Origin of the sequence: Vibrio syngnathi, assembly GCF_002119525.1 — a bacterium.
In the GTDB taxonomy this organism is placed as follows: Bacteria; Pseudomonadota; Gammaproteobacteria; order Enterobacterales; family Vibrionaceae; genus Vibrio; species Vibrio syngnathi.
Genome location: NZ_CP017916.1, coordinates 1,153,432 through 1,211,102 on the forward strand (window position 1 = coordinate 1,153,432; position 57,671 = coordinate 1,211,102).

Sequence of the window (57,671 nt, forward strand, 5' to 3'; positions counted from 1 at the left end):
GCGTGAATTGGCTTACCTAACGGCGGGCGAACTTCGCTCAATGTCAGATAAATCACTAGGTGCGCTGCGTTTGGCTGTGGCTGACAATGACGACCTGCGTGATTCGCTGCGTCTATCTGAAGACAATGCACATCCAGAGCGTAAGGTTCTGTTCTACATTGCGGTTTACCAGCACCTTCGTGAGCGTATTCGCCAAGACATTATTCATACGGATGATCCGGTTGAAGCAATAGAAGAGATGGAAGTTGAGCTCGCTCGACTAACAGAAGAACTGACGCAGCGTGAAAACCGCCTGGCGATTAGCTCTGAGTCAGTAGCAAGTATCATCAAGAAAACGATTCAGCGCGAGCAGAACCGTATTCGAATGCTCAACCAAGGTCTGTCTAACATCTACTTTGGTCAGGTCAAGGGCGTACGTCTGAACGTTAAGATCCGTGAAAGCCATGAGATTTTGCTATCAGGGTTAGCGACTCAACAAGAGCAACACAAAGACTTGTTTGAATCAACGCGCTTTACCTTCTCAGAAGCGATGGCGAAGTTGTTCCAACGAGTGAACCCGCATATCGATATGGGTCAACGTTCTCCACAAGTTCTGGGTGAAGAGTTACTCGATTACCGTAACTACCTAGAGCTGAGTGTTGAAGTTAACCGTGGTTCAGATGGTTGGTTACAAGCGGAATCGGGTGCACTGTCTACGGGTGAAGCGATCGGTACGGGTCAATCTATCCTATTGATGGTTATCCAGAGCTGGGAAGAGGAGTCTCGTCGACTTCGTAGTAAAGACATTGTGCCATGTCGCTTGTTGTTCCTTGATGAAGCAGCACGTCTGGATTCTAAGTCGATTTCTACGCTGTTTGAACTGTGTGACCGTTTAGGTATGCAACTTCTGATTGCTGCGCCAGAAAATATTAGCCCAGAGAAAGGCACAACCTACAAACTGGTTCGTAAGGTCTTCAAAGATCACGAACATGTACACGTTGTTGGTCTGCGTGGTTTTGCTCAAAACAAACCAGTATCACCGGTTCAAGAGCTTATCGAAACACCTTAAAGCCGTAACCTTTCTACCGTAAATTAATGGCCTCGAAGTACTTACTTCGGGGCTTTTTTTGTTTGGTAGCTTCACGGCTCTGGTTATTCTTTTGGTGAGGGTGAGGGTGAGGGTGAGGGTGAGGGTGAGGGTGAGGGTGAGGGTTAGGGTGGTATTCCTGAGCTATTTATAATCACTGACTGTGATTGGCATGATTCAAACAGAGCTTATTACCATATAAAAAACCGCCTTCTCAGAAGAGAAGGCGGTTTTTACTTACGTTATCTTTTTTCAAGCCGAAGGTTTTGATACTTAGGCTTTAACGTATAGGTTGTCGGTACGTTTAGCTTATCTAAGATTAGATTTTAAACATCTTTATCGTTTGATGCAGTTCGTCCGAAACATTATTAACATTTTGCGCTGTTTGAACATTTTGCTGGACGTCATCGACAGTCGCTCGCGCCAAATCATTTACATTCACTACATTTTCGTTGATTTCAACGGCCACTTGCGATTGTTCTTCTGCTGCAGCGGCAATCTGGTTGTTCATATCTTGAATGTTGCCAATTTCGAGCTGAATAGTATTCAGCATTTCACTCGCTTGATCTGACTTCTCACGGGTCGCTTTAGCTGTCTCTGCGTTTTCAACCATAAGCTCAACAGATTGTTTTGCTTGAGTTTGAAGTGATGAAATCATGGTTTGTATTTCGTTCGTGCTTTCTTGTGTTTTGTTAGCGAGGTTACGCACCTCGTCAGCCACGACGGCGAAGCCACGACCTTGCTCACCAGCACGAGCGGCTTCAATTGCTGCGTTTAAAGCCAGCAAGTTTGTTTGCTCTGCAATACCTCGAATAACATCAAGTATGCTACCTACATTTTGGGTTTCTTTTTCTACCCCAAGAATCGATTCTTGAACCTGCTCAATATTCGTTACAAGTAAGCTGATTTGTTGGTTCATGTCACCCACAGTCTCAAGGCCTGACTGAGATGAAAGGCTTGCCTCATTGGATGATGATGAAGCCTGCATCGCATTTTGAGCGACTTCAGCGACAGTTGCGGTCATCTGATTCATCGCGGTTGCAACTTGTTCCAGCTGCATCATTTGTTCTTCTGATGAGGTGCTTAACTGATTTGACGAGGTCTCAAGAGATGAGGATTGTGATGAGAGAGAGTTTGAAGACTGCTCAATATTGCCAATAATGCCTTGGAGGTTACCTGCCATTTCAAGAGTTGAACGGTAGATCCCCGTTTCATCACCATTTAACTTAGGGATATTGGTCAGGTCTCCTGACGAAATTCGACTAACAAGAGCTTCGATGTATTGTGGTTCCCCACCAATAGGGCGATACATCAGTTGTGTCACCAACCAGAATGTAATACCTGTTCCTAAACACGCAAAAATGAGACCAACAATCGTATTGATTTTCACCATGGCGTTTGAAGGCGCTTCAATGTCGTCCCAACTTGCCCAAGCCCAAATGTTCCAGCCTAACGACTCAATTTGAGACGAAACGACATAAAAGTCGCCTTTATCTGGAACATTGTAAGAGTGCTCACTGGTCATCTTACTCGCGTGTTCACGATAGGAAGGTCGCAGGTCATAGATATTTTCACCAATAAAATCTTCATAGCTAGCGGCAACAAGGAAACCATCTTGGCGAGAGACAAATAAGTTTGGCTCTTCAGATAACTCATTTATGTAGTCCGTAATATCACTCATTTTAAGACTAAGGCCGATAACGGCTTTCGTTTCGCCTCTGGCTTTAAAAGGAATAACAACCGACATGGTCAAATGCCCTGTCGTTGCAAGATAAGGGTTGGTTACGGAACGTTTTGCTCCTGAAAAACCAAGGTTGAACCATTCGCGTTGTTTTTGCTTAGCATTAAAATTAGGAATGATACCTTGATTTTTAACGTCGTAAGTTTTGCCATCAGGAAGACCGATGTAAATATTAAGAACACCAAGAGATTCTTTACTGTTCGTCATCATTTTCAACAGCATCGGGTTGATCATGATGTTACCGGATCTATCAGTGTGGATACTGGTTGAAATGCTTTCCAAAGCGCCGAAATACGCTTCCATTTTCCCTTCGACAGCTTTGGCTACAAGAAACGATTTCGTAGACAAGTTATGACGGTAGTCATCCGTAGTGGCAGACTTAAATTCGAAATATCCTATCGTAGATATAACTAAAATCGTTAAACAGATTAGGCCGCTAATTGTTAGCATAATCTTATTTTTGACGGTCATCAGAGCATTTCCTTAACAGTTATTGCTTATTTTATTGACTAAATTATCTGTATGCTAACATAGGGTTACAATTTATTTGTTGGTCGTTTTGTAAGGGAAAGTCGTTACAAATAGGCTGTGTGAATACTTATGCGTGGGATTTACAGTGAATAGGGTATCTACACAAATTTGATGGGTTTTAATTGATTTTTATGGTACGTATTTTTCTACTTCCTAGGCGGAATTAGCACAAATAAGTACCTTTTTATCTATTTTTGGCGCGAATATGTTGCTGAGGTAAGTGTATAGAAAGGGTTGGGATGTAAGGGGAAATAACCCCAAACACCCCAAATTTTGGCCTAAAACTTGAGTGACAAAATTTTGACTACTTGTGACCGAACTGTTTTGCAGCGTAAGCAACACGCTCCGCAGGTTTTGGATATTCAGCAGGCGTGCCAAGGTTTTCAATATGATGCAGTCTAGGAAGTAGCCCCGCGCCGTTCGCGATTTGGATAGCTAAACCAGGTCGAGCATTAAGTTCTAGTACCATAGGGCCTTCTTCTTGGTCTAATACCATGTCAGTACCCATATAGCCTAAGCCCGTCATTTCCCAAGCACTTGATGCTAGAGTTAACAGCTTTTCCCAGTGAGGAACTTGTAATAACGCGAGTTCTTTACCCGTATCTGGATGGTGTGTAACAGGCTGATCGAACTGAACCGCTCGAACCGCTTTACCTGTCGCAATGTCTATACCCACACCAACAGCACCTTGGTGCAAGTTAGCTTTACCATCTGAATCTGAAGTGGACAGACGCATCATCGCCATCACAGGGTAGCCTTTAAATACGATGATTCGTACATCTGGCACGCCTTCGTAACTGAAGCCTTCGAAACACTCGTCAAACTTGATGAGGTTTTCAACTACAGCTACGTCGTTCTTACCACCTAGTGAGAAAAGACCGGCTAGAGCATTACTGATGTGACGCTCTACGTCTTCTTCGTTAATGGTTGAGCCCGATGGTTTGGTGTAAACCCCATCTTTATGTGAGACCACAACAAGGATGCCTTTACCGCCACTTCCTTGCGCTGGCTTAATAACAAAGCCAGGCCACTCTTTAACCATCTTGTGGATTGCTTTTACTTCAGCTTGGTGGCTAATAACGCCAATAAGTTTTGGCACGGTGGCACCAGCCTGTTCAGCAATAATCTTAGTCTTAAGCTTGTCATCAACGAGTGGATACTTGGAACGATCATTATAGCGACCAATATAACTATGGTTGCGCTTGTTCATTCCCATTATGCCTTTGTCTTTCAACTTAAACGGTGAAGTAAATTGATCAAACATAACTTAGTCCTCCGCTAGCGGTTTAAAGCGACGAAGCTCAGTTAGGCGGTAGCCTGTGTAGTTACCTAGTAACAAGATGGTCGCTAGAATAACAAGCTGTAAACCAATAAAGTTGAACGTTAAGTGTTGAATGAACGGGTTAGTCATACCTAAATAAACAAGCACCGCGGTAAATAGAGAACCACCACCTTGTAGCACTACCTCTTTCGCCCCTTCTTCTTCCCAAAGGATAGACATACGTTCGATAGTCCAAGACAAGATAATCATTGGGAAGAACGTAATTGATAGGCCTTCTGTAAGTCCGATTTTAAACGCGACTACAGTAAATATCGAGATAATCATAATTACTGTAATAATTACGGCGGATATCCTGGCCACGAGCAATAGGTTGAGTTTGGATAAGTAACTTCGTATTACAAGGCCGGTACCGACAATCAGTAGGAAGCCAACAATACCGGTAACCAACTGTGTTTGAACGAATGCCACGGCAATCAGAACGGGCATGAACGTACCAGAAGTCTTAAGACCTATGATGACACGTAGGAACACAACAATCAGAGCCCCGATAGGAATCAGCATGATGGTTTTAAACATCGCTTGCTCTTCTAGCGGCAGACTATGAATGGAAAGGTTTAACAGTTGATCCGCTGATACTTTACTGTTGGTTGCTTCAGTTGGAGTAACTTCCTGAGCTATCATAGAGAAGTGAACTTTACTGTTCTGACCGCCAACCACGTCTAATAGAGATACATTTGATTCATCCCAAATTAGCAGGTTTGGTTGAACTTGCTGCTCGCTAGATTCAGGAGAGAATAGAACCCACTGGTTATTATCCCAAATTTGGTTCATGTGTTGGATTGATTGGCGACGACGTCCGTCTTCCAGTTCAATAACACCGACGACTTTGTTGTGGATTTTAGCGGCAGAAAGTAGCTTGTGTGTCGCTTCGACTTTGGTCATGTTATTCAGAATCAGCGCTGAGTTTTGGCTGTCTGGATCGTTAAGCGTTTTGATTAACTCACGAGTAAAGGTGATGTTGTCTGCTGAGCGCTTGGTTGCTCTGTCAATCAAAGCAAGGGCCGCGGCTTCTTCAGGACCATCAAAGCTTGGTTGAACCACATCACCTTCTGGAGGTGTTGAGGTAACGTTCGCTTGGCTATCGACTAAGAACTGTGTCTTGTAGTAGATAGTCTGCGGACCGTCTGCGTGACGAATTGACCACTCAGCACGGCGACCTGAATCTGTATTCAAGTATGAAATGCCGTAGCCTGGTGATGAAGCTGACTCGCCGATAAGTGTAAAGTTAGACTGTGTGTGAGGTGCGGCTAGTGAAACTTTTGCTTCTTTGCCCACTGCATTGAATTCGATACGAGCTTCAATGTCCCAAACCTGATTAGTTTCACCTGGAGTCCAGGGTACACCGTAGGTTGTATGTCTGAACATACTCAGTGTTATACCCGCTACGATGAGCAGGAAAATTGAGATATAAAATGGAATTCTTGACGTCATAGCTTACCCTACTATTGTTATTTAACTTCCGTTTGTACGTATCTTTTACTTACATCTACTAGCGCTATGTCTTTGATAAATTCGCGCCCTAGTAATACAGGGTGACTCATTTGAGAGCGATCCGCCAATGTAAATTGCGCTTTTTCATGGATTTTTCCAACTTTCACCCATAATTCAATCACAGCTCTACGTTCTGTCTGATCATTGGTTGATTGGCGAATTTTCACAAAACGAACAACGGGTGCTTCAATCCATTTTTGGTCTTCTTTTGCTTGTGCTTTATCTGCCAAATGGAACTTAACCCAATCTTTACCATTACGTTCGAATTCTTTGATGTCGACAGCATTTAAAGAAGAGGTGGTTGCGCCAGTATCAACACGAGCATCGAAGCTTTGCTTGATAGAGTCGATCGATACTTTTTCAATACCGCCTAGAATAGTTGGTTGTGAGGTTGGAGCGATAGGTGCGGCTACAACTGCAACAGGGTCAGCTTCTTTTAGTTCATCAATAACTCTGTGTTCCATGCTGGTTAGGTGGACATCTAATTGGCTAGAAAGAGTCGTGATTTCGTCTTCTAAGCTTTCAATATAGTCACTTTGATTACTTATCTGCAGTTCAAGATTTTGAACCTTGTTTGCGATGTTTGTCTCTGAGCGGGAAATAGCGTCGAGAGTTTCTTGATGGTAGGTAGCACCGCTCGTGAGGGTGCAACCAGAGAGCAAACCAACCGCCACGATAGGCGATAATCGCTTAAACATATAAAAACCTTTGAAAATTAGAGAATAGTTCAGACTATTTAGAAGTTTATCCCACAAAAAAGGATGCGTGAAGCATCCTATTGTAAGAGTCTGGTCATATTGAATCGCAATGTGAGCGCTACGAAAATTATTGCCACTTAAGGACGCTCACTTATTAAGCGTGAGCGCAACTTTTGTACAATTAATTCTCTTTTTTATAAAAACTCCCACATATAAATAACGGTGGCTGGATGACGACAGAGCTTATGGTTTTGTGTAGCAGAGCTTAAGGCTTTGTCGCTACTAGAATCGCACGTCTTGGTGCTGGGTGACCTTCAACTGTTTTACTTGGATCATTCGGGTCCAAGTAATCTGGAAGAGAATTGTGTGTCATCCAATCTGTTGTGCGTTGTTCACCAATAGTCGTGACATTTTCATCAACGATTCGAACGTCTTCAAACCCAACTTGCTCAAGCCAGCGTTTCAGTGCACGAGCAGATGGGAAGAAGTACACGTTTCTCATTTGCGCGTAGCGGTCAACAGGCACAAGTACAGCGTTTTCGTCACCTTCAATCACTAACGTTTCAAGCACTAACTCGCCACCAGATACCAACTGGTCTTTCAATTGGATCAAATGATCGAGCGGTGAACGGCGGTGGTAAAGCACACCCATGCTGAACACAGTGTCGTAAGCTTCTAGCTTTGGCAGTTGTTCAATACCTAAAGGTAAAAGGTGAGCGCGTTGATCATCGCCCATCAGCTTACGGATAGCTTCAAACTGAACCAAGAAAAGGTGGGAAGGATCGATACCTACGGTCAGACGAGCTCCTTCACCTAACATACGCCACATGTGGTAACCATTACCGCAACCTACATCGAGTACAGAACGGTTTTTAAGCGGTGAAATATGCGGAAGTACACGGTCCCATTTCCAGTCACTGCGCCACTCCGTATCGATATGAATATCGTGAACGGTGTAAGGCCCTTTCCTCCATGGGTGGAAGGTCTTCAACAAGCTTTCTAGTTTTTTAAGCTCGCCAGTGTGAAACGGTGTAGAGCTGCCAATCGTTACTGAGTTTTTCAGGTCAACTTGGTCTGGCACACTTTCTGGGATCTTGTTTAGTGCACGTATCCAACGGTCGAAGTCACCATGCTCTGCATTTTTCCAATCTGTCAGCTGTTGAGGAAGAACATTAAGCCACGGCTGAAGGCGAGTGTCTTGGGCAATGAGTTGATAAAAATTGGCAAAATTAAACATAGTTTTTCACTGAGTTAATAGGGTCAATAAACCCCAAAATAAAAATTAAATTTGTCATTCCCTGCAGTGAGGGACGAACATGGAAGAGAATCTCGGTTTATCGTTTTGATAAGAGTTTCCCAACTCGCGTGTTCCTCACTCTGAGGATGACGTTCTAGTACGTGCTAACTGTGTGGCGACTGTTACTTAATCGAAAATATCTAATTTATCGCGAACATCTACTTTATCGCGAACATCGAACCAAAGTTGAAGCATTGGAACCACACTTCGCTGCTTGAGAAGCCAATCTTTTCAAAACGCTGCTTATGAACTGGAATCGAGTCAGGACGCATCACATTTTCGATAGCGCTGCGTTTTTGGCTGACTTCAAGCTCGCTGTATCCATTTGCACGCTTGAAATCATGGTGCAGATCGATAAGAAGTTCATTTGAACTTTCATCTTCAAACACAAACTTTTCTGACAGAATCAAAATACCGCCCGGACGTAATCCAGCATGGATCTTTTCAAGCAGCGCGTAGCGGTCGTCTGGTGATAAAAACTGTAAGGTGAAGTTCAACACAACAACTGAAGCGTCTTTAATCTCGATTTCACGGATATCAGCTTCGATGACTTCGACTGGCGTATCGCTTCGGTAGGCGTTTACATGCAGCTTACAGCGTTCAACCATGGCTTCCGAATTATCGACAGCAAAAATCGTACAACCTTCTTGCTGGATGTGGCGGCGCATAGAAAGTGTCGCAGCGCCAAGAGAGCAACCCAAATCGTAGATGTTTGAGTGCGGTTTTACGAAGCGTTCAGCCAACATGCCAATAGCAGAGATGATATTGCTATATCCAGGAACCGAGCGTTGAATCATATCTGGGAATACTTCAGCAACCCTTGCATCAAAGGTGAAATCACCAATTTTATCAATGGGAGCGGAAAAGATATTGTCTTTGTTGCTCATTGCATTCTCTCTCGACAGTCAGCGTAATTGGCACAGAATTCATACCAAATAAAAGGGGACGTATTTTACGTAAAAAAATCGCTTGTGTCACGAAAACTGAGATTGATGAAAGTGAACGCTTGTTAGTAGTTGTTTACTATCAAAACATCGAGATTTGATGGTCGCCTTTTTGAGCAGGAAACTCCGCCAAATTAGGCAAGGTTATCTTTGTGTGTTCAGCAGCTTGCGTCTGTAATTGCTTATAGATAGCAATAGCCAACTCAGGGGCGTGATTGTTGTCTGGTGTGTGAATCATTAAATAAGGCTGCTTACCTTCATTTAACCAAGTTGGTAATTTCGCGAACCAAGGTTTAAAGAAGGCCAGATTGGGTTCCTGATCTGGATGACCAATAAAACGAACCATCGGATTGTTTGCCGTCGCAATGGCATGAACGGGAACGCGCGGCTTTTTCTGATGCGCATCGATCACCGCTTCTGTGGTTGGTGGTGCAGAGAAAACAGGGCGACTATCCATGATAATACGATTAATGCCTTCTTCAACCAGCCATTGATTGAAGCGTTTTTCTGCGTCGCCTTTGTCAAAGAAACCCAAGTGTCGAACTTCGACGCCAAGCTGCATATCTTTCGGGAATAATGTACAAAATTTTTGCAGGGCAGGGAGCATGCTGGGTTCGAAGCTATGGGGCAATTGAATTGTCCATTGACCAATACGGCTATGCAGTGGAGACATAGTCATCAAGAACTCTTTGAGTTCCCCTTGGCAATGTCTGAGTTGTTGCTGGTGGGTGATGAACTTGGGTAACTTAAAAGTGAACCTGAAATCATCGTGACTGGCGGCTTTCCAGTTATGAACTGTCGACATACTTGGCGTAGCGTAAAAGGTCGTGTTGCCCTCAACGGTATGAAAAACTTGTGTGTACCTTTCTAAGCGTTCAGCAGGCTTGGTTCCCTTGCCATAGAACTGACTTTGCCACTCAGAGTGAGACCACATGGTTAATCCAAGTCTTAAAGGTAAAGTTTCCATCGTCATTACACCGTTAGTCGTTACGCCATTTGTCATCACAAAAAGTTTTTAAGTTGAAATGAAAAACTACTGTACGAGAGTTTTGCTGATTAAGGTACTTTCGAGATATAATTAGCGCAATTTTTTCGGTTTTGATGAATCTTTGCGCACTTGATGGGCTAAAAAGCAGCAAAGCCAGATAAAACACAATAAATTCGAATGTGGAAGGTCGATTTTAAGCGAGTTTCCGCGTATAAATGTTCCTTTGCTCTGTTGTGTGGAATGACCACTGACAGCTTGGAAATTAGTAAATAATTAAGAGATTGGGAAATTCATTATGCGTACCCATTACTGTGGTAACCTGAACAAGTCCCTGGCGGGACAAACTGTAGAATTGTGCGGCTGGGTAAACCGTCGCCGTGATTTAGGCGGTCTTATCTTTATCGATATGCGAGATCGTGAAGGCGTCGTTCAGGTTGTTGTCGATCCAGATATGAAAGATATCTTCCCGATCGCTAACCAACTGCGTAATGAATTCTGTATCAAGTTTACTGGTGAAGTACGCGTTCGTCCGGACAGCCAAGTAAATAAAGATATGGCGACGGGTGAAGTAGAACTTTACGCGACTGGTCTAGAGATCATCAACCGTTCAGAAGCGCTTCCACTAGACTTCAACCAAACGAACTCTGAAGAGCAGCGTCTTAAGTACCGTTACATCGATCTTCGTCGTCCAGAAATGAGCGACCGTATCAAGCTTCGTGCGCGTGCTTCTAGCTTCGTTCGTCGTTTCCTAGACGAGAACCTATTCCTAGACATCGAAACGCCAGTACTAACGAAAGCGACACCTGAAGGCGCTCGTGACTACCTAGTACCAAGCCGTGTTCACAAAGGTAGCTTCTACGCACTTCCTCAATCTCCTCAGCTGTTCAAGCAACTGCTGATGATGTCTGGTTTTGACCGTTACTACCAAATCGTTAAATGTTTCCGTGATGAAGATTTACGTGCTGACCGTCAGCCTGAATTTACTCAAATCGATATCGAAACATCTTTCATGACTTCTCAAGAAGTGCGTAACGTGACTGAGAAGCTTGTTCACGATATGTGGAAAGAACTTCTAGATGTTGAACTAGGTCAATTCCCAGTAATGCCTTTCTCTGAAGCGATTCGTCGTTTCGGTTCTGATAAGCCAGATCTACGTAACCCACTAGAGCTAGTCGACGTTGCTGACTTGGTTAAAGACGTTGAGTTCAAAGTATTTTCTGGCCCAGCTAACGACGAAAAAGGTCGCGTAGCGGTTATCCGTGTTCCAGGAGGTGCTAAGCTAACTCGTAAGCAAATCGACGGTTACGCTGAACACGTAAACATTTACGGCGCGAAAGGCCTAGCTTGGATGAAGGTTAACGACCGTGCTGCAGGCATGGAAGGTATTCAATCTCCAGTTGCTAAGTTCCTAAGCGAAGACGTAATCAACGGTATTCTTGAGCGCACTCAAGCTGAATCTGGCGATATCATTCTATTCGGCGCAGACAAAGCGGGCATCGTTGCTGAAGCAATGGGCGCACTTCGTATTAAGCTAGGCGATGACCTAGAGCTAACGGACAAGAAAGCGTGGGCTCCACTTTGGGTTATTGATTTCCCAATGTTCGAAGAAGATGGCGAAGGCAACCTACACGCTATGCACCACCCATTCACATCACCACTTGGTGTGAGCGCAGAAGAGCTAAAAGCAAACCCAGCAGCAGCTAACTCTGATGCATACGACATGGTAATCAACGGCTACGAAGTCGGCGGCGGTTCGGTACGTATCCACAGCGCAGAAATGCAAACGGCTGTATTCGGTATCCTAGGTATCGAAGCTAAAGAACAACAAGAGAAGTTCGGTTTCCTACTTGAAGCGCTTAAGTACGGTACGCCACCACACGCAGGTCTAGCATTCGGTCTTGACCGTCTAGCTATGCTTCTTTGTGGTACAGAGAACATCCGTGACGTTATCGCATTCCCGAAAACAACAGCTGCAGCATGTCTATTAACAGACGCGCCAAGCCTAGCAAACCCAGCATCACTGGAAGAGCTAGCAATCGCTGTTAAATTGGCAGAGAAGAAAGAGCAAGCGTAAGCCTATTATCTTTCTCGTTGATGAAGAGATCCTAGTTGATAGAGAGCTCTGAATTAATTAGCCAAGATTTGTGATTAAATTAGAAAATGCCCGTTAATTTGACGGGCATTTTTTTTTGCGTTCGATATACTAAGCTGAAAAGTATGTATAAATAATCAGTATTGAAGTTATGTCTATTATCTTAGGGATTGACCCTGGCTCGCGTATTACCGGCTATGGCGTGATTCGTCAAAATGGTCGCCACCTATATTATTTAGGTAGTGGCTGTATTCGTATGTCAGAAAAAGAGCTACCGGGTCGACTAAAACAGATTTACGCCGGCGTAAGCGAAATCATCACCCAGTTTCAGCCGGATGTGTTTGCGATCGAGCAAGTTTTCATGTCGAAGAACGCTGACTCTGCACTTAAGCTTGGACAAGCTCGTGGTAGTGCGATTGTGGCAGCGGTGAATGCGGATTTACCTGTACATGAATATGCGGCTCGTTTAATTAAGCAAGCTGTGACAGGAAATGGCGGTGCTGATAAGTCGCTGGTTCAGAACATGGTGATGAGCATGCTTAAGTTACCTGCTAAACCACAGGCTGATGCTGCCGATGCGCTAGGCGTAGCGATCACTCACGCTAACACCAATAAAACCTTGGTTGCATTGGCAGGTAAAGCAACTGGCGCAAGAAAAGGGCGTTACCGTTAATCTAGGTCGTGGCGTTTTCTAAAACCCTGAGCCATGTGTTTTCCAAGCTTATAGTTTTCCAAGCATGTAGCTCTCCAAGCCCAAATTATTCACTTCAAAAAACACAAAGAACTGGATAAGTATCCAGTTCTTTTATATTCTGTTCCCCAAATAATATTCCATCAAGAGAGTGAATTGTGATCGGACGTCTACGCGGTACATTAATAGAAAAACAGCCACCAGAGTTACTAATTGAAGTGAGTGGTGTTGGCTATGAAGTTCAAATGCCAATGAGCTGTTTTTATGAATTACCAAACGTGGGCGAAGAGGCGATAATCTACACTCACTTTGTCGTTCGTGAAGATGCGCAGCTGCTTTATGGTTTCAATACAGTTAAAGAGCGAGCGTTGTTCCGTGAAGTCATCAAAGCAAACGGTGTGGGTCCTAAGCTCGGACTTGGCATACTTTCAGGCATGACGGCTAGCCAGTTTGTTCAGAGTGTTGAACGTGAAGATATCTCAACATTGGTTAAACTGCCGGGTGTTGGTAAGAAAACGGCTGAGCGTTTGGTTGTTGAAATGAAAGACCGCCTGAAAGGGTGGGGCGCAGGTGATCTGTTTACTCCTGCGACAGATGCTGCACCTATTGACTCTATGCCGACAGTCCACGACGCTGAAGAAGAAGCGGTAAGTGCACTACTTGCATTAGGTTACAAGCCGACGCAAGCTTCTAAGGTGGTTTCTCAAGTGGCTAAAGATGGCATGACCAGCGAACAGTTGATTCGCGAAGCTCTGAAATCGATGGTTTAATACCTCATATACTCGTTCTACAAAACAGATTCATTCACTTTGCCTTTACACAGGGTCAAGAAGCGCATCGTCAAGAAGCGCATAGTTAGGAATATCAGAATTTATGATTGAAGCCGATCGCCTTATTGCACCGGACAACCCAGTATTCAAAGATGAAGATGTCATTGATCGTGCAATACGCCCTAAAGCACTGGCTGACTATCAAGGTCAGGATCACGTCCGTGGTCAGATGGAAATTTTCATCAAAGCAGCACAAATGCGTAATGAGGCGCTCGATCATCTGTTGATATTTGGTCCTCCAGGCTTGGGAAAAACCACATTGGCAAACATTGTTGCTAATGAAATGGATGTGAACATTCGTACCACTTCAGGACCTGTATTGGAAAAAGCAGGTGACTTGGCGGCATTGCTGACCAACCTTGAAGAAAATGATGTTCTATTCATTGATGAGATCCACCGCCTTAGTCCTGTGGTTGAAGAGGTTCTGTATCCGGCAATGGAAGATTACCAATTAGATATCATGATTGGTGAAGGCCCAGCGGCACGTTCTATCAAGATCGACCTTCCTCCTTTCACTTTGATTGGCGCAACCACTCGTGCTGGTTCACTGACATCGCCGTTGCGTGACCGTTTCGGTATTACTCAGCGTCTTGAGTATTACAAAGTTGAAGATTTGCAAAACATCGTTCAGCGAAGTGCTGATTGTCTTGGTCTTTCTATGGAATCGCAAGGGGCGTTAGAAGTTGCTCGCCGAGCACGTGGTACGCCACGTATTGCTAACCGTTTACTGCGCCGTGTTCGTGACTATGCGGAAGTGAAAGGCGATGGACATATTTGCCCAGAGGTTGCTGATAAAGCGCTAAACATGTTGGATGTCGATGCTAAAGGTTTCGACTACATGGATAGGAAGCTTTTGCTTGCGATTATGGAGAAGTTTGGTGGTGGGCCGGTTGGTATAGACAACATGGCTGCGGCGATTGGTGAAGAAAGAGATACCATTGAAGATGTGTTAGAACCTTACTTGATTCAACAAGGTTATCTACAAAGAACGCCAAGAGGTCGAATCGCGACCGACAGAGCGTATTTGCACTTCGGCATAGATAAACCGTCTAATCGTTAATTTATTCATTTTTAAAGATCCCAGTTGCATAAGCGCTGGGATTTTTTGCTTTCTACTGAATAACAACTCTTTGAGCGAGTCGATAAAAAAGCTGAATAGCTACGCCTCAAAAATGAAAACTTTGTTTTCACGTTTGATTTGAGTAACAAAAAGTGAAATAAGTTGTCATGTTTTTTGTTAACACTTTATGGGTAGTTGTAATTCATATGTTGATGCGGTGCTTCGCTTTTGTCACAGATATCATATGCTGCTATTAATAGAGACATAATTGGTGTGATTTTAATCATAACTGTTCAAAAATAACTCTAATTTGCTTGAATAAAATTGATACAAATCAAAGCAAGGTTCTCCTATAAACCTTTTGAAACATACTGATTTTACCAGTAATATTAGCGGCAGCTATATTAGCTCATGCTTAACAATAATCTAACTATAACGGTACGTTTTTACTACAAATTCCAACTTGTAATAACAACTTCACGAATTGTTTTAACACGGATTTTTGCGGTGAATAATCACACAAGTGTCATTCAGCCGACACAAAGGAGTTACCATGATTGATGTTGTTGATCTGTCGCGATTGCAATTTGCATTTACAGCGATGTATCACTTCCTATTTGTTCCACTGACTTTAGGTATGGCATTTCTACTTGCCATTATGGAGTCAGTTTATGTAATGACTGGCAAGCAAATTTACAAGGACATGACTAAGTTCTGGGGTAAATTGTTTGGTATTAACTTTGCTCTTGGTGTAGCGACAGGCTTAACCATGGAGTTCCAGTTCGGTACTAACTGGTCATACTATTCTCACTATGTTGGCGACATCTTTGGTGCTCCGCTGGCTATCGAAGCGCTTGTTGCATTCTTTCTAGAGTCTACTTTTGTTGGTCTTTTCTTCTTCGGTTGGGACAGATTGTCAAAGCGTCAACACTTAGCGGTAACGTGGTTAGTAGCACTTGGTTCTAACTTCTCTGCGCTTTGGATCTTGGTAGCTAACGGCTGGATGCAAAACCCAGTGGGTGCGGAATTTAACTTTGAAACTATGCGTATGGAAATGGTGAGCTTCGCTGAAGTTGTACTAAATCCAGTAGCACAGGTTAAATTCGTACACACAGTAGCGTCTGGTTACACAACGGGTGCAATGTTCATCCTTGGTATCAGCTCATACTACATTCTTAAAGGTCGTGACCTAGCCTTTGCTCGTCGCTCTTTTGCGATTGCAGCATCTTTCGGTATGGCGGCAATCTTGTCAGTTATCGTGCTAGGTGATGAATCTGGTTACGAACTTGGCGAAGTTCAAAAAGTGAAGCTAGCAGCTATTGAAGCTGAATGGCACACTGAAGAAGCTCCAGCCGCATTCACGGTATTTGGTGTTCCAAACCAAGAAACCATGCACACAGACTACGCAATTAAGATCCCTTACGTTATGGGTATTATTGCAACACGTTCTTTTGATACTGAAGTAACAGGGTTACGTGACTTACGTGACGATCACGTTGATCGTATTCGTACTGGTATGTATGCGTATGAGTTACTTGAAAAGCTACGTGGCGGTGATCGTTCAGAAGAGAACAAAGCGGCATTTGATGAAGTAAAAGGTGACCTAGGTTACGGACTGCTTCTTAAGCGCTATACAGACGACGTTGTTGATGCAACAGAAGACCAAATCCAAATGGCTGCGGATGATTCTATCCCAACAGTTTGGCCTCTGTTCTGGTCATTCCGTTTGATGGTTGCTTGTGGCTTCATCATGCTGTTTGTATTCGGTGCGGCGTTTGTTCAAACGTGTCGTCAGAAGATCGAACAGAAACCATGGGTACTTAAAGCGGCACTATTCTCAATTCCACTACCTTGGATTGCGATTGAAGCAGGTTGGTTCGTTGCTGAGTTTGGTCGTCAGCCATGGGCGGTTGGTGAAATCCTACCGGTTAACGTTGCTGCATCAGCACTGACTATTGAACAGCTTTGGACTTCTCTATTCGCGATTCTTGCACTGTACACAGTGTTCTTGATTGCTGAAGTTTACCTAATGCTGAAATTCGCACGTAAAGGTCCAAGTAGCTTAAAGACAGGCCGTTACCACTTCGAACAAAACGATAACTCTGTTGAAGACAAAGTTAGCCGTTCAGTCGAAGTATAAGTGAGGGAATATTATGTTTGATTACGAAAGCTTACGACTTATTTGGTGGGTATTGATCGGTGTTCTACTGGTTGGTTTCGCCGTAACTGACGGCTTTGACATGGGTGTTGCTGCTCTGTCTCCTGTTATCGGTAAGAGCGACACTGAACGTCGTATTATGCTAAACACGATTGCCCCTCACTGGGATGGTAACCAAGTTTGGCTTATCACTGCGGGTGGTGCATTGTTTGCTGCATGGCCGCTGGTTTACGCAACGTCTTTCTCTGGTTTCTACTTTGCAATGTACGTGACGTTAGCTGCACTTTGGTTACGTCCGCTTGCTCTTGATTACCGCTCTAAGATTGAAGAGCCAAAATGGCGTAAAGCTTGGGACTACGCACTTTGCTTTAGTGGCACAGTACCACCAATCATCTTTGGTGTAGCATTTGGTAACTTACTGCAAGGTGTTCCATTCGAACTGAACTACCTGATGATGTCTAAGTACCATGGCACGTTCTTCGCTCTGCTAAACCCGTTTGCATTGCTATGTGGCGTGTTGGCGCTGATGTTGTTCGTGATGCAAGGTGCAACATGGCTTCAAATGAAGACAACAGAAGAACTGCACAGCCGCGCTCGAAACGTTGCTCAGATCACTGGCCTAATTGCTATTGCTCTATTCGTTATCGGTGGCTTCTGGGTTCAGTCTATTGAAGGCTATGTAATCACAAGCACGATAGACACGTTTGCTGATTCAAACCCACTAAACAAAGAAGTATCACTTCAAGTTGGTGCTTGGATGACAAACTTCGAAACGTATCCAGCAATGTGGGCTGCGCCGATTCTTGGTGTAGTAATGCCACTACTTGCTGTGATTGCATCTCGCTTTGAGCGTGGTGGTTTCGCATTCTTGTTCTCAAGCCTATCTAACGCTGGTGTTATTTTAACGGCTGGTTTTGCAATGTTCCCATTCGTAATGCCATCAAGCCTGAACCCTAACCATAGTTTGACTATGTGGGATTCAACAGCAAGTGAGCTAACGCTTGGTCTTATGACTGGAGTTGCGGCGGTAATGGTTCCTGTGATTCTTGGCTACACAACGTGGACATACTACAAAATGTTCGGTCGTCTAGATAAGAAACACATCGAAGATAACGACGTTTCAGCTTACTAAGCTAGAAGTTAAATAACTTAGGAGAAATTTTATGTGGTATTTCGCATGGATTTTGGGTGTACTTCTAGCATGTGCATTCGGCATCATCAATGCTCTATGGTTAGAGCATTCAGAAATGATGGATAAAGACAGTGAGTAATCTCGCAGAGCAAATCGCTAAACTGCATCAACCAATGGATAAAACTCTTTTAAGAGCTTTATCTTTAGTATTGGGTTTCATGCATGTAGGTTTAGTGATGTGGGAACCTGAAGCGTATGCGACAAGCATCGGTGGCTTTAACGCGATCATCGGGCCTATGTTCATTTGGGCAGTATGCTCAAGCATGGTTTACGGTATCGGATTTAAGCCAAGAGCTTGGATGTGGCAGCTACTGTTTAGTCCGTATGTTTCACTCACCATTTTGCTCTACCTAACGGTGCTGCGCCTTTTATAAAAGGCAAAGGATTTAGGTTCAGAACGACGTGAACCTTTATGCTTGTTGGGTTTTTAGCCAAAAAGAGGTCATCTTATACAGATGGCCTTTTTTTTCGTCTGTTAAATCAAAAAATTCACAGCGATATACTATTAATGATAAGGAGTTAGGTTATAGTGAGATCTTTATCGTTTTGAATTGTGGTATCAAATTGCAGGGATTATCTAAGCCATTTACGTGGCCAGTGACAGTGTATTACGAAGACACCGATGCAGGTGGTGTTGTATACCATTCAAACTATCTTAAGTTTTTCGAACGCGCTCGAACTGAGATGTTGCGCTCAATTGGCGTATCTCAGCAAGTCTTGTTAGAACAAAATATCGGTTTTGTAGTCCGACATATGGACATCGATTTTATTCAAGGTGCGCGCCTGGATGATTCTTTACAAGTCATTACAAATATTTACGAGTTGAAGCGAGCTACCTTGGTCTTCTGTCAAGAGATCGTAAATCCTGATGGCAAAGCATTGTGTAAAGCAATGGTTAAGGTAGCATGTATCGACAATCAAAAAATGAAACCCAAAGCAATGCCAACATTTATTCTCACGGAGCTAACGAATAGTGACTGCTGAAATCTCAATCTTAGGCCTAATTTTAGAAGCTAGCTTACTAGTTAAGATGGTCATGCTAATTCTCATGGGCATGTCTGTTGTATCTTGGGCGATGATAATTAAACGAAGCAAAGTATTATCTCAAGCGACTAAACAAACTGACGTGTTTGAAGATAAGTTCTGGTCAGGCGTTGATCTCGCTAAATTGTATCAAGAGAGCAACAAGCGCAAAGACGAACTCTCTGGTACTGAAGAGATTTTCTACGCAGGCTTTACTGAGTTCGCTCGCCTACGTAAATCAAATGCAGCGTCTCCAGACTTCATTATGGAAGGTACCGGACGTGCAATGCGCGTAGCGGTTGCCCGTGAAGTAGACGAGCTAGAAACCAATTTACCTTTCCTAGCAACGGTCGGTTCTATCAGTCCATACATCGGATTGTTTGGTACCGTTTGGGGCATCATGCACTCATTCATCGCATTAGGTGAAGTGAAGCAAGCGACATTAGCAATGGTTGCTCCTGGTATTGCAGAAGCACTGATCGCGACAGCAATGGGCCTGTTTGCTGCTATTCCAGCTGTAATGGCGTATAACCGTTTTAGCAGCCGTGTGGGTAAGTTAGAGCATAATTACGCGACTTTCTCTGAAGAGTTCCATAGCATTCTTCACCGTCAAGCGATGGCTGGCAGGGAATAACCGATGGCCGGATACCAACCTAAAAAACGCAAAATGACAGCAGAGATTAACGTTGTACCTTACATCGACGTTATGCTTGTTTTGCTGATCATTTTTATGGTGACTTCTCCGTTTGTCACTCAAGGCGTAGATGTTGAATTGCCTCAGGCTTCAACGGCTAAGTCGGCACAAGATCTCTTAGGTGACGACAACGCGAGTTTCATTATCGTTGAAGTGAACAAAGACGGCGAACTTGGTTTGAGTGTGAATAACGAAGAGGTTCAGCGAGGCTTGTCTCTGGAAGATATTATCGTCCGAGTGAAGGCGGAACTGTCTCTGAAGCCAAATTCTCCAGTGGCAGTTGGCGGTGATGCCGCAACGCCTTACGCTGAAGTGGTTATATTACTTGATGAATTAAGCCGTGCAGGTGTGCCAAAGGTTGGCCTTTTAACGGATATAAGGGAATAGCTCCGTAGCATTCATGAAAGCGAATAATAAAAAATCCAATAATTTTAGGTCACCGCTTCTTATTTCTCTTGGGCTGCACGTCATGCTATTCGTTGCGCTCATTTGGGGAGCGGATTTCACAATGTCAGAACCAAAGCCGACAGGGCAGATGGTTCAAGCTGTGGTGATTGATCCTCAGTTGGTTCGCCAGCAAGCTCAACAGATTCGTCAACAAAGAGAAGCGGCGAGCAAAAAAGAGCAAGAGCGTTTAGATAAACTAAGACGTGAAAGCGAACGACTTGAAAAAAATCGTAAAGCTGAAGAAGAAAACATTCGAAGGCTGAAAGAAACGCAAGCGAAAGAAGCCAAAGCGGCTCGCGAAGCGGAAAAGCGTCGAGTTGAAAATGAAAAGCAACGTAAAGTTGAAGAGACGCGCTTAAAACAAGAGAAAAAGAAAGCCGCGAAAGCAGAAGCCGATCGTAAGTTGAAAGAAGCCGCGGTTGTGAAAGCAGAAAAACAACGCAAGGCAAAAGAAGCGGCCATTGCTAAAGCTGAACAAGAACGCGTGGCGAAAGAAAAAGCCGCGAAAGAGGCCGCTGAAAAAGCTCGTAAAGAAAAAGAAGCCGCTGAACGTGCTGAGAAACAACGTATAGCGAAAGAGAAAGAAGCGGCAGCCGCAGCAGAAAAAGCCCGTAGAGCGAAAGAAGCTGCAGCAAGAGCGGAGAAAGAGCGTAAACAGCAAGAAGCGGCATTGAACGATATTTTTGCTGGGCTTGAAACTGAAGCGACTCAAAACTCTTCTGCAAGACAGCAGTTTATTAGTGATGAAGCGCAGCGTTATGGTGCTATCTATACTCAACTGATCCAACAGAACCTGTTGTTAGAAGACAGTTATCGAGGTCGCTCATGTCGAGTAAACCTTAAGCTTATTCCAACGGGCTCTAATGCGATATTGGGTAGTTTGAGCATCTTAGATGGTGACAGCCGTTTATGCGCGGCAACCAAGCGTGCGGTGGCACAAGTGCAATCTTACCCGTTGCCTAAAGACCCAGACATTGTGAAATCACTGAAAGACATTAACTTAACTGTATCACCAGAGTAAAAGGACGAACTTGTGTTAAAGAAACTATTACTGAGTTTTGTTTTCTTAATAGCTACAAGCAGCCAGTTTGCCCATGCGGCACTGGAGCTGGTTATTACAGACGGTATTAACTCTGCACGACCTATCGCTATTGTCCCTTTTCGTTGGGAAGGCGCAGGACCATTGCCGCACGATGTATCAGCAGTTATCGCTTCTGACTTGCAACGAAGTGGTAAATTTAGCCCAGTTGCGACAAGTAAAATGCCTCAAACGCCTTACAGCGAAACCGAGGTGAACTTTGATGCTTGGACTAACCTAGGCGTTGATTCCTTGCTAACAGGTAGCATCACTAAAAATGCCGAAGGGCAGTATGTGGTGAACTACCAACTGATCGACATTGTTCGTGGTCAACTGACTAAAGGGCAAAGCCGTGCACTAAGCGATGAAGGCCAATTAGTACTTTCTAAAGATCATGTGCTGTTCAACAAGAAAGCGACAGTGCCTGGTAAACGCTTGAGAGAGTACGCACACCGAATCTCTGATTTAGTGTATGAAGAGCTAACGGGTGAGAAAGGGGCGTTTCTAACGCGTATTTCTTACGTAGTTGTGAACGACAAAGACAAATACCCGTACCAGCTTCGCGTTGCTGATTATGATGGCTTTAACGAACGTTTAGTACTTCGTTCTAAGCAGCCTCTTATGTCTCCGGCATGGTCTCCTGATGGTAAGAAGCTTGCGTATGTGAGTTTCCAAAATGGCCAAGCTGAAATATTCATTATGAATATTTATACGGGTGAGCGCGAGAAAGTGACGTCATACCCTCGTCATAATGGTGCTCCAAGATTCTCGCCAGATGGTAAAACATTGGCGTTGGTATTGTCGAAAACAGGTAGCCTTCAGGTGTACACTCTCGACCTTGCTAGCCGTAAGCTGACTCAAATTACCCGCGGCCGTTCTAATAATACTGAACCATTCTGGCACCCAGATGGCAAGTCTCTAATTTTCACATCGGATCGTGGTGGTAAACCACAGATTTATAATGTAAATTTGTCAAATAATTCGACATCTCGTATTACTTGGCAAGGTAGCCAAAACTTAGGTGGTCAGATAACCCCTGACGGACGATTCCTGATCATGGTCAATCGTAGCAACTCAGGTTTTAACTTGGCTAAACAAGATTTGGAAACCGGTGCGGTTCAGGTGCTAACAAAAACATTGTTAGATGAATCTCCAAGTATTGCACCGAATGGAGGTATGGTGATCTATAGCTCTATTTACAACAAAACAAATGTACTATCGATGGTTTCTATCGATGGTCGTTTTAAAGCTAGATTACCGGCAACGAACGGACGCGTAAGAGCACCTTCGTGGTCACCGTTTCTCTAGTTTATTTGATACATTCTTTTAGCTATTGATAGTGTTAACTATTGTGGCATTTAACTATCTATAGCACTTAGTCGCTGTAGAAACTAAGTTTGATAACGTAAGGAAAAAAAGATGCAACTTAACAAAGTTCTTAAAGGCTTGATGATTGCACTACCAGTGATGGCAGTAACGGCATGTAGCTCAACTGATGAAGCAACTTCTGCAACATCTGGCACAGAAAGCAACCAAACTACTTCTGGTTCAGAAGGCAACGTAGATACAACTGTTGTAACGCCAATTGACGCTAACGGTCAACTGTCTGAGCAAGAGCTTAAAGAGCAAGCGCTACGCGAAACTCAAACAATCTACTTCGCATTCGATAACTCTACTATCGCAGGCGACTACGAAGAAATGCTTGCAGCTCACGCAGCATACCTAGTTAAGAACGTTGATATGAACGTTACTGTTGAAGGTCACGCTGATGAGCGCGGTACTCCTGAGTACAACATCGCACTTGGTGAGCGTCGTGCACAAGCTGTAGCGAAATACCTACAAGCTCTAGGTGTTCAAGCAGACCAAATCTCTATCGTAAGCTACGGTGAAGAGAAGCCACTTCTTCTAGGTCAATCTGAAGATGTGTACGCTAAAAACCGTCGTGCAGTACTAGTTTACTAATTTTAGTAGGCTATATAATTGAGGAATTGCCTCATGTTCAGTAACACAAAGCGAGTCATTTTGCTTTCGTTACTGGCAAGTGCAGCGAACACTACGTTCGCTGCACCAGCTCCAGTATCCGATCTCAATAGCACCGCAACAAATTCAACATCTTCCTCTCGATCAGCATCTAACGAATCAGATATTGAGCGTTTAGAGCGCTTGCTTCAAAACCGTAATCTCGTTCAGCTTCAAATGCAGCAGCAAATCGACGACATGGCACTGGAGATCAGTGAACTTCGTGGTGAGCTGGAACGAAACAGCTACGATATGAAACAAATGCTAGAGCGCCAACGTGAACTGTTCATTGAACTGGACCGCGTGAGAGGCGAGGTGAAAGCAGCAGGAACAGCAACGGTAGCAGTAGCGGCGAGCGAAGGCTCTAAAGATGCTTCTGGTACGTTCAGTACTGATGTTGATGAGCAAACCGCTTATCAAAATGCTGTAGATATGATTCTAAAGCAGCGAGACTATACGGGTGCGATCGCAGCATTCCAAAAGTTTCAAAAAGACTTCCCAGACTCTACCTTCACGCCTAACACCCATTATTGGTTAGGTCAGCTTTATTTCGCTAAAAAGCAAGATAAGGAAGCTGTGAAGAGCTTTGCCGCTGTTGTGTCATACAAAGACTCTAACAAGCGCTCTGATGCTCTGGTTAAGCTTGGTGACATAGCTACGCGTAACAATAACGCGACGCAAGCTAAGAAATATTACCAACAAGTCGTAACCGAGTACCCAAACAGTGCTTCGGCTAAAGTGGCTAAAACCCACTTGTAAAACAAAATAGGGGTGCTCAGGTACCTCTTTTTTATATCTGGTCACTTCCATTTTGTGTCTACTTCTCTTCTTTGTAATGCCAACGCATTGCTTTGTTTATGCGTTTTAAGCATTAGTTAGTCATCGCTTGAAACCAATCCTTTTTGATCCCAATCGCTGTCCTGTGTAGAATACTCTAATTCTCGGAAGAAGTTGCGTAGAGCAAGAGCAATGAGTCATATACTAGATAAAATCGATACAGTTTACCCGTTTCCGCCTAAGCCAGTTCCACTGAGCGATGCTCAGAAGCAGGCCCACATCGCAAACATCGAAACACTACTTCAAGAAAAAGATGCAGTTCTAATTGCACACTACTACACAGATCCTGAAATTCAGGCTCTAGCTGAAGCAACTGGTGGTTTTGTTGGCGATTCATTAGAAATGGCTAAGTTTGGTAACCGCCATTCGGCAAGCACTTTGATCATCGCTGGCGTTCGTTTTATGGGGGAGTCTGCAAAGATTCTTACACCTGAAAAACGCATTCTAATGCCAACACTAGAAGCTGAATGTTCTCTTGACCTTGGCTGTCCTGCAGACAAATTTACAGAATTTTGTGATGCTCACCCTGATCATACAGTGGTTGTATACGCGAATACCTCTGCGGCTGTTAAGGCTCGTGCAGACTGGGTAGTTACGTCGAGCATCGCTTTAGAAATCGTTGAAAGCCTAGACGCTGAAGGCAAACCCATTATTTGGGGCCCAGACCGTCACCTAGGTTCTTACATCGCAAATCAAACTGGCGCTGACATGTTGCTTTGGCAAGGTGAGTGTATTGTTCATGATGAGTTCTCAGCTGATGCTTTGAAGAAAATGAAATCAGTATACCCAGAAGCGGCTATTTTGGTTCACCCAGAATCACCAGCAAGCGTGGTTGAACTTGCTGACGCTGTTGGTTCAACAAGTCAACTGATCAAGAAAGCAAAAGAGCTGCCTCATCCACAGATGATTGTCGCGACAGACAAAGGTATCTTCTTCAAAATGCAGCAACTGGTTCCTGAAAAAGAGCTGATTGAAGCGCCGACAGCAGGTGCCGGTGCAACTTGTCGAAGCTGCGCGCACTGTCCTTGGATGGCAATGAACGGCCTTGAAGCGATTGAAAATGCGCTTGAGAATGGTGGCGAGCAACACGAGATCTTCGTTTCTGACGAGCTACGAGTGAAGTCCCTTATCCCATTGAACCGCATGCTAGATTTTGCCGAGCAGCTTAACGTGCAAGTGAAAGGCAACGCTTAATATAATGACGTGAGGTTATAAATGATCCAATATTTATAACTAGCAGTCTTTATAATGTGGTGCATTTATCATCATTAAAAAACCAGCCGCAGTGCTGGTTTTTTTGTATCTGAATATTAGCCTCTATCTAGTCTGACTAGTAGCTGCTGTTTGCATTAGATATGTACCAATCGTAGCAAATACCACTATTAGTAATAGCTATCAATTTATAAGTCCTGATTTTTATGGCCATGGTACGTCTGAGACAGAGTGTTCACGAGCCAGTATCAGCGAGATGGTCAGTCCGCACGAGCGCTTTAGGAGGAGAGCAATATTCGATTATTGGTGTCAGTGATAGCGGAATTGCAGGCTACCGCTTAACTGTTCATGAGATGAGTAGGATTACCTACTCAGCCTGCTAATCATTTACTAAAGTACCTATCTAAAGATCTAAACTCTGTCTTAGATTAATTCTGCATAAGCTTAATGCTGTCTTATTTTTTTAATTTTTGTTTCAACCCTCCTTCATGAATAGGGCATCTCGTTAGGTGCTCTAACCATCAAAAATCAGAATGCCAAATTCAAGCTAATCGATAAAATGATAATTATTATCAATATCAAATGAGAATGCTTTACATTTAAATATGCAACCGATAAAGTACGATTGAAAATTCGTCAGGTCATTGAAAGGAAAATCATTTTTCAATTTATTCGTTGAGTGATTTTAAGGTTTGTTCAATGTGACGGTTTTCAGTCGGAATTTTGGCTCATGTATTAAAGCAGTGGTCAATAAGGAGCTAAGGAAGTACAGCTGATACTCGTTTTGAGTTGTTGCGTTTTCAACCTTTTGAATGTCTTCCCTAGTTTTCCTTATAAATGCCGTTACATGAGTCAACCTAAAGTTAATGCTTAATCAAGGAGAATTTTAAATGAGAGCATTACGCCCCGCGGCAGTGGATGAGCTAGGAAATAGCAAATTCAAACTACGCACTTTATCTGCAATCATCATGGGACTTTGTGTCAGTGGTCAAGCTGTTGCAGCGACAAACAATAATAATGAAACTACCGCTAACGAAGAAAAAACTACTTTTGAAGTTACCGTGTATGGCGAGAAAATAGAACGTTCGATTTATGATACGGGCTCAAGCGTGCATGTGTATGATGAAGATCGTATCGCGAGTACTCCAGGCGCATCTGAGGTCGATGACTTGCTGCAGCTAACACCAAACATTGTAGATTCAGGTCAGGGTAATAACCTACCATCGATTCGTGGTGTTGATGGTTCAGGCCCTTCATTCGGTGGTCTTGCTGCCTTTGGTGGATCTACGCCAAGGTTGAACCTTTCAATTGATGGACGTTCACTCAGCTATTCTGAAGTTGCGTTTGGCCCTCGATCTTTATGGGATATGCAGCAAGCGGAAATTTATCTTGGACCGCAAAGCTATGTTCAAGGTCGAAATGCGTCTGCGGGTGCTATCGTTTTAAAATCCAATGATCCGACTTACGATTTTGAGACCAAAGTTAAGGCTGCTATTGGTCAGCAAGACTATTCTCAAACCGCTGCGGTTATCTCGGCGCCAATACTAGAAGATCAACTGGCCTTCAGATTGAGTGTTGATCAACAAAAGCGCAGTAGTTATGCAGACCTTACTGCGTATGAACCTGTCGGTGACCCTAATCGCATTGAAATGACGACAGCTCGTGGTAAATTTTTGCTAGAGCCAGCGGGCCTTCCTGGGTTCAAAACCACGTTGACGATTGCCCATATGGATACCGTGGGACCTCAATCGGAATCTCAACAAACAAAGATCAATAGAGCTGTTTACGAAACTCAGTCAACAAGCGGCATTTGGGATGTATCTTATGACATCTCAGATACGTTAGTGTTCGAAAATAATTTGATCTACACCGATCGCACTTACGACCGAATCACTGACCCTGCAGGCAGAAAGCAGGATTTCAAATCCAAAGGTAATGAATTCCAAATAGAGCCTTTGGTTCGATTTGATTCCCTTAGCGAAGATCTCTCTGGTTTGTTTGGTTTACGCTACTTCAAATCTGAAGATGACGATGTATTTGAACAGACTGGGTCATCTATACCAATGGAAGGCAAAAACCGTGCTATGTCGGCATTCGCTGAAGTGACGTACTTGGTGATGCCGAGCATCGAAGTTGTAGCGGCAGGGCGATTCGAACGCGAAAGCAAAAAACGCTATGTTGCCCCGGGTCGTTTTGGCTTAGATTATGATGAAACATCAAATGTATTCCTTCCTAAGCTTGAAGTTGCCTATAAGCCTGAATCAGACCAAACCGTGGGTATCCGAGCAGCTAAGGGCTTTAACTCTGGAGGTGGCGGTGTTGGCTTCAATAACAAAACGTGGGCATTTTCTTCATATACGTATGAAGACGAATACGTTTGGAACTATGAATTCTTCACTCGCCATAGTCTGCTAGATAATGAACTTGAGTTAACAACTAACGTCTTCTACAACGACTACGATAATTTCCAAGTACTGGAGACTTCGTCAAAAGGTGATGTGAAAGTTGATAATGTTGATGAAGCATATACTTACGGTGCAGAACTAGGAAGCCGTTGGTTAACGACATCTAACTTAGAACTATTGGCTTCACTTGGTTTGTTGAAAACAAGCTACAAAGATCATGCTAATAGCTCAAAAGAACTCGCTCGAGCCCCTTCTTTGACGGCAAGCTTCGGTGCTTTATACATGTTTGCTGAGAATTTCGAATTGAGTGGTAATGCGAATTACACTGGAGATTACTTCAGTGACGTTGAAAACTCAGCTAACCAGAGTATTGATGCTTACTGGGTTGCAAATGCACAAGTTGCCTATGTGTTTACTAACGGACGTATGTCTTTATTCGCTACAAACTTGTTTGATTCTCAAAAAGAAACATTCAATTTCGGTGGAGATGATATTACGAAGCAAGCACCTCGCCAAATTGGTGGTTCAGTAGAATTGTACTTCTAATCGGTTAGATATAATAAAACGCCTTGCTCAAAACAAGGCGTTTATTTTGAAATCATTAGCATGGAAAGTGGCGAAGACCCTATGAGTAAAACTCTGATCATTAGGAGAGGCTCCCACCAAAGTCATGCTTTCCCCTCAATACTGTAGATCTCTTTAAGAGGAAAATTGATGAGCGATCAACCAGTGCGTTTACATCCGATGTTGTTGGACTTTGTTCGTAAGGAGAAGATCTCAAAGCATCTACTGCGAGTAACTGTTACGGGCGACTCTTTAAAAGGGTTCCCTGAAGATCAAAATGGTACACACATAAAAGTGTTTTTCCCCAATAGAGCTAGTGGGATATTGCAGTTACCTTACCGAGAAGGTGAAACTGTGATTTGGCCTGAGCATAAACCCGTGCCTCGAGCCTATACCGTAAGAAAGTATCGAGCTGATGTGAATGAGCTTGATATCGATTTCGTGATCCACGGAACCGATTCTCCCGGTGGCGGATGGGCGATTAAAGCAGAACAAGGCTTCCAAATTGGCCTTGTAGGTCCTGCTGGGCCTGACCCATTACTTGAACCCGCAGATTGGCATATTATTGCGGGAGACCTAACAGCAGTACCAGCCATTAGTGCTATTTTGGAGAGCCTTCCCTCTGACACTCAAGGCTATGTATTTATCGAGATAGAGGATGCCGCAGATAAGCATGATATTCAGCATCCGCAAGGTCTGGTTCTGAAGTGGCTAATTAGAGACGAAAATAGCGATCAATATCTATTGAGCGAAGCTATTTCCGGCTTAATTGCACCGAATGGATCTCACTCGCTTTCGGCTTTCATTGCGGGTGAAAATGAAAGCGTGATTGCGTGTCGTAAAGCGCTTAAACAAGAGTACAAGCTGTCAAAAAAAGATATGTATGCGATTCCTTACTGGAAACGAGGTAAGGATGAAGAAGCGTACCATGATGAACGTCATGAAGTTATGGATGAAGAGTACTAATCAGCTTTATTGAATTTATTCGATAGATGTTTCAGCCATGATTTTTCTGATTTAGTAATCACCACAGCAAGTCCATCTTAATAATTAAACTCAGACTAAATGAAGTGTAAGCAGTAAATGAGAATCAATGTAATTTTTAAAATTAATTTCGTGTTTAAGATCATTGTTGTTTTTTTGATTTCAGCTTCGGCTTCTGTTTTCGCAGAAACCGAAATGACATATAAAAATACTTATCCCAAGACTTTCGTCAATGCGGATGGCTCACAGACAGTGCTCCCATCTAAACCGACTCGAATCCTTTCTACCTCGGTGACGATTAGTGGGACGCTACTGGCTATTGATGCTCCTTTAGCCGCAACAGCACTCACTTATGAAGGGAAGTTTTTTAGTCAATGGGCAGATATTGCTGAACAGAGAAGCGTCGAAAAGGCATGGCCTGCTGGCAGCGTTGATTTAGAGTCTGCCTATATCTATGAACCTGATTTGATTGTTGTAGCATGGCGCGGTGGTGATTCGGCGAGAGATCAAATCGCTGAATTTAAGCAAATAGCACCAACCATTATTTTGGATTACACCGCACAATCATGGCAAGACTTGGCTTTGAGGCTTGGACAGGCGACAGGGTTAGAAGAACAAGCCCAACAAAAAATTAGCCAGTTTGAGTTGTTCGTTAACCAGAGTAAAAACAAACTAAAGATACCAGAAGGCGAAACCAATATTGTGGCGTATTTTGGACCTGGAGCAACCAATGCTATCGCATTAGAGGACGGCGTTCATGCCGACTTGCTCATTGACCTCGGTTTCAAAATGGAAGTGCAAAATCGTCAATGGCATGACAACACCGTGCCTTTATCAGATTTTATGCGCGTCCACTTTGAACTGCTGACTCAACTTAAAGCTGATACCACATTTTTGCTAGAAGCGAGTGATGACAGCGCTAATCGATTTATGCACGACCCAATCCTGAACAACCTTCCGTCCGTCCAGAATAAACAAGTCTTTGGTTTAGGTGAAAATTCATTTCGTATCGATATGTATAGTGCTACTGAAATCGTTAACGACATTGTTCAGCTTTTTGAACGAGATACAAATGCAGGCTAATGGTTAATGCCAATGGTAAATGGGTAAAGGATGTCCGTAATGACAAGTATTACTAGTCCTGCAGAAGCATTTGAACAGATAAGAAATGGACAACGACGACTATGGCTGATGGCGGGAGTCGTTTTGTTATTTTTTGCCTCGTGTTTTAGCATTTTTATCGGCACGCATTACATATCGCCGATAGTGACTTTGGATGCGATTTTTTCTTTTGATCCAACCAACAGTGATCATCTATTGGTTGTCCACCTTCGAATTCCACGCACCTTGTTAGCTTTAGTTGTTGGCGGTGCGCTTGGTGTTGCAGGCGTTATCATGCAAGGCTTAACTCGTAACCCATTAGCAGACCCTGGGATACTCGGTGTCAATGCGGGGGCGACAGTTGCCATAGTCTCAGCGATAGCCTTTCTGGGTATCCATGATATGGCCTATGTGATGTGGTTTGGTTTGCTTGGGGCGGCTGTTTCCGGAGCGGGTGTTTTTGCCCTTGCTGGGGTAAATAAAGGGGTTAACCCTGTAAGAGTTGTATTGGCGGGAACTGCTTTGTCGGTTGTGTTGCTTGCACTGACTCATATGATCACAATAAACAGCAATGAAATGGTGTTTGAACAATATAGACATTGGGCTGTGGGGTCATTTCAAGGGCGAGGTTACGATGTCTTGATCCCGGCTGCCATGTTAATAGCCATTGGATTAGTAATCGCATTTTCATTAAGTAAAGCCTTGGATACTGTCTCGTTAGGGGACGATATTGGTCATGCCTTAGGTGTTAACCCGATCAAAATATGGTGTTTTGCTTCTATTGCTATTGTGGTTTTAGCGGGGACCTCTACTGCGGCGGCTGGTCCTATCAGCTTTGTTGGTCTTACTGCCCCTCATATTGCAAGGATGGCGGCGGGGCCTGATCATAAATGGTTAATGCCTTTCTCTTTACTGATTGCATCCATTCTGGCAGTTGTCGCTGATGTACTAGGCCGGATCGTCGGGTATCCCAATGAGATCAGTGTCGGCATTATGATTGCTCTAATCGGCGGGCCATTCTTTGTATTCTTAGTGAAACGTTGGAAGATATCTCCCCTATGATGATTGAGCCTTGCACTCTTCAAAATTCTGGCTCGGGAAGTGTTGTACGCTTCGGTCAGTTTTCTTTCTGTTATCAACCGTCTCATATACTTGTCGCATTGATTTTGTTGATATCAGTTTTCGCTATCGCAACTTATTCCATAACATTGGGTAAGTTTAATATCTCGTTGCCTCAAGTGGCCGATATCATTCTTGGGGTTGGAGAGGGGGGCGTAAAAGAGCGAATAATTTTTAACATAAGACTACCTAAGGTTCTTACTGCGGTCTTTGTTGGGGCTGCGTTAGGCATTTCTGGTGCGGTATTTCAATCGGTATCAAGAAATGCTCTTGGTTCTCCTGATGTCATTGGCTTTACTACGGGGGCTGCGACCGGTGCAATTGCTCAAATAGTTTTGTTTGAGCAAGGGGCAATCGAAGTGGCAATCGCGGCGATAGTCGGTGGAGTAATCACGGCCGTTATCGTTTACTTACTTGCGGTAAAAGCAGGAGTGGTTGGAGGGTATCGCTTAATACTCACTGGTATTGGGATCGGGTCCATTTTGAGTGCGCTGAACAGCCTGATGTTAGTTAAGGGTAATTTAGACAATGCCATTTTGGCTAATCTATGGCTTGCAGGATCACTGCATGCTAGGACATGGACACATGTTTATCCTGTACTTATAGGGGTATTTCTCCTCCTCCCTTTTATGATGATGCTAAAGCGTGCGCTTGCCATGATAGAGATGGGGGATGACATCGCAACTCAGCTGGGTATCCGAGTAGAGCGAGTCCGTCTTTCTATGATTTTCTTTGCTGTGGTCTTAGCCGCATTCGCGACAGGAGCTGCTGGGCCTATTGCCTTTATTGCCCTTGCTGCTCCTCAATTAGTTGGTCGATTGAGAAAGTCGCGAGCATTATCCTTGTTCTCCTCAGCTCTTATGGGCGCGTTGTTGGTCTTAACTGCGGATGTTTTAATTCAATGGTTGCCTTTTCAAGCAAGCGTGCCGATAGGCAGGATGACGGGTATTGTAGGTGGCATATATTTAATTTGGCTATTGACCCGATCTCGCCAGTTTTAAGCATAGGTACTCATACGATCAATGAGAGCGATACTTCTTAAGTTTACCGAGTTACATCAGTACTCAAAAATGACAAGTTGCTCCAATGGGTTATGGTGTACCCAACTGAACTTGAAATTGTGTAACGCTGCCTGTTTTAGCCCCGAAGAAACAAAGCGTAACCTTGAGCAGCAACAAGTCTATTCTTGATGCTACGCTTTCCCAAGTAACTGAATAGCTAGAGCTATTTAGTTAAGTAATTGGCTAAATAAGCAAATAGCTAAACGTTACTTGGGGATATTGTTTAACATAAATTAAATCAGAAACTTATGAGCCTATCGACACCGGTTAAATCCAAAACAACCTCTCGACTAAATGGAAGTAACCTTAAACTTGCATACGAGAATCGCGTTATTTGTGAAAATCTCGAACTTCATATTCCTGAAGGTAAATTTACGGTCATTGTCGGACCCAACGGGTGCGGAAAGTCGACCTTATTGAGAAGCTTATGCCGTTTATTGAAACCTTCTAAAGGCCAAATTTGTCTAGATGGTCAGAATATCCAAAAAGTACCAGCTAAAGAGTTGGCGAGAGAGTTGGGGTTACTTCCCCAAAGTTCACAAGCTCCAGAAGGGATTCGAGTCGTTGATTTGGTAGCAAGAGGCCGTTATCCGCATCAAAAACTGTTTAAGCAGTGGAGCTTAGATGATCAAGAGGCGGTCTTCCAAGCGCTGGAAGATACTGGTGTCACCGATTTGGCCGAGAGGCAGGTTGATGAACTATCAGGAGGTCAGAAACAACGAGTTTGGATTGCAATGGTATTAGCACAAAAGACACCGATAGTATTACTTGATGAGCCGACAACTTATTTGGACGTCGCACACCAGATCGATTTGTTGGAGTTGTTCCGCAGCCTCAATAGAGAGAAAAAACACACTATCGTCGCCGTGCTGCATGATTTGAATCAAGCCTGTCGTTATGCGGATCATCTGATTGCATTTGCTGGTGGAGAAATTGTCGCACAAGGGGAACCTAAGTCTTTAATTGACGCCAAACTCGTTAAGCAAGTATTTGGCTTAGATAGCGTTATTATTGATGATCCCGTAAGTCATACTCCATTGATTGTGCCTCTGGGGAAGTAACTCACATGACTTTTTGTTCAGTTTTGATTTACTCCAGAAATTGTTTGTAGGTATTTCTAAGTCTTTTTGTACCTAAATGTGGACTATTGGCATTATTTGGGGCTCATGTGCCTTTTTCTTAAGATACATCTTGTTGATATCATTTATTTTTTCTAGCATGTAACTAAGAGAAATGGATTAGAGGCTCTAATGATAATCTGGTTACAACTCAAACGTTGGGTCAAAGCGAATATATTTGTTTTGAATGGTAAAAACCTACTGTTTACTTTCCTCGGCTACGTGTTTTTATCGTGGTCGACATTGTATTTAGCGGGTGAAACGGACTTAACCAACTCGTTTACTACATTTGCATACTATTTAGTCGTGACGGCTTCTACGGTTGGTTATGGCGATTTGTCACCGACAACGGAAGCGGGGCGATGGATTGTTATTTTGTTTGTTATCCCTGGAGGGCTCAGCCTTTTCGCTGCTTTACTGGGTAAGGTGGCAACAGAAGGTGTTGAATATTGGCGAGCGGGCTTGTTAGGTAAAAGGAGAGTTAGAGTGGAAAACCACATTTTGATGTTGGGGTGGAATGAGCAAAGAACCATTCATCTCATCCGTATGCTGCAACATGAAGAAACGGGCAAGCGACCAATCGTATTATGTACGCGTTCAGATATCGAAAATCCGTTACCCGGTGAGATCAATTTCGTTAAGGTAAACAGCTACACCGATGGTAAAGAGATGGAGAAAACGGGCATTGAGTCAGCCAGCTGTATTCTTATTGATAACCCCGAAGACGACATCACGCTGTCTGCAGCGCTTTATTGTGCGAACCGAAACCCTAAGGCTCATCTTCTGGTTTACTTTAAAGATGAGGCGTTGAGCGATTTACTGCATCAACATTGCCCAAACTCTGAATGTATTCCGGCAGTGGGTGCCGAAATGCTGGCTAAAGCTGCGGTTGACCCTGGCTCAAGTGCGCTTCATCAAGAGCTTTTAAGCTCAACTAGAGGTATGACACAGTATTCGACGTATTACCCTAAAGATGCCGAACCTGTAACCGTCGCGCCTATTTTCTCTGTATTCAAAGAGAAGTATAAAGCAACGCTGATCGCGATTGATACGGGGAGTGGTATAGAGCTTAATCCGGAGTTAGACCAAGTTGTCAGCAGCGGCACTAAGTTGTTTTACATTGCCGATGAGCGAATTGATCATTTCGATTGGAAAGGCTTTTAGATGGCTATTTAGTCTCTCCTGAAGCGAAAGAAGGCCTCATTGTGAGGCCTTCTTACTATCGTTCGAATATAGCGCAGCTTATTTCTTTTATATCTCTCGCTTTAGAGAGAATGGAAAATTATTGAGCTTCGGCTAATGCGATACCGCGTTGCGTTAACCCGCAAAGCATCACTGGCACAGCATTAAAGATCTCTTCAAATTGCTCAAGGCCTTCGATGCCTTGTTCTGCAAGCGTAGCAATGGAAGTTTCTGGATCGTAAAGCATGCTTAGTGAAAGCAACACGCCGCCGACCAATGCGTTGTCTTCGCTGTCTTCGGGCATCAGTGTTTCCCAATCATCACGGGCTATCTGCCAACCTTGAAGTAAGCCTTCACAAAAATCGCGAGCGGCTGTATTTACAACTTCTGCATCATCTAATTGACAAGCTTCAGGCCATACCCAAGTACCTTCGATCAGTTCTGGGCGGGTTTTGTTCCAAAGCGCGATGATAACTTCAATGTAGCTTTCCAGCTGTTCACCGTCGGTAAAAGGCGCGACTTCTTCGCCACCCCAAAGGAATGGTAGCCATTCATGAGGAGTTAACACATTTGGAGCGGCTGCCATTGCAGTGACAAAGCCCATGGTTTTGTGTTCTGTGATTAGCTTTCCTTCCAACTCTGGAAGCGCAAGAATATCTTGTAAAGTCAAAGTGAGGTACCGTAAAAGGGAACATATTTGCGCTTATAGTACCAATGAACTTGCGCCAATCAAGCTTCAATCTAAAAACGCTTGATGTCATTAGTGATAAACACTAGGTTAAACAGAAAAGAAAACAACAAGATAATTATGCAAATACGGTCGTCTCTTAAGAAAAAAAGTATGGTAGCGCTTGGTGTATACCTCGCAATGTTCATTGCCATTGTCGGTAGTGTGACGTATTACGTCGTAGAATCTCCTGTACGCGCTAAGTTGCAACAAAATCTCGACTTGCGTACACAACTGTTATCGGAATTGATTACAGAGCCCCTCAGTAGCTCTCAAGGTTTTGTTGATAGTTTGGTTGGTTTCGCTCAGGCGCAGCGCAGTGATACTGATGTTATACCGTTATTTATTAAGTCAATGTTGGCGGCGAGCGATGACACGATCGTCAGCGCAGGTATTTGGCCAGAACCGCATGCATTGGATTCTGATAAAATCCTTAACAGTTATTTTTTCAACAAAGCCGACGATGGTGATATTGACCAGCTCTTTTCTTATAACAACCCCAAAAATGCGCCTTATCAAAACGAATATTGGTATACATCTGTAGTAAACAAAGTGCAGGGAACCATTGCATGGAGCAATGTGTATATTGACCCATATACACATGTTCAAATGATCACAGCATCTTCACCTTACTATTACGATGGAACTTTTGCAGGTGTCGCGACGGTGGATCTCTCACTCGAAGAGTTGCTCGGCTTTATCAAGAACCATGCGGAAGAATACAACCTTGGTATTACTCTAAGAGACAAACTTAACCAAGTGTTGGTTTCTCATAACTTCAATCTCGTTGATGGGATTTATATTAGTAGTAACCAATTTGGAGAGTTTGGATGGCAAGTGGATGTCGTCAACTCAAAATCACGAGTAGCAGACGAAGTGTTTCGTCAGGTAATGAGCGTTGAAGGCGGTATTGTGCCGCTGTTGTTGTTGTGTGTCATGGCCGGTTATTACTTACTGAACCGCTATTTGATAAGCCCAATCACAACGATTGCCGCCCAAGTTGATAGTTCTAAAGCGGGCGAGATCATCGATGTTGACTACTCTAGTGATGATGAAATCGGACATTTGATCAAAACCTTCAACGAAAAAACCATCTATCTCGAAGCTGAGAAGGTTAAAGCTCAAGCATCAACCAATGCCAAAACGGCCTTTCTTGCGACCTTGTCACACGAAATTCGTACCCCGATGAATGGTGTATTAGGGACGGCCCAGATCTTACTGAAAACCCCTTTGATCGCAGAGCAAGAGAAGCATCTTAAGAGCCTGTATGATTCGGGTGATCATATGATGACGTTACTCAATGAAATTTTGGATTTTTCAAAGATAGAGCAGGGTCGGTTAGATCTGGATGAAACACGATTCCCGCTTGATTCAATCATAGGTAGTATCAACAGTGTCTATTACACCTTGTCTTCCGAGAAAGGGCTTCAATTCAAAGTGTACTCTGAAGTGCCTTCTGGCCGTTGGTACTTCTCAGACAAAGCACGCCTTCGCCAAATTCTGTTTAACCTCTTAAACAACGCCGTTAAGTTTACCTCTCGAGGCTTTGTCGAGGTGTACCTTAAAGAAGTCGTAGAAGGGAGTGATACCTACCTTAGTATTCGAGTTCGCGACACCGGTATTGGTATATCTAAAGAAGCACAAAAACGTATTTTTAAACCGTTTGAACAAGCTGAGTCTTCGACCACGAGGCGCTTTGGCGGTACTGGTCTCGGGTTAGCGATTGTGAAGAAAATTGCCCAGTTGATGGAGGGCAGTATTAGCGTCACCAGCGAAGAAGGGATAGGCACCAGCTTCGATGTTCGCTTGAAAATTAAGCCTTGCCAGCCTGGCGAAATAGAGAGCTTGCCACATAAGAAGTTAGATTACTCTGGCTTGAAGGTACTGATTGTCGAGGATAACCGAACCAATACTGTCATCATTGAAACCTTTATGAGCAGTAAAGGCTTTACTTGTAAGAGTGTCGAAAATGGTGAACTTGCGATACAAGCCGTGGTGGCTGAACGCTTTGATTTGATACTGATGGATAACCATATGCCAGTGATGGACGGCGTTGAATCAACCACGGCTATTCGTGCTTTGATCGGCGAGATATCATCGGTACTGGTGTTTGGTTGTACGGCTGATGTTTTTAAAGAGACTCGCGAACGTATGCTTGGTGCGGGTGTGGATTATATTATTGCCAAGCCGATTGATGAGCGTGAGTTGGATGATGCGTTGTTCCGCTATTCGAACAAGCTTTACCAATACCATGAAGTTAAAGCTCATGATCTTGATAGCCCGGATGTTGAAAAACATGATTCGAAAAGTAACAGTGAGTCATTACCTAAACCTGATCTGCGAAACAAAGATAACACCGAAGAGCTACTTGTCACGCTGTACGTAGCGCTCGAAGATAATAACCTAGCGCTGATTAAGTCTGCCTTAGAGAGCTTGCGTGCTCATGCTGAACCTATGAATAACGCAGAACTTACATCTCAAGTTGATAAAGCCTTACAACAGGTTTCTCTAGGTTCTACTCCTGAACAAGAGATCATTAATACCATTACTGTAAATCTTCCTATGGCATAGGTGTTGTTTAATTACATAAATGCAGTGGCTATATGATTGAAATTTGACCAGTGTGTGTTTTTTGGTGGAAATGACTGCTTTTAAAGTCGTTTTTGGTTGTTAATTTACGACTTTATTTTTAATTTGGAATGTATGACTGCTAATCTTATGATTTAATAGCGATATTATCTGGCAAGGTGCTGATGTGCCTTGTTTATGTGTTGTTAAATCACTAATTAAGTAGTGATATATTTTAGGTTTATCATCAATGAAGTCTCGTGGTCCATTTTGTATTCGAAACGCCGCTGCGGATACATTTGCTATGGTCGTTTTCTGTTTTATTTCTGGCATGATCGTAGAAGTGTTTATTTCTGGTATGACATTTGAGCAGTCTCTTGCCTCTCGAACGTTATCTATTCCGGTAAACATAGCTATCGCTTGGCCTTATGGAGTCTTTCGTGATTGGTTCTTGCGTAACGGCGCAAAGCTTTCACAAAGCTCATTGATGAAAAATTTGTCTGACTTGGTGGCGTACGTGTTATTCCAGTCACCTGTGTATGCCGGTATTTTATTGGCAGTAGGTGCTTCGAGCGACCAGATTGTTACGGCTGTCACCAGTAACGCTGTTATCTCATGTGGTATGGGCGTGCTGTACGGTTATTTCTTAGATATGTGCCGTAAATGGTTTAGAGTTCCGGGCTACTATCAACAAGCTTAAGAAAAGCAACAAGCGTAAGTACAACGATAGAATGAAATTTGGTTTGTTTTTGATCTAATGAGTTAATTTGTAATCGAACAAACTGAAAAAGGCACTTTTTTTGATAATGCCTCTTGACCAAAGCAAGCAGAATCAATAAAGTAGCGCCTCGTTGAGTGACAAGCTCAACACACAATTTGTGGAAGGATGGCTGAGTGGCTTAAGGCGCTCGCCTGGAAAGCGAGTATACGTTTATAGCGTATCTGGGGTTCAAATCCCCATCCTTCCACCACTATTCAAAACCCTAGCAGAAATGCTGGGGTTTTCTCGTTTAAGAGCATCTTTATCTTTATCTTTATCTTTATCTTTATCTCTATCTCTATCTCTATCCCAAAGTCTTTTGGCTATTTCTGGTTACTTACTGCGCTTGGTATAAATTAGGATTCTGTAAGCTCTTTCCATCTGTTTATCAAGAGTAGATCGAATGAACGAGCATGAGCCTTCAACAGCCTTGAAGTGACTCGGTGCACAAGTTAGCAAGTGTAAGCACGTTCTTGATAAATTGGGATACATGTTAACCGCCAATTTGTGAGACGCTTGATTTAGTGTCAGTCGAATCACAAGGAAGTTGAATGCATCACTTTAATATCCGCGCTCTTGAGTATTTAAACGCGTTGTCTAAGTATGGCTCACTGCGTAAGGCATCCAAGATGATGAATGTTGACCCTGCTGCGATGAGTAGAATGCTGACACAGCTCGAAGCGCAAGCGGAAATGAAAGTGTGGGAGCGTAACAACCGCCAATCACTGTTAACTGAAGCGGGTAATGAGCTGTTGAGTTACTACCGCTCCATTGTTCGTGGAGAAGCCGCAGTGCTTGCTCGGCTAACCAAGCTCAAAAATCTTAAAGGAGGCAATGTCAGTATCGCCATCGGTGAAGGGTTTATTACCAACTTGGTGTCAAAGCCGATGCAAACCTTCATGGCACGTTATCCTGATATTAACCTATCTATAGAGATTGCTGGTGCATTGGACGCGGTCAAGATGTTGGAAGATCAACAGATAGACTTTGCAATAACCTATGCTTCAGCTCCGCACCCCAAACTACACTCCCACGTTGAACGTAGCCATCCGCTGGAATTGATTGCTCCCAAAGGGCACTTCCTTACGATGAAAAGTGCACCAGTGACACTGCGAGATATTAAAGGCGCTTCTCTCGCCTTAATCGATAACTCGACCGGGATGGGGAGGCTGGTAAAGCAGGCTGAACAAATTTCCCATCTTACCTTGCAGCCAAAGCTTCAAACTAATTCGGTAACCGCACTCACTAACTTTGTCTCAGCAGGACTAGGCGTGACTTTTATGCCCAAACTCACCGTGATTGATGAGATAAAGTCAGGACAGATCGAAGTGGTTGCGACCGAGTTGGAGATGCTATCGAAGGCGACGGTTAAGGTTCAATCTTTGAAAGGTCGTGCACTCACGCTACAGGCAGAAACCTTGTTAGATTTCTTACTTGAAAATGCCACTTTCTTGAGTCATGACGCCTACAATATCTAGGCTTAATCGGTTTATGTAACTATCCCTCCCAAGCTTCCAAATACCGCCAATATCACACTTCCAAACTGCCGAATTCGTTTTTAAGTCGAATTGATTTTTTGTCAACGCCCTCTCTATTGTTAAGTCAACATGAGCGGAATAAGTTACAAATCATTAACGAAACGAGTTTTAGACTGTAAGCTGTGTTCGGCTGGCTTTGGCTTTGTCGGGCATTAGGGGAAGAGAATGGAAGTTATTGTAATTGGCAGCGGTGTTATTGGATTGACCAGTGCTTGGTACCTAGCGAAAGAAGGTCACTCGGTCACGGTTATTGATCGTCAAGGTAGCAGTGGCAAAGAAACCAGCTTTGCGAATGCAGGGCAAATTTCTTATGGCTATTCTTCACCATGGGCGGCGCCTGGTATCCCTTTGAAAGCGATGAAATGGTTAACCCAAGAACATGCCCCTCTCAAAGTAAAGCCTTCGCTTTCTCCTGAGTTGGTTTCTTGGGCGACGAAGATGCTCGCCAACTGCAACGAAGCTAAATATGCACGGAACAAATCGCGGATGCTGAGAGTCGCAAACTACAGCCGAGATTGTCTGACTGAGCTAAGAACCAGTGAAAATTTAGCTTATGAGGGCAGGCAGAAAGGCACCTTGCAAGTATTCAGAAGCGAGAAGCAACTCGATGCTATTCAGCAGGATATGAAGCTATTAACAGAGAGTGGGATCGAACACTCGCTGTTTGATGTTGACCAGTGTCTGTCAGTGGAGTCGGGTTTAGCGGACGTTAAAGACAAGCTGGTGGGCGGCTTATACTTACCTCATGATGAAACCGGTGATTGCCATCAGTTCTGTTTAACCTTGACTGAGAAAGCCAAGCAACTCGGTGTTAGGTTCGTGTTTGATACTGAAGTGGTAAGTTTGAATCATCAGAATCAAGCCATTGAGAGTATTACCACGACTCAAGGCGAGTTCAAAGCGGATGCTTACGTGGTCGCGTCAGGAAGCTATTCTCGAGAACTATTAAAGCAAGTCGACTTGTCTATACCGGTTTACCCGGTGAAAGGATATTCACTAACATTGCCTATCGTGAATGTAGATAAGTCACCGACTTCGACTGTTATGGATGAAACCTACAAGGTCGCGATGACGCGATTTGATGATCGTATTCGTATCGCGGGTACGGCAGAACTCGCTGGTTTTGATTACCTAATCCCAGAAAAACGCAAAGCCACGATTGATATGGTGATAAAAGATCTTTTCCCACAAGCGGGGGACTTTTCTAAGGCTGAATACTGGACCGGGCTAAGACCAATGACGCCAGATGGCACGCCTATCATCGGCAAGACGCCTATCAAAAATTTATTTACCAATACAGGTCATGGAACATTAGGTTGGACAATGGCATGTGGCTCAGGAAAGATCTTAGCAAGCATAGTCAGTGGCTCTGCCTGTGATATTAAATCTGATGACTTAAGTATCCATCGTTATTTGTAGCGGCATGACACCGTGTTAACTAAAGTCACCCCATTCTTAAACTGTAGAATGGGGTTATGGGTTCTCAAGGAGAAGATTATCTGGTGGTGGTTTCTAGTACATGGGTAAATCTATCCCACGATTTCTGGTCAGCTTCTTGTTGATAGTTGTTTGAGCCGAATACGGTAAAGGCATGTGGCGCACCACTGTAGGTGATCATTTCATGCGGAACCTTGCTTGATTCAAGTTGAGCTGCGAGGCTTCCAAAGTCGTGCATTGAGATCATGGCGTCTGCTGTACCATGGAACACGACAACTGGAGCTTTTGTCTCAGAGTAGTCTTGTCCTTTAGGTGTCGATAAACCGCCATGGAAGGTGACATAAGCTTTCGATGGGATGCCAGCACGAGCGGCTTCTAAAACGGCTGCGCCACCAAAACAGTAACCCATCATCACGTTGTTATCTAAGTTACCACCAAGCCTTTTCGCTTCCATCGCTCCCGCATTAAGTAGTGCACGCATTTTTTCTCTGTCTTTATACAACTCGCCTGTGTGTTGTTTTTTGTCTTTCACTTCCGTCGGGCGAATGCCTTTACCAAATAGGTCGATGGCGAACACGTTGTAACCGAGTTCGTTGAGCATCTCAGAACGTTTCTTTTCGTAATCAGTTAAACCATCCCAATCGTGTACTAATAGCACTAAAGGCGCTTGGTCACTGGCTTCACTCCAATAACCTTCGTAATCCATACCATCGACTTGGTAAGTGATGTTTTCTCCTGAAATCGCAGAGAAGGGCAGTAAAACTGAAAACAAGCCTAGCGTGGTGAGTGTTCGCATGCGTTATTCCTTTCGATGACAATTGACGTTCCAATCGAAAGTATAGATAACGCGATGATTCTCGCCATATTTCTGTCTCTAACTTGAAATGTATGGCAGGGATAGCCGGTGGCTATTGCTGATGAATAGCCATCGAGAGGGAGTGCGATGGCTGTTTTGTGATGTTTTCAGCTTACCAAAACTTAAATAGCTAAGCTGGGGAATAAAGGAAAACAACTACCAAGATGCGTTGGTTTTGCTAATGCTCATCTCTGGATACTTACGCTGATAGCGTGGCAACATCGATTCATTGCCTAAGATGCCACCTTGATGGATATAGATGACGGTTTTGGTTGGGTTGTCTTCTTGCCATTGCTCTAAGCATTGCCACATCAATGGGTCGTAGAGCAGGTCGAATTCAATATCCGTTTGTTCTTGTAGATCCAACCAAGTTTGATAGTCCTGTTGATACAGCTTACCAAAGTGGTGCTTGGTTTTGAGCGGTAAGATCTGCGGGTGATCAGTTTCGCCAAGTTCATTGAATTGCAGCGTTAAATAGTCATTACCGCCAACACACGCACAGGTTAACACCGGGATGTTATGCACCTTTAAATGCTTATGCAGATACAAAGCCGTACTGCCGGTGCCTGCTGGTAGTGCAACCACAAAATCGTGTTTGTTTTCGAAGCGAGTCCAGCTGAGTATCTCCATCGCCAGTTGCTTCACTCCGTATTCAGAAAGCTGAGAACGTCCACCTTCTGGCAACACAATGCACTGAGCGTCAGGCTGTCTGACTTGTTCGATATATTCTTGTGGATGAAGCTCAGAGCCCGTCTCTTTGACTGAAATAACCTTAGCGCCCAAGTCTACAGCGCCACGGTAATTGCTGATTGGACGTTCTTGTAGCCATTGAGGAAGGTGATCAACGTAAAACTCAAGCGTCCAGCCTTTAATTTTTGCAAGTGCGGCTAGCGAGAACAATGAGTTAGCTTGAGCGGAACCATAGCTTATTAGAGTGGTGGTGTTTGGGTGCTCGTCTTCCAGTAGCTTCATGAACTTTCTGGCTTTATTACCACAAAAGTGAGAGTGGAGCTGATCGTCACGCTTTAAGAAAAAGGTGTGGTCGTTGTATTGATGTTGAGTTACAGGGCTATTATTTAGTTTCATCGCACTTAGACAAAACGCTGACTAAGAAGCCAGCATTTTTAGTTCAAATAGGACTAACAAGTATCTAGTAGCCTGCAAGTGCTGTAAACCAACTAAATCAAGTTTTCGTAGGATATTGAGTACAGCACTACGAGTTTATTTGGTGCTGACCTAGTTGATGTTTATGTTTTTGTAGATGTTTGTTTAGATGAGGTTGAATCTGTTTGAAAGGTGATTTTTGCGATGCATCCTCCACAAGTGCGATTGAATAATTGAAAGCCCCAACCGAAGCGTTGGCACAAGTCGTCGACAATCAACAAACCTAGTCCATGACCATTTGGGTTGTATTGCTCCTGCAGGCCTTCGCCTTGGTCTTCAATAATAAGACTGTCTTGAGAAAGGGTAATAGTTACTGTACCGCTATTAGTGGCTGCAATCGCGTTTCTTAACAAGTTACCGACCAACATATTCATGATCGCGTTGGTGGATTGAATGGTTGGTTCTGATTGAACTTGTAAGGTTATCGCGACTTCCTTCTCGTCAGCCTGCAACGAATTTTTAGAAACGATAGTCTCTAGCTCTTGCTGGCTGAATAAACGTAGCGGTGCATCGTCACTGTTTCTTTCATAGCGAACGAGACCAAGCAGTGCATCGACCATTTCAGACATTTGAACAATGGCTTCATCAATACGTTCAACCTGACGAGATTGAAATTCGGTTGTTTCGCTTCTCAGTAACAGTTTGTTGGCACCACGAGCAACAGTCAACGGAGTTCTTAGTTCATGACTTGAGTAGCGTGCGAAAGCTTGCTCGCGTTTTACTAGAGAATTGATTTCTCTTCTGTATTGATTGAGTTGATCCGTCAACTGACGAAACTCCACCGCCGCATCGTCATTCACTCCAAATTCTTCGTTTAGATTGAGCTTATTGGATTCAAGCTGTTCAGACAGGGAGTTGAAGGGCTCAATCAGCCGTTTAGACAACCGATAGAGCAGAGCTCCGAAGCTGAATATTAGAATAGAGAGAAGGGCTAATACAAATGTGGTGGCATAAACGAGCTCAAAGACACTAAGCTCGACTCGGTCTATCTCAGAAAGCAGAACAATCGGATGGGTTCTACCTTCATGAGTATACTCGCCTACATATACCATGCGAGATTCTGGATCTTCACCGACCTCACCAATGAAATTTTCTTTGCCTTCAATATACTTTAAATACTTTTTTGGCAGATAGGAAAGATCGTTGTAAGCGATAGTCAGATCATCAATACGAAGCTCTCCACTTTCGCCTGACTGGAATAACCCGACTGCATAGTTACGATCGATCAGGATGCGTCTTTCACCCACGCGGTCTTCCGACAAGTACAGGGCTGTGATAAACACAACGTAGACGAACGCAGAAACAATCAATGCCATTAACCCAAAGAAAACCGCTAAGCGGCCCGTTAGGGTTTTTGTGCTTGTAAGAACATTTGAAATCAATTCGATGGCTCCAATCGGAAACCAACTTTAGGCACCGTAATCAACATCTGAGTGTCAAAAGGCTTGTCGAGTTGGTTACGTAATTGATAGATGTGACTGCGCAATACATCATTGTTGGGCTCGTTTTCTTCCCATAATTTATATGAGATAGCTTCACGTGTTACCACATCAGGTGCGCTTTGGCACAGCATCTCAAGTATAGTGTAAGTGGTTGGGTTAAGCGCAAGCAGCTTGTCTTGGCGGTAAGCTTTACGGGTTTTTTGGTCGATAGTGAGTTCATCGAACTGAAGTTTAGAAGAGGCCACTTTTCCGCGGTAACGACGGACTAACGCGTTCATTCTCGCTTCCAAAATATCCAAATCAAAAGGCTTGGTGAGATAATCATCGGCACCATGTTCAAAACCCTTCAACATATCTTCGCGGCTATCCAGTGCTGTCAGCATCAGAATCGGTGTTGCATTGCCTTGGTCTCGCAGCTTATTACAAACCGTGAGGCCGTCCATTCTCGGTAACATTAGATCCAATATGATGATATCAAATGAGTTTTCCAACGCGAGCTGCAGGCCAAGTTCACCGTTGTCCGCGTAATCGAGTTCCATTCCAATACACTCAAAATAATCAAACAAGACACCTGCAATTTCACGGTTATCTTCGACTAATAGAACTCGTTTCATTTTGATTCTCATACAGAAATAGACAGTAACATTATCCTGAGTGAGCGTGAAAAATATGTCAATAACATAACTTTCACTTATGGGAGGGTAGATTGGATTCAGATTAAAAAATAGAAGAACGTATTATGTCTGAACTTCATATAAGCCGCCCTAAGATATCTACATCGCAGATCAACCCTGCGGTTTCTCTGTCTATCATTGTGCCTTTTTACGATGAACAAGAGGTGTTGGAAGAGTTTCACTCTCGCCTCACTAAGGTTCTCGATAGCTTACCGATCACGAGCGAGATTGTTTATGTCGACGATGGCAGTAAAGACAACAGCTTGGAGTTGGTGAGTTCATTCACTTCAATTAATAGCTCAATTTCTGTTATTGGTTTAAGCCGTAATTTTGGCAAAGAATCAGCGATGAGCGCAGGCCTCGAGCACTGTCGTGGACAAGCGGTGATTTTGCTAGACGCTGACTTACAAGATCCACCTGAGCTTATCCCGCAAATGATTGCCAAGTGGCGCGAAGGTTATGATGTCGTCAATATGCAGCGTAGCCAGCGCGACGGTGAAACGTGGTTTAAGAAGTTTTCAGCAGCGAGCTTTTACAAAGTAATGAACGTGGCTGCGAAGATTGATGTTCCTGAGAATGTGGGTGATTTCCGACTGTTAAGCCGAGAAGTTGTCGACCATATCAATCAGCTTCCAGAACGTAACCGCTACATGAAAGGTATTTTTTCATGGCCGGGTTTCCGACAAGCGACGCTCCAATTTAAGCGTGATGCTCGCTTCTGTGGTGAGACCAAGTGGAACTACCTCAAGTTAATCGGTTTGGCGATGGATGGGATTACCTCGTTCTCTATCCGACCTCTGCGCATTGCGACGGCCGTTGGTGGTTTAGTGGCACTTACTGCTTTTGTGTATGGCGTCTTCATCGTATTCAAAACCACTATGTTTGGCGAGCCTATCACGGGCTATCCGTCAATGATGGTCGTGCAACTTGCCCTTGGCGGTATTCAACTCCTGAGTATTGGTTTAATGGGTGAGTACATAGGTCGTATTTTTATCGAAACCAAGAATCGCCCTCTGTATCTGATTCAGTCGGTGGTCGATACACCTGCATTAAAAACACATTTCAAATTAGAGGAGTCAGCATGAGCCTGAACAGAACGCACCTATGGTATTTGTTGGCTTTTGCACTGGTTCTAAGACTCTTATCTTTGGCGACTTATCCGTTAATGGATACCACTGAAGCGCGCTATGGAGAAATGGCTCGCTTGATGGTAGAAACTGGCAATTGGTTAACCCCTCAGTTTGATTACGGTATTCCTTTTTGGGGTAAGCCACCGTTGTTCACATGGATGAGTGCTGCTGGTATTGAGTTGTTCGGCTTGAGTGAGTTTGCTGTGCGTGCTCCGCATTGGTTAGCTGGTTTCGCGACGATTCTATTGGTCGCGTATCTGGCGAAGCGTACGGGACAAAGTGCCTTAGTGGGGGCTGTTGTATTGGCAACATGTGGGATTTTCTCTATCGCCGCGGGTGCTGTGATGACTGACATGGCGTTGACCTTAGCTATGACAATCGCCATGTTAGGTTTTTACCTATGCTGGCAAGCAGAAGGGAGTGTTAAGACGAATAGAAATTGGGGGTACATCGGTTTTATTGGCTTAGCTCTGGGGTTACTTGCAAAAGGACCCGTTGCGATTGTGATAATGGGGATTGCCGTTTTCCCTTGGTTAATCTTACAGCATGGCTTCTTTGGCGCTTTTAAAGTGTTGTTGCAACGCTTTCCATTGCTGTCGGGCATAGGTGTGATGCTAGCGATTGCCTTGCCTTGGTACATCATGGCAGAAATGGCGACACCGGGTTTTATTGATTACTTTATTGTTGGTGAACACTTTAAGCGCTTTGTAGTGAGTGGTTGGGAAGGTGATCTTTACGGATCTGCTCATGATGAAACCAGAGGTATGATTTGGGTGTTCTGGATTCAAGCCGCTGCGCCTTGGTCGATTGTGTTGCCTATTTTGACTATCGCCCGTCGTAAGAAAATCGTAGAAGTTAACGCCGAAAATCGCGGGTTGTTTTCGTTTCTTGTTTGTTGGTTGATTTCACCACTGATTCTTTTCACTATGGCGGGTAATATTCTTCCAGCTTATGTGCTCCCAGGTATCCCAGCGCTTGGCCTGTTGATTGCTATACTCGTAGTGGAAAAAGATAAAAAGTGGTTCTCAAGCGTGGCTTTGGTTCTGCCTGTATTGCTGATGATTGCGATGGTATACCTGAACCTAGGTAAAGCGAATGAGAAAAGTGACCGTATTATTTTTGAACAGATTACAGATTCTGCGCCAAGCTTTTATGTGGGTAAACGACCATTCTCAGGGCAATTTTACAGTCATGGGCAAGCGAAAAAGCTTCTTGATATCGAGCAGCTAAATGGCATCGATAAGTTCTATTTGATCGGCCATAAAGCGGAAGTAGAAACTAAGATCAAAGAGAACGCGTTAACGTGCATTCTGGAGCCGACGGTCAAGATTAAGCGTGCTTTGTTCAGCTGCCATAACCAGAGCAACACACCAAATTTTTCGTTGAATCATATTGAAAGTGAAAATGATGTTCAGCGTTAACTCAAGGCTACGAATGTTCAATGACAAGCTTCAAACACACAGCCAAAGGCTTCAGTCCCATCACAAGATGGTTCGGTTTGCTGTGGTTGGTGTTGGTGGGTTTGTTGTTGATTGTTTGGTTTTTGCATTGCTGCATTATGTTGTTGGGCTACCTTTAATGATGGCGCGAATTAGCTCCTTTATTGCTGCTGCAACGACGACATGGTTGGGTAATCGCATACTGACTTTTGAATATAAAGGGCGAGGTCATTGGTCTGAAAAACTGATTCAGTGGCAAAAGTTCATGTTGTCAGCATCAATATCGGCAGTACCTAATTTACTGTGCTTTAAGTTGATGACGGAATTACTCCCTACATTTATCGGAGCTGTTTTTATCGCAATGGCAGTGGGGACTCTGGTCGGAATGGTCACCAATTACCTATTTAGCCAGTATTGGGTGTTTACGCGTTAGATAAGTAGGTAACCCCCTTGGTTAGCATCAGAGTATCTAAGTATCTAAGTATCTAAGTATCTAAGTATCTAAGTATCTAAGTGGCTGAGTAGCTAACCATTGATTACAGACACAAAAAAGCGCAGCTAAATAGCTGCGCTTTGTATTTTTATGAGCACCAAGTAAATGGGGTCGCTATATTAACGCTGTGTTGCGCGCTGGCGATTCTTGCCGTTACTTGCAGGTTTACCACCTTGACCATTACCCGCTTTGCTGCGGTTTGGCTTGCCATTTCCGCCGCCGTTGCCTTGTGATTGCTGACTAGCAGGGGCTTTTTTGATGAAGCCAGTCGCTGGTTTATTACCATTACCATTCTGCTTTCCGTTGCCCTGGTTGCCGTTGTTTTGGCTACCTGTTGGCTTCTTACCACCCGGTTTAGGCTTATTGCCACTAGGCTTAGAATGGTTACGTGGGCTTTCGCCGCCAAGACCCGGTTGAGCTTTACTGTGCTTAGTTGCAAAACGTTGCGAGCCGTGACGACCAGACTTACGACGCTGTGCCGGTGTCTGAGCCTCAAAGTCTTCTTCTGGCACTAAGCAGTTCGCTTTGTCACCAATTAGGTGCTTTTTACCCATGCTGATCAGTGCTTCACGGATGATCTTCCAGTTTTCTGGATCGTGGTAACGAAGCAATGCTTTATGCAGACGACGTTGACGATCACCTTTAGGCACTGGAACATCTTCACGTTTTTTGTATTTCACGCGCTTCAGAGGGTTGGTCTCTGAGTAGTACATCGACGTCGCATTACACATTGGCGATGGGTAGAAGTTCTGTACTTGGTCACACTCGTAGTTGTGCTTTTTCAGCCACAACGCAAGGTTAAGCATATCTTCATCTTCCGTGCCCGGGTGAGCAGAGATGAAGTAAGGAATTAGATACTGTTTCTTACCGGCTTCAGCGCTGTACTTCTCGAACATCTCTTTGAAACGATCGTAAGTGCCCATGCCCGGTTTCATCATCAGATCCAGAGGGCCTTTTTCAGTGTGCTCTGGAGCAATCTTCAAGTAACCACCGACGTGGTGAGTCACAAGCTCACGTACGTATTCTGGAGATTCAATCGCAAGGTCATAACGAACGCCTGATGCGATCATTACTTTCTTGATACCCGGAACCTTTCTCGCTGAGCGGTAAAGGTCAATGGTGTGCTGGTGGTCTGTGTTCAGTTTTTCACAGATTTTAGGGAACACACATGATGGGCGACGGCAGTTAATTTCAGCTTTAGGATCAGAACAACCTAGACGATACATGTTCGCCGTTGGTCCACCCAAGTCAGAAATGGTACCGGTAAAGCCAGGTACTTTATCTTTAATGTCTTCGATTTCATCCAAGATCGATTCTTTCGAACGGTTCTGAATGATACGACCTTCGTGCTCTGTGATTGAACAGAAAGAACAACCACCAAAACAACCACGCATGATGTTAACCGAGGTTTTAATCATGTCGTATGCAGGGATCTTTGCTTTGCCATACATAGGGTGCGGAACACGCTTGTACGCAAGGCCAAACACGTAATCCATCTCTTCAGTTGCAAGAGGAATTGGCGCTTGGTTTACCCATAGTTCGCGGTCACCGTGACGTTGAATAAGAGCACGACCTGAATACGGGTTGGTCTCTAGGTGCAGAATACGGCTAGCGTGAGCGTAAAGAATACGGTCGTTATTGAGCTTTTCGAAACCAGGGATACGAACCGCGGTTGTTTTTGCATCGTGACGAGAAGGACGAATAGTAATTGGCTGCGCCTTTACTTCTTCTTTTTCATCTTTCTTGGTATCACATTGCGTTTCTACTTCGTACGGGTTAACCGGAACGTAGGCTTTGTTCGGTTTTTCGATACGAGAAGAATCAATAATTTTGTAACCTTCAGGCGCTGCAGGTAAGTTGATAGCAGTACCGCGGATATTGGTCAGCGTAGAAATGTCTTCGCCATCGGCAATGCGGTGTGCCACTTCAACCAATGCACGCTCAGCGTTACCGAAAAGAAGAATGTCTGCTTTTGCATCAAACAATACAGAGCGACGAACTTTATCAGACCAGTAGTCGTAGTGTGCTACGCGACGTAAGCTTGCTTCAATACCACCAAGAACGATTGGTGTGCCTTTGTAAGCTTCACGACAACGTTGAGAATAAATCAGAGTTGCACGGTCAGGACGCTTACCACCTTCATTGTTTGGTGTGTAGGCATCGTCGTGACGAAGTTTGCGATCAGAGGTGTAGCGGTTGATCATGGAATCCATGTTACCCGCAGTGATGCCGAAGAATAGGTTAGGTCGACCCAGTTCCATAAAGGCATCTTTACTGTCCCACTTTGGTTGGGCAATGATGCCCACGCGGAAACCTTGAGCTTCAAGCAAACGGCCAATGATAGCCATACCAAAGCTCGGGTGATCGACATAAGCGTCACCAGTTACAATAATAATGTCACAGCTATCCCATCCAAGAGCATCCATCTCCTTTCTACTGGTAGGCAAAAAGGGTGCTGTTCCGTAGCACTCGGCCCAGTATTTTTTGTGTTCGTGAATAGGAGTGATATCGCTGTACATATTTCAACCTCTGATTTTTGAGGCGGGAATTATAGCGGCATGAGCCTAGACTAGCCAGTAGAACATGCCCCTGTTAGTTCTGATGTCTTTCGCCATTTTGCAGATAATGCTGACAAAAGAACCATACAACAGCATAGTTGAAGCCTTGAATAACGTCGCTAATTTGTGATTTTGATTAGTGTTCGCAGCAGTTTTTGATATTATTCGCGAAAATAAGTCTGAAGAAGTAGATCCACAATGGTCGAATCATTATTAGTACAATTTGCTCCCATGCTACTAGGAGCCCAACTGATCTTAACCCTCATCTTGGTAAAAGGGGATATTTGCCCGGGACAACGTGGCCGTATTCACAAGATGTTACCTGCGATTGGCGTGCTTTGGCTTGCTGTTGCTTCATTAAGAATTGAAGCGTTTCTTGTCGTGTTCGCGATCTTTTATTTCTATTCTCAAGTTCAAACCAAGAAGACACGTGATTCTGGTCCTATTTGGGTGATGTACCTTGCGTGTGGTTTGGCGCTTTCATACGTTGCTATTCAAGCGACTGAGCAAGCAACCACCGTCGGTATTATTACTACTTTACTGCTAGTGGCACTGTTGGGGTCTGCGTTTGGTCATTTACTGCTGACGATTGCGAGAACACGCTTACAAGCATTTCACCGTGTTCTGCCTGTTGTGGGCGTATTAACAGGCATGCTGGTGGTTTTGGCGACGGTCGTAAATGTTTATTCTCTGTCTGAAGCTCAATTAGAGCCAATGATTTCAACCCTACTGTTTAGCTTTGCGTTGCTAATCTCAGCTATCGTAGTGTGGTGTTGGCATCTATTGTTCGTTAAAACCCCTGAAAAGCTTCAGCTGACTATTTCATTGTTGATGTTATTGGTGGCGGCCGTTGGTTTAACGCCAGTTTGGGCGATGTAGGCGGTTACTGATCTCACAAGCCTTTTGGTGTTGAATCGAAAAAGTGTGATCTGTTTTTTAGCGTGGTGTTGGTAAGCGTTCTAAACTTAAATCTAGTCGGTGTGTTCGTTAGGAGTACGGGATGGATTTAAGCAACGTCAAAGGTTTCGATAGCATTATTTTGCTGGGGATCGTCAACGAAAAGCTTCGTTTGGAATGTGATAGCTTTGAAGAGTTGGTCAGCATGTATGAAATGGATATAGAAAGTGTTGTAGGTAAGCTTGATATGCTTGGCTATCAATACGATCCATTAACTAACCAGTTTAAGTCTTATCCAAGATAAGCAGCAAACTGGCGCATGTTCTGTCGATTGTGAGCCAGTTATCGAGAATGAACAAGTACCGCCATCGTCGGTACTAAAGCTAAAAGAAGAAAGTCACAGATAATCTGTGACTTTTTTGTTTCTGGCGCATGCCTATCAGGTTCAACGCTGGCATAAACTAACCCAACAACGCGTCTCTTAAACGACCTCAATGCCATCTAGGTGACTCTTACTTTGCTGTCTTGCCGTGCTAAAGAAAGCTTGCAGGTAGCGTTTGTCTTTTTCTGAGTTTCTTACCGCTGCGAATAACCTTCTTGAAAGCCCTTTGCCTAATGGTTTGCTGGCAATGAGTCCTTGCCTTGAAAATTCACTGATCGCCCAGTTTGGTAATGCTGCGACACCTAAGCCTGCTGATACCATTTGTACCAACATTAATGTGTTGTCTGCCTGTTTCCATTTCTTTGGTTCAACGCCTGCGGGTTGCAAAAAGTGTTTCACTACATCGAGACGCTGCTTTTGAACCGGATAAGAGAGCATCGTAATATCACTAAGATCTTGCGGTTCAATACTCGGCTTTTCGGCTAAAGGAGAGTTGATCGCGGTGATAAGACGCATCTCAAAATCGAAAAGCGGTTCGTAGTGAACTTCAGAACGGGGCTGTATATCGGAGGTGATCACCAAATCGAGTTCTCCAGCCATCAATGCCGGTAGAGGCTCGAACCCAAACCCTGACGAGAAATCTAAGGTCACGCTTGGCCAAGCAACTTGGTATTCCTTCAAAGCGGGCATTAGCCATTGGAAGCATGAGTGACACTCGATCGCCATGTGCAATCGGCCATTCACATCTTCTTTTAGGCTTGCGAGTTCGTTTTCAGCTTTGGCGATTTGTGGCTGTATCTCATCAGCCAGTTTTAACAAGATTTCGCCTTCCGATGTAAACTTAACCGGCCTTGTTTTACGCAAAAAAAGCTGACCGCCGATACGGGCCTCAAGGTCTTTCAACTGGTGAGAAAGTGCCGACTGCGTCAGATGAAGAGAAGTTGCGGTCGCCGTCAGCGAGCCGCTGTCTCTCAAGGTGGTCAATGTTCGAAGGTGTTTAAGCTCTATCATGAGTATTCCTCATATTTCCTAAGCCAATTCAATATTTCTTAATAATCACCCTACGGTGTTTTTGATCTTTTGTAAACGTCTAGATGTCCAGATGGATTTAAACTGTTCATCTTTGGGCGATTCAAGATGAATATTATTAATAAACAAGATGAATATTTGGACGTTGTCCATCGATCGGATTAGGGCGATAGTTTAGCCATCCAGACGCCTTTGTGAAAAAGTAAAATCATCAAAGGCAGTCTAACCGGAAATTAGAATTATCGAATAAGGAACAGACTCATGACGACAACAACGCATATTCTTGGTTACCCACGCATCGGCGAAAAACGCGAACTTAAGTTCTCACTAGAGAAGTACTGGCGCGGTGAGATTGACCAATCAGAACTTAAGCAGCTCGGCAGCGAGCTAAGAAATCGTAACTGGAATGTACAAGCCAACGCGAATCTAAGCTTTGCAACTGCGGGTGACTTCGCATGGTACGACCATGTACTCACAACAACGCTACTTTTAGGTCACGTGCCAAAGCGTCATGCTGGTGGTTCCGACGGTGAAAAAGCCTTTCCAGATTTAGATACTTTGTTCCGGGTTGGTCGTGGTCAATCTCAAACGCAGCCAACCTGCTGTGGTGGTCAACATGGTTTGGAAAGTGGCACTAAAGACAGTACAGCGGCGTCTGATATGACTAAGTGGTTCAACACTAACTACCACTATATTGTTCCTGAATTCAGTAAAGATGATTCGTTCGAGGTGAGTTGGCCACAGCTGTTCGAGGAAGTGAGCGAAGCGATAAAAGCAGGACACAAGGTTAAGCCTGTACTTCTCGGCCCACTGTCTTACTTGTACCTAGGCAAAGAAGTGGAAGAGGGCTTTGACCGCTTAACTCTGTTGCCTCGCCTTCTTACTGCCTACCAAGCGATTTTGGCTAAACTATCCAAGTTGGGTGTTGAGTGGGTGCAAATCGACGAACCTATCCTTTCTCTGGAACTTGAGAAAACATGGGCCGATGCATTCAAACTGGCGTATCAAGTGATTCAAGGCGATGTGAAACTATTGCTTACCACTTACTTTGATTCGGTAACAGACACGTTAGATAAAATCGTAGAACTGCCTGTCAACGGTTTACACATCGACTTGGCTGCAGCACCGCAGCAACTCAATGAAGTGGTAAACAAGCTACCACAAGACTGGGTGCTTTCGGCAGGTGCAATCAATGGACGCAATGTGTGGCGAGCGGATTTAGCCGCTCAGTTACAGCGCCTACAACCTGTAAAAGACAAGCTAGGAGATAAGCTTTGGATCGCAAGTTCGTGTTCATTGCTGCATAGCCCTGTTGATTTGGAGTTAGAAGAAACGCTCAGCGAAGAAGTGAAAAGTTGGTTTGCCTTTGCAAAACAGAAAGTGACCGAGGTGAGCTTGTTGGGGGCCGCGTTAGACGGCGATCAAAATGCCATTTTAGCGTGTGAGACTTACAGCCAACCTATTGTTGCTCGTAAGAGCGCGACTCATGTAAACAAGCCGCAAGTTCAGGCTCGACTCAATACCATTACCAAAGCACTGGCAGAGCGAAGTGCTCCATACGCCGAGCGCGCAGCGCATCAGTCTGAAGTTCTCGGCTTACCGCTGTTACCAACCACAACCATTGGTTCGTTCCCACAGACAGGAGAGATTCGTCTTCAGCGTAGTGCTTACCGAACTGGCAAACTGAATGAAGCGGAATACACAACCGCATTGAAAGGTCATATTGCTGATGCTGTTAAGCGCCAAGAAGCCTTAGATTTGGATGTGCTTGTGCATGGCGAGGCGGAACGCAATGACATGGTGGAGTACTTTGCAGAAAACCTAGCAGGCTTCCAAACCACTAAGTTTGGTTGGGTACAAAGTTATGGCTCTCGTTGCGTGAAACCGGCGATTGTGGTTGCGGATATCGAGCGTGAAAAACCAATGACGGTCGAGTGGTCGACTTATGCGCAATCCCTGACCTCGAAACAGATGAAAGGGATGCTGACAGGACCCGTCACTATTTTATGTTGGACATTCCCACGTGAAGATATCTCACGTAAGGAGATCACCAATCAATTGGCGTTTGCTCTGCGTGATGAGGTATCTGATTTACAAGACGCTGGCATCAACATTATCCAAATCGATGAGCCGGCTATTCGCGAAGGTTTACCTCTGAAAAAACGTGACCATGCAGAATACTTAGAATGGGCAGTGGATGCCTTTAAGATCTCAGCGGCGAGTGCTAAACCAGAAACTCAGATTCATACCCATATGTGTTACAGCGAGTTCAACGAGATCATTGATTCAGTGGCCGCGCTAGATGCCGATGTGATTACCATTGAGACTTCTCGCTCGAACATGGAATTGCTGAAAGCGTTTGAAGAGTTTAACTATCCGAATGCGATTGGACCTGGCGTTTACGATATTCACTCGCCAAACATTCCGTCAGAAGAGTGGATTGTTGATTTACTTAAGAAAGCGGCAGAGAAAATTCCGGCAGAACGTTTGTGGGCAAACCCTGATTGTGGGTTGAAGACACGTAACTGGGCTGAGACAGAAGCGGCACTCACTAATTTAGTTTCGGCGACGAAGACACTGCGTAAAGAGTGGGAATCAGCTGAGGCATAATTCAGTCTAAGATTTGATTGACCCGCTAATCCGTGATGAACCACAAAAAAGACCTCGCATTTGCGAGGCCTTCTGGTTTTATACTTGTTCGAATCTAGCTGCTCTGACACGTCTCTTTACTGATCAGCTTTTCAACCATCAGTTGTCCGCGCGTATTGCGAATCTTGATGTTGTAAGCTAAGCCCATGTCGAGGTTAGCTCTTACTTCAGAGTTGGTGCAGTAGCTATTCACACTCATATCTACAACTTGGTTTAAAGGCTTAGCACCTTTTGCATCTTGGTTGTAGATCATCATGATTTCGACGACAGTATTTTTGGCAAGCACACGCATGATAGACAGAGGACCATACTCAATAGGCAAGCCTGCTGAAAGTACGCCGGCACGATGGTGAGCCATCATCTCTAACTGTCGTTGTTTGTCTTGTTCACTTGATGAGCTACAGCCTGCGAGTAGGGCAATAGCCAGTGACCCAATAATCCATTTTTTCACGTTAAAATACTTTCTTGAATGGTTTAACAATCACATTCTGGTAGACACCCGCAGCGATGTACGGGTCTGCATCAGCCCATGCTTGTGCGTCTTCCAAAGAGTTGAATTCAGCAATTACAGTAGAACCTGTGAACCCTGCTTCACCAGGGTTATCTGAATCAATGGCTGGCATTGGACCTGCTGTTAACAGTCGACCTTCATCGTGAAGTGTTTGTAGGCGTTCTAGATGTTGTGGGCGAACACTTAGGCGTTTTTCTAATGAGTTTTCGACGTCTTGAGAAAAAATCACGTACCACATGTTGAGATATCCTTATTTTACTTCACTAAATTGAGGGCGTTTTAATTCGCTATCTTGCTAATTTACGCGAACTAATCGGTATTGGAAGAGCCAATGATAAGAAATTGTGAATTGGTGCGAGAGGATTGTATGGTCTCTAGCAATTTCATTTATATAAACTAAAGACCATCGATACCACACGCTTAATAAAGGTGCTATTTGTTGATTTGGCGAG

The 57,671-nt window shown here is 44.0% G+C and carries 51 protein-coding genes and 1 tRNA gene (2 of these 52 only partly in view); 35 read left to right on the plus strand and 17 right to left on the minus strand.

The genetic code is table 11. The annotated features are described in order from the left end of the window. Positions 1-1,048 carry the 3' end of a chromosome partition protein MukB gene (gene mukB / locus K08M4_RS05475; RefSeq protein WP_086049124.1) on the plus strand. It extends 3,407 nt beyond the left edge of the window, so 1,048 of the gene's 4,455 nt are visible here — the last part of the coding sequence; the start codon falls outside the window, past its left edge; its stop codon occupies positions 1,046-1,048. Between the two features lie 337 nt (positions 1,049-1,385). Here the strand turns inward: mukB and K08M4_RS05480 are convergent, their stop codons facing one another. The 7 genes from K08M4_RS05480 to K08M4_RS05510 form a co-directional block, all read right to left on the minus strand. Then, positions 1,386-3,278, minus strand: coding sequence for a methyl-accepting chemotaxis protein (locus K08M4_RS05480; RefSeq protein WP_086049125.1), 1,893 nt, complete (start codon positions 3,276-3,278; stop codon positions 1,386-1,388). A 364-nt stretch (positions 3,279-3,642) separates the two neighbouring features. Beyond that, on the minus strand, positions 3,643-4,602 hold the full coding sequence (locus tag K08M4_RS05485) for an alpha-L-glutamate ligase-like protein (protein ID WP_086049126.1): 960 nt from the start codon (positions 4,600-4,602) through the stop codon (positions 3,643-3,645). Between the two features lie 3 nt (positions 4,603-4,605). Beyond that, on the minus strand, positions 4,606-6,111 hold the full coding sequence (locus K08M4_RS05490) for an inactive transglutaminase family protein (RefSeq protein ID WP_086049127.1): 1,506 nt from the start codon (positions 6,109-6,111) through the stop codon (positions 4,606-4,608). Positions 6,112-6,128: 17 nt separating this feature from the next. Beyond that, positions 6,129-6,869, minus strand: coding sequence for an ATP-dependent zinc protease family protein (locus tag K08M4_RS05495; RefSeq protein WP_086049128.1), 741 nt, complete (start codon positions 6,867-6,869; stop codon positions 6,129-6,131). Positions 6,870-7,134: 265 nt separating this feature from the next. Further along, complete coding sequence (gene cmoB, locus K08M4_RS05500; RefSeq protein WP_086049129.1) at positions 7,135-8,106, minus strand: tRNA 5-methoxyuridine(34)/uridine 5-oxyacetic acid(34) synthase CmoB; 972 nt, start codon at positions 8,104-8,106, stop codon at positions 7,135-7,137. A gap of 218 nt (positions 8,107-8,324) precedes the next feature. Beyond that, complete coding sequence (gene cmoA, locus K08M4_RS05505; RefSeq protein WP_017105755.1) at positions 8,325-9,053, minus strand: carboxy-S-adenosyl-L-methionine synthase CmoA; 729 nt, start codon at positions 9,051-9,053, stop codon at positions 8,325-8,327. 139 nt (positions 9,054-9,192) lie between these two features. Continuing rightward, positions 9,193-10,077 carry a DUF72 domain-containing protein gene (locus K08M4_RS05510; RefSeq protein WP_086049130.1) on the minus strand — a complete coding sequence of 295 codons (885 nt, stop codon included), beginning with the start codon at positions 10,075-10,077 and terminating at the stop codon, positions 9,193-9,195. A 316-nt stretch (positions 10,078-10,393) separates the two neighbouring features. Between K08M4_RS05510 and aspS the strand changes: the two genes are divergently transcribed. From aspS to K08M4_RS05625, 23 genes are all read left to right on the plus strand, one after another. After that, a complete protein-coding gene (aspS, locus tag K08M4_RS05515; RefSeq protein WP_086049131.1) occupies positions 10,394-12,172 on the plus strand; it encodes an aspartate--tRNA ligase in 1,779 nt (592 codons plus the stop codon). 169 nt (positions 12,173-12,341) lie between these two features. Further along, positions 12,342-12,863 (plus strand): crossover junction endodeoxyribonuclease RuvC, encoded by a 522-nt coding sequence (ruvC, locus tag K08M4_RS05520; RefSeq protein WP_086049132.1) that lies wholly within the window; start codon positions 12,342-12,344, stop codon positions 12,861-12,863. A 176-nt stretch (positions 12,864-13,039) separates the two neighbouring features. Continuing rightward, entirely contained in the window at positions 13,040-13,651 is a 612-nt protein-coding gene (gene ruvA, locus K08M4_RS05525) for a Holliday junction branch migration protein RuvA (protein WP_017062079.1), read from the plus strand. A 103-nt stretch (positions 13,652-13,754) separates the two neighbouring features. Further along, on the plus strand, positions 13,755-14,771 hold the full coding sequence (gene ruvB / locus K08M4_RS05530; RefSeq protein WP_009846372.1) for a Holliday junction branch migration DNA helicase RuvB: 1,017 nt from the start codon (positions 13,755-13,757) through the stop codon (positions 14,769-14,771). Between the two features lie 553 nt (positions 14,772-15,324). Beyond that, positions 15,325-16,911, plus strand: a complete 1,587-nt coding sequence (gene cydA, locus K08M4_RS05535; protein WP_009846373.1) for a cytochrome ubiquinol oxidase subunit I — start codon at positions 15,325-15,327, stop codon at positions 16,909-16,911. Between the two features lie 13 nt (positions 16,912-16,924). Further along, positions 16,925-18,061: a cytochrome d ubiquinol oxidase subunit II gene (gene cydB, locus K08M4_RS05540; protein ID WP_009846374.1), complete on the plus strand. Its 1,137-nt coding sequence runs from the start codon at positions 16,925-16,927 to the stop codon at positions 18,059-18,061. Between the two features lie 31 nt (positions 18,062-18,092). Beyond that, positions 18,093-18,200, plus strand: coding sequence for a cytochrome bd-I oxidase subunit CydX (gene cydX, locus K08M4_RS05545; protein ID WP_000270284.1), 108 nt, complete (start codon positions 18,093-18,095; stop codon positions 18,198-18,200). Continuing rightward, entirely contained in the window at positions 18,193-18,495 is a 303-nt protein-coding gene (gene ybgE / locus K08M4_RS05550; RefSeq protein ID WP_086049133.1) for a cyd operon protein YbgE, read from the plus strand. The genes cydX and ybgE overlap by 8 nt, the downstream gene beginning before the upstream one ends. Before the next feature lie 172 nt (positions 18,496-18,667). Continuing rightward, complete coding sequence (ybgC, locus tag K08M4_RS05555) at positions 18,668-19,105, plus strand: tol-pal system-associated acyl-CoA thioesterase (RefSeq protein WP_017104273.1); 438 nt, start codon at positions 18,668-18,670, stop codon at positions 19,103-19,105. After that, positions 19,095-19,778 (plus strand): protein TolQ, encoded by a 684-nt coding sequence (tolQ, locus tag K08M4_RS05560; protein ID WP_009846377.1) that lies wholly within the window; start codon positions 19,095-19,097, stop codon positions 19,776-19,778. Before ybgC ends, tolQ begins: the two co-directional genes overlap by 11 nt. 3 nt (positions 19,779-19,781) lie before the next feature. After that, a complete protein-coding gene (gene tolR, locus K08M4_RS05565; protein ID WP_086049134.1) occupies positions 19,782-20,225 on the plus strand; it encodes a protein TolR in 444 nt (147 codons plus the stop codon). Between the two features lie 13 nt (positions 20,226-20,238). Beyond that, the gene (gene tolA, locus K08M4_RS05570; RefSeq protein WP_086049135.1) at positions 20,239-21,306 is read left to right on the plus strand and encodes a cell envelope integrity protein TolA; all 1,068 of its coding nucleotides are present in this window, start codon (positions 20,239-20,241) and stop codon (positions 21,304-21,306) included. A gap of 12 nt (positions 21,307-21,318) precedes the next feature. Next, positions 21,319-22,671, plus strand: a complete 1,353-nt coding sequence (gene tolB, locus K08M4_RS05575) for a Tol-Pal system beta propeller repeat protein TolB (protein WP_009846380.1) — start codon at positions 21,319-21,321, stop codon at positions 22,669-22,671. A 111-nt stretch (positions 22,672-22,782) separates the two neighbouring features. Continuing rightward, complete coding sequence (pal, locus tag K08M4_RS05580) at positions 22,783-23,325, plus strand: peptidoglycan-associated lipoprotein Pal (RefSeq protein WP_009846381.1); 543 nt, start codon at positions 22,783-22,785, stop codon at positions 23,323-23,325. Between the two features lie 33 nt (positions 23,326-23,358). Continuing rightward, entirely contained in the window at positions 23,359-24,141 is a 783-nt protein-coding gene (ybgF, locus tag K08M4_RS05585; protein ID WP_086049136.1) for a tol-pal system protein YbgF, read from the plus strand. Between the two features lie 210 nt (positions 24,142-24,351). Further along, entirely contained in the window at positions 24,352-25,413 is a 1,062-nt protein-coding gene (nadA, locus tag K08M4_RS05590; RefSeq protein WP_086049137.1) for a quinolinate synthase NadA, read from the plus strand. Positions 25,414-26,321: 908 nt separating this feature from the next. Then, on the plus strand, positions 26,322-28,382 hold the full coding sequence (locus K08M4_RS05595; protein ID WP_086049138.1) for a TonB-dependent receptor: 2,061 nt from the start codon (positions 26,322-26,324) through the stop codon (positions 28,380-28,382). A gap of 168 nt (positions 28,383-28,550) precedes the next feature. Beyond that, positions 28,551-29,366, plus strand: a complete 816-nt coding sequence (locus tag K08M4_RS05600; protein WP_086049139.1) for a siderophore-interacting protein — start codon at positions 28,551-28,553, stop codon at positions 29,364-29,366. Between the two features lie 117 nt (positions 29,367-29,483). Further along, positions 29,484-30,467, plus strand: coding sequence for a Fe2+-enterobactin ABC transporter substrate-binding protein (gene fepB, locus K08M4_RS05605; protein WP_086049140.1), 984 nt, complete (start codon positions 29,484-29,486; stop codon positions 30,465-30,467). 39 nt (positions 30,468-30,506) lie between these two features. After that, positions 30,507-31,547: a FecCD family ABC transporter permease gene (locus K08M4_RS05610; protein WP_086049141.1), complete on the plus strand. Its 1,041-nt coding sequence runs from the start codon at positions 30,507-30,509 to the stop codon at positions 31,545-31,547. Further along, positions 31,544-32,605 carry a FecCD family ABC transporter permease gene (locus K08M4_RS05615; RefSeq protein ID WP_086049142.1) on the plus strand — a complete coding sequence of 354 codons (1,062 nt, stop codon included), beginning with the start codon at positions 31,544-31,546 and terminating at the stop codon, positions 32,603-32,605. The genes K08M4_RS05610 and K08M4_RS05615 overlap by 4 nt, the downstream gene beginning before the upstream one ends. Positions 32,606-32,913: 308 nt before the next feature. Beyond that, positions 32,914-33,726 (plus strand): ABC transporter ATP-binding protein, encoded by an 813-nt coding sequence (locus K08M4_RS05620; RefSeq protein ID WP_086049143.1) that lies wholly within the window; start codon positions 32,914-32,916, stop codon positions 33,724-33,726. A gap of 189 nt (positions 33,727-33,915) precedes the next feature. Beyond that, the gene (locus K08M4_RS05625) at positions 33,916-34,947 is read left to right on the plus strand and encodes a potassium channel family protein (RefSeq protein ID WP_009846405.1); all 1,032 of its coding nucleotides are present in this window, start codon (positions 33,916-33,918) and stop codon (positions 34,945-34,947) included. A 118-nt stretch (positions 34,948-35,065) separates the two neighbouring features. Here the strand turns inward: K08M4_RS05625 and K08M4_RS05630 are convergent, their stop codons facing one another. Further along, a complete protein-coding gene (locus tag K08M4_RS05630) occupies positions 35,066-35,635 on the minus strand; it encodes a UPF0149 family protein (RefSeq protein WP_009846406.1) in 570 nt (189 codons plus the stop codon). A gap of 138 nt (positions 35,636-35,773) precedes the next feature. Between K08M4_RS05630 and K08M4_RS05635 the strand changes: the two genes are divergently transcribed. The 5 genes from K08M4_RS05635 to K08M4_RS05655 all read left to right on the plus strand — a co-directional run bounded on the left by K08M4_RS05635 (position 35,774) and on the right by K08M4_RS05655 (position 41,977). Beyond that, entirely contained in the window at positions 35,774-38,263 is a 2,490-nt protein-coding gene (locus K08M4_RS05635; RefSeq protein WP_435532556.1) for a hybrid sensor histidine kinase/response regulator, read from the plus strand. Between the two features lie 247 nt (positions 38,264-38,510). After that, positions 38,511-38,960: an L-alanine exporter AlaE gene (locus K08M4_RS05640; protein WP_009846408.1), complete on the plus strand. Its 450-nt coding sequence runs from the start codon at positions 38,511-38,513 to the stop codon at positions 38,958-38,960. A gap of 180 nt (positions 38,961-39,140) precedes the next feature. Then, positions 39,141-39,231, plus strand: a tRNA-Ser gene (locus K08M4_RS05645). Positions 39,232-39,571: 340 nt separating this feature from the next. Then, positions 39,572-40,498, plus strand: a complete 927-nt coding sequence (locus tag K08M4_RS05650) for a LysR family transcriptional regulator (protein ID WP_086049145.1) — start codon at positions 39,572-39,574, stop codon at positions 40,496-40,498. Positions 40,499-40,723: 225 nt separating this feature from the next. Next, the gene (locus K08M4_RS05655) at positions 40,724-41,977 is read left to right on the plus strand and encodes a D-amino acid dehydrogenase (protein WP_086049146.1); all 1,254 of its coding nucleotides are present in this window, start codon (positions 40,724-40,726) and stop codon (positions 41,975-41,977) included. Positions 41,978-42,053: 76 nt separating this feature from the next. Here K08M4_RS05655 and K08M4_RS05660 read toward each other — a convergent pair whose 3' ends face one another. The 4 genes from K08M4_RS05660 to K08M4_RS05675 form a co-directional block, all read right to left on the minus strand. Continuing rightward, positions 42,054-42,791, minus strand: coding sequence for a dienelactone hydrolase family protein (locus tag K08M4_RS05660; RefSeq protein ID WP_086049147.1), 738 nt, complete (start codon positions 42,789-42,791; stop codon positions 42,054-42,056). Between the two features lie 216 nt (positions 42,792-43,007). Beyond that, entirely contained in the window at positions 43,008-43,937 is a 930-nt protein-coding gene (locus K08M4_RS05665) for a pyridoxal-phosphate dependent enzyme (protein WP_086049148.1), read from the minus strand. Positions 43,938-44,098: 161 nt separating this feature from the next. Continuing rightward, a complete protein-coding gene (locus K08M4_RS05670) occupies positions 44,099-45,397 on the minus strand; it encodes a sensor histidine kinase (protein WP_086049149.1) in 1,299 nt (432 codons plus the stop codon). Next, positions 45,394-46,071: a response regulator transcription factor gene (locus K08M4_RS05675; RefSeq protein WP_086049150.1), complete on the minus strand. Its 678-nt coding sequence runs from the start codon at positions 46,069-46,071 to the stop codon at positions 45,394-45,396. Before K08M4_RS05675 ends, K08M4_RS05670 begins: the two co-directional genes overlap by 4 nt. Before the next feature lie 125 nt (positions 46,072-46,196). On the opposite strand from K08M4_RS05675, the gene K08M4_RS05680 reads away from it, so the two are divergent. From K08M4_RS05680 to K08M4_RS05690, 3 genes are read left to right on the plus strand one after another with little or no spacing between them, the layout of a single operon-like run. Beyond that, on the plus strand, positions 46,197-47,216 hold the full coding sequence (locus tag K08M4_RS05680) for a glycosyltransferase family 2 protein (RefSeq protein WP_086049151.1): 1,020 nt from the start codon (positions 46,197-46,199) through the stop codon (positions 47,214-47,216). Then, positions 47,213-48,682 (plus strand): ArnT family glycosyltransferase, encoded by a 1,470-nt coding sequence (locus K08M4_RS05685; protein ID WP_086049152.1) that lies wholly within the window; start codon positions 47,213-47,215, stop codon positions 48,680-48,682. Before K08M4_RS05680 ends, K08M4_RS05685 begins: the two co-directional genes overlap by 4 nt. Beyond that, the gene (locus tag K08M4_RS05690; protein ID WP_086049153.1) at positions 48,669-49,133 is read left to right on the plus strand and encodes a GtrA family protein; all 465 of its coding nucleotides are present in this window, start codon (positions 48,669-48,671) and stop codon (positions 49,131-49,133) included. Before K08M4_RS05685 ends, K08M4_RS05690 begins: the two co-directional genes overlap by 14 nt. A 179-nt stretch (positions 49,134-49,312) precedes the next feature. Here K08M4_RS05690 and K08M4_RS05695 read toward each other — a convergent pair whose 3' ends face one another. After that, complete coding sequence (locus tag K08M4_RS05695) at positions 49,313-51,712, minus strand: YgiQ family radical SAM protein (protein WP_086049154.1); 2,400 nt, start codon at positions 51,710-51,712, stop codon at positions 49,313-49,315. Positions 51,713-51,949: 237 nt separating this feature from the next. On the opposite strand from K08M4_RS05695, the gene K08M4_RS05700 reads away from it, so the two are divergent. Together K08M4_RS05700 and K08M4_RS05705 are read left to right on the plus strand one after the other, a co-directional pair. Further along, complete coding sequence (locus K08M4_RS05700) at positions 51,950-52,630, plus strand: HI_1241 family integral membrane domain (RefSeq protein ID WP_017080955.1); 681 nt, start codon at positions 51,950-51,952, stop codon at positions 52,628-52,630. A 121-nt stretch (positions 52,631-52,751) separates the two neighbouring features. Beyond that, positions 52,752-52,952 (plus strand): DUF4250 domain-containing protein, encoded by a 201-nt coding sequence (locus tag K08M4_RS05705; RefSeq protein WP_017076390.1) that lies wholly within the window; start codon positions 52,752-52,754, stop codon positions 52,950-52,952. Between the two features lie 177 nt (positions 52,953-53,129). Here the strand turns inward: K08M4_RS05705 and K08M4_RS05715 are convergent, their stop codons facing one another. Then, complete coding sequence (locus K08M4_RS05715) at positions 53,130-54,041, minus strand: LysR substrate-binding domain-containing protein (RefSeq protein ID WP_086049155.1); 912 nt, start codon at positions 54,039-54,041, stop codon at positions 53,130-53,132. A gap of 279 nt (positions 54,042-54,320) precedes the next feature. On the opposite strand from K08M4_RS05715, the gene metE reads away from it, so the two are divergent. Beyond that, on the plus strand, positions 54,321-56,669 hold the full coding sequence (gene metE, locus K08M4_RS05720; RefSeq protein ID WP_086049156.1) for a 5-methyltetrahydropteroyltriglutamate--homocysteine S-methyltransferase: 2,349 nt from the start codon (positions 54,321-54,323) through the stop codon (positions 56,667-56,669). A gap of 94 nt (positions 56,670-56,763) precedes the next feature. Here the strand turns inward: metE and K08M4_RS05725 are convergent, their stop codons facing one another. From K08M4_RS05725 to yciA, 3 genes are all read right to left on the minus strand, one after another. Then, on the minus strand, positions 56,764-57,159 hold the full coding sequence (locus K08M4_RS05725) for a GspS/AspS pilotin family protein (RefSeq protein ID WP_086049157.1): 396 nt from the start codon (positions 57,157-57,159) through the stop codon (positions 56,764-56,766). A gap of 1 nt (position 57,160) precedes the next feature. Next, on the minus strand, positions 57,161-57,457 hold the full coding sequence (locus tag K08M4_RS05730; RefSeq protein ID WP_012603655.1) for a YciI family protein: 297 nt from the start codon (positions 57,455-57,457) through the stop codon (positions 57,161-57,163). Positions 57,458-57,651: 194 nt separating this feature from the next. Then, positions 57,652-57,671, minus strand: the 3' portion of a protein-coding gene (gene yciA, locus K08M4_RS05735) for an acyl-CoA thioester hydrolase YciA (protein ID WP_086049158.1). 379 nt of this gene lie beyond the right edge of the window; only the last 20 of its 399 coding nucleotides appear in the window; the start codon falls outside the window, past its right edge; its stop codon occupies positions 57,652-57,654.

What these genes read in the sequence shown, in the direction of transcription:
- K08M4_RS05600 (WP_086049139.1), top strand. Translation starts at nt 28,551, where the DNA reads ATGAGCGATCAACCAGTGCGTTTACATCCGATGTTGTTGGACTTTGTT.
- K08M4_RS05730 (WP_012603655.1), bottom strand. Translation starts at nt 57,457, where the DNA reads ATGTGGTACGTGATTTTTTCTCAAGACGTCGAAAACTCATTAGAAAAA.
- K08M4_RS05640 (WP_009846408.1), top strand. Translation starts at nt 38,511, where the DNA reads ATGAAGTCTCGTGGTCCATTTTGTATTCGAAACGCCGCTGCGGATACA.
- K08M4_RS05715 (WP_086049155.1), bottom strand. Translation starts at nt 54,041, where the DNA reads ATGATAGAGCTTAAACACCTTCGAACATTGACCACCTTGAGAGACAGC.
- cydX (WP_000270284.1), top strand. Translation starts at nt 18,093, where the DNA reads ATGTGGTATTTCGCATGGATTTTGGGTGTACTTCTAGCATGTGCATTC.
- K08M4_RS05480 (WP_086049125.1), bottom strand. Translation starts at nt 3,278, where the DNA reads ATGACCGTCAAAAATAAGATTATGCTAACAATTAGCGGCCTAATCTGT.
- K08M4_RS05625 (WP_009846405.1), top strand. Translation starts at nt 33,916, where the DNA reads ATGATAATCTGGTTACAACTCAAACGTTGGGTCAAAGCGAATATATTT.
- K08M4_RS05490 (WP_086049127.1), bottom strand. Translation starts at nt 6,111, where the DNA reads ATGACGTCAAGAATTCCATTTTATATCTCAATTTTCCTGCTCATCGTA.
- ybgF (WP_086049136.1), top strand. Translation starts at nt 23,359, where the DNA reads ATGTTCAGTAACACAAAGCGAGTCATTTTGCTTTCGTTACTGGCAAGT.
- ruvB (WP_009846372.1), top strand. Translation starts at nt 13,755, where the DNA reads ATGATTGAAGCCGATCGCCTTATTGCACCGGACAACCCAGTATTCAAA.
- cmoA (WP_017105755.1), bottom strand. Translation starts at nt 9,053, where the DNA reads ATGAGCAACAAAGACAATATCTTTTCCGCTCCCATTGATAAAATTGGT.
- K08M4_RS05510 (WP_086049130.1), bottom strand. Translation starts at nt 10,077, where the DNA reads ATGGAAACTTTACCTTTAAGACTTGGATTAACCATGTGGTCTCACTCT.
- K08M4_RS05595 (WP_086049138.1), top strand. Translation starts at nt 26,322, where the DNA reads ATGAGAGCATTACGCCCCGCGGCAGTGGATGAGCTAGGAAATAGCAAA.
- K08M4_RS05485 (WP_086049126.1), bottom strand. Translation starts at nt 4,602, where the DNA reads ATGTTTGATCAATTTACTTCACCGTTTAAGTTGAAAGACAAAGGCATA.
- K08M4_RS05680 (WP_086049151.1), top strand. Translation starts at nt 46,197, where the DNA reads ATGTCTGAACTTCATATAAGCCGCCCTAAGATATCTACATCGCAGATC.
- K08M4_RS05705 (WP_017076390.1), top strand. Translation starts at nt 52,752, where the DNA reads ATGGATTTAAGCAACGTCAAAGGTTTCGATAGCATTATTTTGCTGGGG.
- K08M4_RS05695 (WP_086049154.1), bottom strand. Translation starts at nt 51,712, where the DNA reads ATGTACAGCGATATCACTCCTATTCACGAACACAAAAAATACTGGGCC.
- K08M4_RS05610 (WP_086049141.1), top strand. Translation starts at nt 30,507, where the DNA reads ATGACAAGTATTACTAGTCCTGCAGAAGCATTTGAACAGATAAGAAAT.
- tolR (WP_086049134.1), top strand. Translation starts at nt 19,782, where the DNA reads ATGGCCGGATACCAACCTAAAAAACGCAAAATGACAGCAGAGATTAAC.
- ruvC (WP_086049132.1), top strand. Translation starts at nt 12,342, where the DNA reads ATGTCTATTATCTTAGGGATTGACCCTGGCTCGCGTATTACCGGCTAT.
- K08M4_RS05655 (WP_086049146.1), top strand. Translation starts at nt 40,724, where the DNA reads ATGGAAGTTATTGTAATTGGCAGCGGTGTTATTGGATTGACCAGTGCT.
- K08M4_RS05495 (WP_086049128.1), bottom strand. Translation starts at nt 6,869, where the DNA reads ATGTTTAAGCGATTATCGCCTATCGTGGCGGTTGGTTTGCTCTCTGGT.
- K08M4_RS05665 (WP_086049148.1), bottom strand. Translation starts at nt 43,937, where the DNA reads ATGAAACTAAATAATAGCCCTGTAACTCAACATCAATACAACGACCAC.
- K08M4_RS05660 (WP_086049147.1), bottom strand. Translation starts at nt 42,791, where the DNA reads ATGCGAACACTCACCACGCTAGGCTTGTTTTCAGTTTTACTGCCCTTC.
- pal (WP_009846381.1), top strand. Translation starts at nt 22,783, where the DNA reads ATGCAACTTAACAAAGTTCTTAAAGGCTTGATGATTGCACTACCAGTG.
- fepB (WP_086049140.1), top strand. Translation starts at nt 29,484, where the DNA reads ATGAGAATCAATGTAATTTTTAAAATTAATTTCGTGTTTAAGATCATT.
- cydB (WP_009846374.1), top strand. Translation starts at nt 16,925, where the DNA reads ATGTTTGATTACGAAAGCTTACGACTTATTTGGTGGGTATTGATCGGT.
- nadA (WP_086049137.1), top strand. Translation starts at nt 24,352, where the DNA reads ATGAGTCATATACTAGATAAAATCGATACAGTTTACCCGTTTCCGCCT.
- K08M4_RS05650 (WP_086049145.1), top strand. Translation starts at nt 39,572, where the DNA reads ATGCATCACTTTAATATCCGCGCTCTTGAGTATTTAAACGCGTTGTCT.
- cydA (WP_009846373.1), top strand. Translation starts at nt 15,325, where the DNA reads ATGATTGATGTTGTTGATCTGTCGCGATTGCAATTTGCATTTACAGCG.
- tolA (WP_086049135.1), top strand. Translation starts at nt 20,239, where the DNA reads ATGAAAGCGAATAATAAAAAATCCAATAATTTTAGGTCACCGCTTCTT.
- metE (WP_086049156.1), top strand. Translation starts at nt 54,321, where the DNA reads ATGACGACAACAACGCATATTCTTGGTTACCCACGCATCGGCGAAAAA.
- K08M4_RS05635 (WP_435532556.1), top strand. Translation starts at nt 35,774, where the DNA reads ATGCAAATACGGTCGTCTCTTAAGAAAAAAAGTATGGTAGCGCTTGGT.
- cmoB (WP_086049129.1), bottom strand. Translation starts at nt 8,106, where the DNA reads ATGTTTAATTTTGCCAATTTTTATCAACTCATTGCCCAAGACACTCGC.
- K08M4_RS05620 (WP_086049143.1), top strand. Translation starts at nt 32,914, where the DNA reads ATGAGCCTATCGACACCGGTTAAATCCAAAACAACCTCTCGACTAAAT.
- K08M4_RS05685 (WP_086049152.1), top strand. Translation starts at nt 47,213, where the DNA reads ATGAGCCTGAACAGAACGCACCTATGGTATTTGTTGGCTTTTGCACTG.
- aspS (WP_086049131.1), top strand. Translation starts at nt 10,394, where the DNA reads ATGCGTACCCATTACTGTGGTAACCTGAACAAGTCCCTGGCGGGACAA.
- K08M4_RS05675 (WP_086049150.1), bottom strand. Translation starts at nt 46,071, where the DNA reads ATGAAACGAGTTCTATTAGTCGAAGATAACCGTGAAATTGCAGGTGTC.
- K08M4_RS05615 (WP_086049142.1), top strand. Translation starts at nt 31,544, where the DNA reads ATGATGATTGAGCCTTGCACTCTTCAAAATTCTGGCTCGGGAAGTGTT.
- K08M4_RS05700 (WP_017080955.1), top strand. Translation starts at nt 51,950, where the DNA reads ATGGTCGAATCATTATTAGTACAATTTGCTCCCATGCTACTAGGAGCC.
- K08M4_RS05690 (WP_086049153.1), top strand. Translation starts at nt 48,669, where the DNA reads ATGTTCAGCGTTAACTCAAGGCTACGAATGTTCAATGACAAGCTTCAA.